The sequence below is a fragment of the Streptomyces sp. NPDC102259 genome (assembly GCF_044766465.1).
Taxonomy (GTDB): domain Bacteria; phylum Actinomycetota; class Actinomycetes; order Streptomycetales; family Streptomycetaceae; genus Streptomyces.
In genome coordinates this window covers 1-55,995 of record NZ_JBIWMA010000029.1, presented here as the reverse complement: position 1 = coordinate 55,995, position 55,995 = coordinate 1, and the positions used below count along the sequence as shown (strand labels likewise).

The window sequence follows — 55,995 nt, the reverse complement described above, 5'->3', positions numbered from 1 at the left end:
CTCGCTCGCCCTCATTCCGGCGGTCGCGTCCAGGACGACGTCCTGTTCCCGCATCCGGGCGAAGAGCGCGGCGAGCCGAGCGTCCTCGCCGGTGACCAGGCTTTCGTGATCGACGGCCGGCTTGTCCTGGTAGCTGGTGAGCGGCTCCTTGGCGGCCTCGTGCGCCAGCAGGGTCACGTGCGAGACGGTGTCCACGCCGGCCGCGACGACCTCGCCGGGCGTGGCGGGGAAGACGGCGGCGTGCGCCCACACCGCAATGCCCTGGCGGTGTGCCTCGGCGGTGATGGCGGCGACCAGGCCCGCGTCCAGGTCGGCGTACACCTTGACGGCGGACGCGTAGGTCCCCCGGGCCATGGCCACCGCCAGGGGGAGGTCGGTCGTGTCGGTGACGGCCTGCATCCAGGGCACGTGCCCGGGCACGGCGCCCTGGGTCACCTGGTGGGTGCGGGGGTCGTCGAAGAAGCCCGGGCCGGCCATGAGCGCCGCGTAGTGGATGTCCGGGGCGGCGATCTCGCCCACCAGCGCGGCCCGGGCGAGGTCGCCGATCTGACGCAGGTCGTCCGCCATGTCCCGCACGGCCGTGACCCCGCTGTGGACGAGGCGGCGCAGGATCGCTTCGGCGGCCGGACGGTCGGGCGGTGTGGCGAGGTGCTGGTGCGCGTCGACGAGGCCGGGCGTGACGAACTGACCGGTGAGGTCGACGACTTCGGCGCCCTCGGCGCGGGCGGCCGCCACGTCCGTCTCGTCCGCGACGGACCGGATGACGGGGCCGTCCACGACGAGCGAGACGCCGGGCCGGGGCGCGCTGCCGGTTCCGTCGAACAGCGTGAGGCCGCGGTAGACCACCAGCTCGCCGGCCTCGGGCGGCGCGAAGGGGTTCCTCCTCGCGGAACTCTCGTCCACCTCCCCGGACGTCTGATGCGCCGTCGTCCCGGAACTCTCGTTCGTCAAGGTCACCACTCTCGATCTGTTACGCTCTACGTAACAACTCTCTCGCTGCTCAAAACAACCGGTACCCTACCCCTGAATCCCGGCGACGCACACGCCTTGCCGGGACGGTCCGTCAGGTCATCCGGGAAGGGTTTCGATGCCGCAAGCGACCCAAGCAACGCGAACGGCCGTGGACAAGGCGCTGGACCTGGTCGAGGCCGTCGCCCGGGCTCCCCGGCCTCCCCGGCTGACCGACCTCGCCGACGAGGTCGGGCTGCACCGGGCCACCGCCTACCGCGTCCTCGTGGACCTCGTCCGCCGCGGCTGGGTCCTGCGCGTCGACGACCGCTATCTGCCGGGCACCGCCGTGCTGCGCCTGTCCGCCCGGGCGGCGCGCAACTCACTGACCTCCCTGGCCCGCCCGGTGCTGGAGGACCTCTCCGCGCGCACCGGCATGATGGTCAACCTCCAGGTCCTCGACAACGACGGCTCCCGGGTGGTGGACGTGGTCCGCCCGGACCGGCTGGCGATGATCAGCACACTCCGGGACGAGGCGCTGCCCGTCCACCGGTTCGCCGGGCCCCTCGCCCTGGTGGCCGCTCTGCCCCCGGAGGCACGCGGCCCCTACCTCGCCGTGGCCCGCGAGGCCGGACATCCCCTGGACGGCGAGTCGGGCCTGCTCGCCGACCTCGAGCGGACCGGGGCCGACGGGTTCGCCGTCGAGCACGGCCGCAACGAGCAGTTCGTCGCCTCCCTGAGCCGCGCCGTGGTCCCCGTCCCCGGGGCGCCGGTGTGCGCCGTCACCGTGGTCGGCCCGGCCGCCGAGATCGACGAACCCCGGATGCACCGACTGCGGGAGGAACTCGCCTCGGCGGTGGACACCCTCGGCCGCCTGCTGTCCGGCCCGGGCACGGCGGGCGGCGCGTGAACGACGTCCTCGTCCTCGACCGGTCGGCCACCGCGGCGGCCCTCGACCCGCGCCGCCTGATGGCCGCCGTGTCCGACGCGCTCGTCGCCGTGGCACGGGACGCGGTGTCCGCGCCGCCCCGGATAGCGGCCTTCGCGCCCGGCGGTCTGCTGGGCGCCATGCCCGGATACGTGCCGGGGCTCGGCCTCGCGGCGAAACTCGTGTCGGTGTTCGCCGACCCCGCCCGCCCCGGGCGCAGCACCCACCGGGGCATCGTGGCCCTCTTCGACCCCGAGGACGGGCGGCCGCTCGCCGTCATGGACGCCGAACCCGTGACGGCCTGGCGCACCGCGGCGGCCGCCACGCACAGCGCCTGGACCCTGGCCCGGCCGGGACCCGTCGTGGTCGTCGGCACCGGCGCCCAGGCCCGGGCCCAGGTCTCCCTCCTCGCCGCGCTCCGGCCGGCCGAGCCCGTCACCGTCGCGGGCCGCGACCCGGAGGCGGCTCGCGCGCTGGCCGCACTGCACCCGGTGGGCCGCGCGACGGACGCCATCGAGACCGCCGTACGCGAGGCGGCCACCGTGTACTGCTGCACCGGCGCGACCCGCCCCGTCCTGCGCCGCGCCTGGCTCGCCCCGGGCACGCACGTCAGCTCGGTCGGCGGCTCCCACGGACCAGAACTCGACGACGACACCATCCGGGACGCCGCGCTCTTCGCGGAGTGGCACGGCGCCGCCGCCACTCCCCCGCCCTCCGGCGCCCATGAGTTGCAGGGGCTGCCCGAGGGCCGCGTGGTCCGCCTCCTCGGCTCCGTCCTGTGCGGCGAGGCCCCCGGCCGGACCTCCCCGGATCAGCTCACCGTGTTCAAGTCCACCGGCCACGCGGCCCTGGACGTGGCCGCCGCGCACGTCGTCCACCGCACGGCGACCGGCCGCGAGACTGACCGACGACCCCGCTGACGCGTCGGTCCCCGCGCCGCCCGACCCTCGCGGACCTCTCCCGGCACCCGTTCGAACGATTCGAGCCGCGCCGCCCACGCAGCACCGCCGCGCCCTCTCACCACACCCGCCACTCCCACAACATCCGAGGTCAGAGCGCCGCAAGGGTCCTCACCAGGGAGTTCACGGAAGTCTCTGCGCGCGGTCCGACACCCGCATAACGTGCGGTGACCCGAACATATGCACCGCTCCCCCACATTCGCGCGGTCCGCACCACTTGGGGCCCACGACCCAGTAGGAGATCCTGGGATGTCCTCCGACAGCTCCGACTTATACCCGGCGCGGCACCGGCCCGGCCGGCACGCCTCTCCCGACGCGACCCCGCACTGGGCCACCCCGCAGGACGAGACACGCCCGGCGGACCGCACCCCACCGTGGACCGGCAGCCACCGCGACCTCCGCCGATTACGCCGGGCCTGCCGCTGGCAGCGGCGCGTCGCCACGTTCGCCGCGCTCGGCTACTTCGCCGTCTTCCTCACCCTCACCGTGGAAGCGCCCTCGGTCATGACCCGCCTCGCACCGGGCGGCCTCCCCACCGGACTCCTCCTCGCCCTGGCGCAACTGCCCGTCACCTGGCTGGCCGTGCTGCTCTACGAGTACACCGCGCGCCGTTACGTCGACCCGCTGGCCCGGCGTGTACACCGCCGACCCGACCCCCGCCCGCCCGAGGAGCCATGGTCGTGACGGACTTCGACGGCTCCGCGCAGTCCTGGTCCCTGGTGGCGTTCTCCAGTGTCGTGGCCGTGACGCTCATGCTGTGCGTGCTCACCGGTCCCGACCGCGACGACCTCGACGAGTTCTACACCGGCTACCGCTCGTTGTCGCCCCTGCGCAACGGTCTCGCCATCGCCGGTGACTACATCTCCGCCGCCACCGTGCTCACCGTCGGCGGGGTCATCGCGCTGTGCGGCTACGACGGTGTCGTACTGGCCCTGAGCACCGTGCTGTCCCTGCTGCTCCTGATGGTCCTGCTGGCCGAACCCCTGCATCACACCGGCCGGTTCACCATGGCCGACGCGCTCGGCAGACGGCTGCCCGGCCGCGCGGTGCGCATCACCGCGTGTGTGGTCACCCTGGCCTCGCTGGTGCCGATGATGGTCGTACAGCTGGCCGGGGTGGGCCAGTTGCTGGCGTACGTCCTCGGTTTCTCCGACAGCGCGATGCGGACCGGCTGCGTCGTCGGGGCGGGCACCCTGATGATCAGCTACGCGGCCATCGGGGGCATGCGGGGCACCGCCCTGATCCAGATCCTGAAGACGGTGATCCTGCTCGGGTCCGGCCTGATCGTCGCCGGACTCATCCTGCACACCTTCGGCTGGAGCCCCCGGAACCTGTTCCGGACCGCCGCCCACGGCAGCGGCGCCGAGGAGAACTTCCTGCGCTACGGCCTTCAGTTCGCCAACGGGCCGCACCGCGGACTCGACATGGTGAGCACCCAGTGCGCCATCGTGCTGGGCGGCGCCTGTCTGCCGCACGTCACCATGCGGATGTACACCGCCGGCAGCGCGCCCCAGGTGCGCCGCGCGATGTCCTGGGCGATCTCGACGGTCACCCTGTTCATCGCCGTGATCACCGTCATCGGCGTGGGCGCCACGGCCCTCATCGGGCGCGCGGGCGTCGCCGGTGCCGACCCGCGCGGCAACACGGCCTACCTGCTCGGTTCGCGCGCCGCGTTCGGGATGCATCTCTCCCGCCCGGAGAGCCTGCTGTTCGCCACCGTCACGACGGCGATCTTCCTGACCCTGCTGGCCTCGGTCGCCAGCATGACGCTGGCCTGCGCCAACTCCCTGGCCCACGACATCGCCGCCGCCCGCCCGAACGTCTCACCGCTGCGCGAGATGGCCCTGGCGCGGCTGGCCGCCCTGGCCGTGGGCCTCCCCGTCATCCTGCTCGCCGTCGTCGCCCAGCACCGCAGCCTCCAGCCGCTCGCCACCGTCTCCTTCTGCCTCGGCGCCTCGGCCATCGCCCCCGCCCTCGTCTACAGCCTCTTCTGGCGGCGCTTCACCCGCGCCGGCCTGCTGTGCACGCTCATCGGCGGATCGGTCAGCGTCCTCGTCCTCATGACCGGCACCAACCTCGTCTCCGGCTCCCCCGGATCGGCGTTCCCGGAAGTCGACTTCAACTGGTTCCCCTTCACGACCACGGCTCTCGTCTCGGTACCGGCGGGCTTCCTGTGCGGCCTGCTCGGCACCGTCCTGTCCGGGAGGAAGGCGACCGCACGCGAACGGGAACGCTACGCCGCCCTCGAAGCCGTCCTCCTCGCCGGACCGCCCAGTCCCAGGAGCCGCTGAACCCGCCCGACCCGGACCCGACCGGCGGCCTCGACATGCCCGACGGCCGGGACACGGGCGTGCGGAGAGCGGCCGCCCGAAGGCCGGGCGCGGCCGTGTCCCCGAGCCGAGCATGATCGTTACTCCCGATGCCGAACGGCCACCGCCCGGTGAGCGCATCGGCATCCACTCATGTGCGCCTCCGTCCGAGGCGCGCACACGATCAGCGGAGAGGAACAGCCTTGGTGAGCGGCTGGATCACCGTCGGCCTCGGAACCGCCGCCGCGCTCTGCCCCCTTCCGGGCGCCGGCGGATCCGCGGTCATCGTCGACACCACCCCCACCACCACGCACGTGGTGGTGTGTTCCGCCGACGGCTGGGTCGAGGTCGGCGCCCCCTCCCGACAGCGCCCCGCCGCCCCTCCGCCCGCACCACGGCCCCCGCGCACGCCGGGCCGCGCGACACCGCCGGCGCGGGCGGCAGCACAAACAGCACAGGTGCCTCACCCTGTCGACGGCCCACCGGCCGCTCCGCCCCCGCCGGCAGCCCCGTTCCCCCGGCCCGCCGAACGCCGGGTGCCGGCACCGGAACCGCCGCCCGAGGCCGACGCCGTCGTCGCCGACGCCCCTGCCCCGTCGCCCTCCCCGTCGCCCGCCCCGGCACCCCGTGCCGCGCCCTTCCGCTGGGTGCCCCGCTTCCACTACGGCGGCGGTTCGGCACGTCCGGCGCCCGCCGGCCTGTCCACCACGATGACCACCGTCGTGATCACCACCCCGGCCATCCTGGCCGCCGCCGCGCTGCGCCCCGGCTCCCGACGCCGCAACGGCCGCTGACCCGCCCGCCGACCGCCTTCACCTCGACCACCCAGCTGCTCACGCGCTCATCCCACACCTGCTCATCGCTCATCCGCTCAACCTGGAGTCCTGCTGTGCCGGAATGGCTGATCTACACCCTGGCCTGCGCGCTGGTCTGCGCCTTCGTCGTCGCCGCCACCGTGATGCGCCACCGGCGCGTGGCGGACGACGAGGACACCTCACAGACGCCCGACGTGCTTGAGTACATGGTGATGATGGTCGGCGTCGTCTACGCCATCGTCCTGGGCCTGGCCATCGCCGGCGTCTGGGAGGCGCGCGGGGCCGCCGAGGACACCGTGCAGCGCGAGGCCCAGGCGCTGTACGAGATCGACCAGCGCCTGGACGTCTACCCGGCCGCCTTCCACACCCGGGTCCAGCAGCACATCGACGCGTACGCCCGGCATGCCGTGAGCGCGGAGTGGCCGGCCATGGAGGACGACGATCCGATCGACGCCACCGGGGGCCGGTTGCTGACCCGCATCCGCAGCGACATCGCGCACCACACGCCCACCGACGAACTCCAGGCCCAGGCCTATCAGCCGCTCCTCGACCAGATCGCCGCCGCCGACGACGCGCGCCACCAGCGCCTCGACAGCGCCGGCAGCACCCTGCCCGGGGTGGTCTGGTTCGGCCTGATCGCGGGCGGGATCGTCACGCTCGGCCTGCTCTACGCACTCCAGATCCGGCGCTCCGCACGGGAGTTGATGCTGGCCACCGCGTTCAGCGCCCTGGTGGTCTTCCTGCTCTTCATGGTCTGGAGCTTCGACGCCCCCTTCGGCCACTCCGGCACGGACTCGGCTCAGCCGCTACAGGAGTTGTACGCGAGCACGACCTGAGGCAGCAGGCCCGCACCCGAACCCGTACGGCACCGAACCCGCACCCGCACACACGCACGGGTCGTTCACGGGACAGGGGACAACCCTTGGCCAGGATCGGGCCTGGTGAACGCATGCCTGCTGTGCACGATCAACTCACGCACAGCAGGGTTGTGCGTGCTCTTCCAGACGAGGGCGAGCACCGCCGGTGTCTCGATGTCATCGATGACGCGGGCGGTGAGCCGGTCACGGTAGCTCGCGGCCATCGACTCGCTGAGGACCGCGACTCCCAGTCCTCGGGCAGCCAGGTCGGCCATGGCATCCGCGGCGCTGGCTTGCAGCGCGATCGCGGGTCGCAGGCTCTGTGCGGCGCAGGCCCGGTCGAACACCGTGCGTAGGCCGGTGCCGGGTGGCATGCAGACCATCGGGTGGGGGACCAAGTCACGCAGAGTCACCCGGCGTTGTCTCGCCAAGGGGTGTCCCGGGGGAACGGCTGCGACGAGCCGCTCGCTGATGATCGTCAGCGAATCCAGCCCGTCCGGGACGGCGCCCGCGGTACCGACGAGAGCCAGGTCGACGGCGTCGGAGCGCACCCCCTCGATGAGCCGGTCGGAGTTGTCCTCCAGCAGTGAGATCTCCACCCCCTGATGAACCCGGTGAAACGCTGAGAGGGCATCGAACAGCGGGGTGAGGGTGCAGCCGATGACCATCCCGACCGTGAGCCGGCCCCGGATCAGATCGGTCACCTGCCCCACCGCGTCGCCGACCGCCTCAGCTGCGGCCAGTGCGGCGCGGGCGTGTTCGAGCGCGGCACGTCCCGCGACTGTCAGCGTGACGGTACGCCCCGACCGGTCGAACAGCTCGGCACCGAGTTCACCTTCCAGCCGACGGATCTGGGCGCTGACGCCGGACTGGCTGATGTGCACTCGCTCGGCCGCCCGCGTGAAGTTCTGCTCTTCGGCGACCGCGACGAAATATTCCAGCTGCCTCAGGTCCATGACTACAGATTCTAGCTTCCAGCAAATCCATCTGTTGGACTTCTGATCGGCGGGCGACAAGGCTGGGGACCGTCGAAGCCGGACGTACAGGAGGAACCCATGCAGCACTACGAGAAGGCCGTACGGCCCGAGGACATCACTCGGCTGTTCGTCGAACGCTCCAACAACGGTGACGCGGCCGGGGTCGCCGCACTTTACGAAGAGGACGCGGTGATGGCCTACCCGCCCGGGGAGCTGACGGTGGGACGGGAGGCGATCCGTACGGTTTGGGAGAAGGTGCTGGCCAACCGTCCCCGCTTCGAACCGGAACCCCCGCTGCCGACGCTGATCAGCGGCGACATCGCCCTCACCGCCACCCCGCCGAGAGACGGGGCCGGCGCCCGGGCACAGGTCGTCCGCCGCCAGTCCGACGGAAGCTGGCTGCGCGTGCTCGACCAGCCCGAGTTCGTCCCGCCCACCCGCTGAAGCGGCCGCTCACGCGACCGCCGCCCGAACCGTCGTCATGGGGTGTCGCGCTCCCTCGCGGCGCAGGAGGGCCAGTTGCCGGTGGACGGCGGCGGTCACCCTGCGCTCGTCGTCCGTGGCGAGAAGGTCGAGCAGCGCCAGAGGACCTGAGTCATCGTCGGGCGCGGTCCCGTGTCCCTACCGCGTCAGTTCGGCCAGCCACGGGTGTCCGGGGTGTACGCGGTCCAGCCACTCGCCGAGGCGACCGCGCCGGGCCCGGCCCAGCAGTGGCAGCATCCCGTCGAAGTCCGCCTGGTCCTTGGGCCGTGTCGCCTTCGCCTTGAACAACAGCACCAACTCCGGCACCAGGTAGGGGATCCCGTCAGCCGTCCGCGCGATGATCGCGTCGTACGGCAGCCGCAGACTCTCGTCCCGCCGACAGAGCCATGTCTCGCCCTCGTGCGGCTCGCGGAAGACGTCGAACAGGTACCGACCGGTCGCCGGATCCCGGAGCCAGGTCTGGTGCGTGGCCGCCAGCGCCTCGGCTCCCGCCCCCGCCCAGACCCGTCCCGAACCCACCGCGTCCCACGCGTACTCGGGGAAGCGGTCCCGGATTTCCGGGAATCCCGCCGCGGGCACCGCGATCTCCAGATCACCGTGCGCCCGCGACTGCTCCCCGCGAAACAGATCCAGCGCCCACCCCGCGGCGATGCACCAGGGCGTACCCACCCCGTCCAACCGCTCCCCGATCTGCTCCGGCCTCCAGGCGTCCGCCCACCGAGCATGCAGTTCGTCCGTATCGGGCACAGCGCCACCGGGCGGCAGGGGTTCGGTCATCGGCACAACCTACTTCCACGAGCCGCCAGGGTGCGGTGAGCAGGCATGGGTGACCCGTTGAGATCGACGAATTGACCCATGAATCCGACCTGGAAATGCACCCTGTCGCCGGTCTATCAGCCCCCTAGAGTCGTAGTCATGACGAAGAAGAACGAGATCACGCAGACCGTACAGACCATGCCGACCAGGGACTTCGCCCCGATCCTGACCCGCGCCGCCGACGCGGAGACGACCCGTGACCCCAGCAGTGTCATGACTCTTCTCGCGGACTCCGGCCACACCGGCGGGCGGCTCACCAGCTACCGGTCGACGTTCGCCGAGGGCGCGGTCGGAGCACCCGCCCACCTGCACACCAGGGCGTCCGAGGCGTTCTTCGTGATCGACGGAGCGCTCCAGGTGCTGGTGGGCGAGGAGATCACCGTCCTGGAGACGGGCGACTTCCTCGTCGTGCCGCCGCACACCCCGCACGCCTTCGCCGCGGCGCCCGGCAGGACGGCCGACGTACTGTTCGTCTTCACCCCGGGCGCCGACCGCTTCGACTACCTGCGGCTCCTCGGCCGGGTGATGCGCGGCGAGGCCGACCCGCAAGAGATCAAGGACTCCTCGGAGCGGTTCGACAACCACTACGTCGACAGCCCGGCGTGGCGCGAGGCACTCGCCGCGCGCAGCTGAGGCCCGCCCGAGGCGAACGGCGGTGACGCCGCGTGGATTCTCAACGCCCGGGCGCCGCACGGCAGTTGCATCTCCCGATTCCCGGGGCGCGACCCGAGTCGGTGGTCGATCCGAGTCGGTGGTCGACCCGTCGGCGGCGCACACGTTCTTGGCCGCCGTCGGGGCTACGGCGTCCAGAGGTACGGCGTCATCCTGGTGATCGCCTGGAAGCCCAGCCGTCGTAGGAGCGGGGCGCTGTCGGGCGAGGCGTCCACATGCAGGTACGGGACACCGCGCTCGGCGGCGAGGGCGACGCGGGCTTCGATCAGGGCCCGGTAGATTCCCCTGCCGCGCCACTCGACGAGGGTCGAACCGCCCAGCAGGGTGGCGAACCGCGTGCCGGGGCGGAAAGCCAGCCAGGCCGCGGAGACCATCTCGCCAGCCGCCTCGGCGACGAGCACGACGGTGTCCCGCGGAGCGGCGGCGATCCGGGCGATGAGATCGTCGCCGAGGCCGCTCAGGTCCAGGCCCCAGATGGCCGACTGGAGTGCCGCGACGGCGTGCAGGTCGGCGTCGGCACTGACCTGCCGCAGCGTCACGCCCCCGGGCAGCACGGGCCGGCGCACGGTCGCCTCCGCCACCGGGCCGATCAATACCGCGCTCGGAGGGAGGGGGGTGAAGCCCGCCGCGCTCAGTCGGTCGGGAAGGTCGGCAGGGGTGTCGTGAACGCGCAGCCGCCACTCCACCGCCTCCCCGCGCGCGGCGAAGAAGTCGCGCTGCCGGGCTATGAGTTCGTCCAGTTCCCGGCCGCGCAGTCCCAGGTCCGGGGGGCCGGTCACCAGTGCCCGAAGGGGTCCGGCGACCCGGGTGAGCGGGCCGTCGGGGGCATAGGGGGCAGCGTGGGGCGGGGCGCCTCGCAACTGGGCGTCGTAGGCGGCCAGAAGATCCCGGGAATCGGTCATACGGCCCGACGGTAGGACCTGGCCGTCGATCACGCGTCTCTTTGGGGCGACTGCCGGTGGACTGACCTGCCGTGCGGGGCGACGGAAGGACTTGCTGAAGGTGTGGTGCCGCTGCCGCGGTCAGCGCACCAAGGGGAGGAACAGCGTGTCGACGATCTCCTCGATGACGTGGTCGGGTGCGGGGGCGAAGGTCGTGAGGATTTCGTGCCGCAGCAGGTCGAAGGGGAGGGATTTGACGCGTTCGGTGAGGAGTTCCCGTTTGATCTCGCCGCGGTCGACGGCCCGGTCGAAGAGGACGTCGAGAGCTTCGTTGCGTCCTGTCGCGAGGGGGTCGCGCAGGTCGGCGGGGTTGATGCCGGTTCCCTGGTGGTAGCCGGCCAGTTGCACGCTCATGACGGTGACGAGCTGGACACGGGTGGCGTTGATCTCCCGCATGAGGGTGAGGACGTCCTCCCGCAGGCTTCCCGTGTCGGGAAGGTCGAGGAGGTTCTCCTTCAGGGTGTGGACGATGGCTGCCCGGACGAGTGCGTCACGGTCGGACCAGCGTCGATAGAGGACGGGGGGGCTGGTGCCCGCCCGTTGCACGACGGCGTCCATGGTGAATCTCGCGTAGCCGTTGTCCGCGAGTTCCTCCCAGGCCGCGTCGAGGAGCGCCTTCTCCAGTGCCGCTCCGCGGCGTCGCTCGGGCATCCGCACCTCCTTGGATAGACTTGCCTATCTTATTCTAGCGCCCTACTCTGACCGCCGTAAGATAGGACTCTGTATCTTAAGGTGGCTGTCCATGAACATTGCCGACCGGACCGGGCCCGCGCCCGCCGCGGTGGACCCCGACCGTATGGACCCCGCCGTGTGGCGCATGGCGTTCACCGTCATCGTGGGCGCCCTCGCCGTCGTCTTCGACACCACGATCGTCAGCGTCGCCCTCGATGACCTGGCGAAGGGACTCGATGCCCCGCTGTCCACGATCCAGTGGGTGAGCACCGGCTATCTGCTGGCCCTGTTCGTCACGATCCCGCTCGCCGGATGGGCCCAGTCGCGGCTCGGCGGCAGGCGTCTGTGGATCGCGTCCCTGGGCGTGTTCCTGCTCGGCTCGATCCTGAGCGCGCTGGCATGGAACGTGACCAGCCTCATCGCCTTCCGCGTCGTCCAGGGCATCGCGGGCGGCATCATGATGCCGCTCACGGCCACACTGATCATGCAGGCCGCCAAGGGCCGCGACATCGGCAAGGTCATGGCCGTCATCACCGTGCCCACCGCGCTCGGCCCGATCCTCGGCCCGGTCCTGGGCGGCCTCATCCTGCAACTGGCCGACTGGCGTTGGCTGTTCTTCGTCAACGTCCCCTTCTGTGTCGTCGGCGGCTGGCTCGCCTGGCGCAACCTGCCCTACGACCGTCCAGCACCCGGCCGCCCCCACACCCGCCTGGACGTCGTCGGCCTGCTCCTGCTCTCCCCCGGCGTCGCCGCCACCCTCTACGGCCTCTCCCAGGTCGAGGGCGGCGCGGGCTTCACCGGCGCCGAGGTCCTCATCCCGCTGCTCGGCGGACTCACCCTGATCGGCGGCTTCACCGCCTGGGCACTGCGGCGCGCCGGGGCCCTGGTCGATCTGCGGCTGTTCCGCCACCGCGCGGTGGCCTCGTCCGCCGCGCTGATCTTCCTGGCCGGCATCTCCCTGTACGGGGCGATGCTGCTGCTGCCCCTGTACTTCCAGCAGGTCCGCGGCGAGGACGCCCTCGGCGCCGGGCTGCTGCTCATCCCGCAGGGCGTCGGCGCGCTCGTCGCACGCGGCCTGGCAGGCAAGTACACCGACCGCGTCGGCCCCCGCTGGGTCGCCTTCGCCGCATTCGCCTTCGTCACCGCGGCCACCGTGCCGTTCGCCTTCGTCACCGCCGACACCAGCAAGGTCCTGCTCATGGCCGCGCTGTTCGTCCGAGGCATCGGCTTGGGCGCCGCCATGATCGCGCCCACCGGCGCCGCCTACGTGGGCCTGCGACACGAGGAGATTCCCGACGCCAGCATCATCACGCGCGTCGCCCAGCAGATCGGCGGCTCGGTGGGCATCGCCGTCCTGGCCGTCGTCCTCCAGCGCACCGCAGGGGACGCCCGCACGCCTGGCGCCCTGGCCGAGGGCTTCGACGCCGCCTTCTGGTGGTCGGTGGCCTTCACCGCCGTCGCCGTCCCGCTGTGCCTGCTGCTGCCGGGCCGCCCCGGGCCCGTGGCCGCCGCCGACAAGGCAGCTGCCGAACGGAGGACGTGACGGCGAAGGGGTCCGGCGCGATGCCGGACCCCTTCTTCTCGTAGCGGGGACAGGATTTGAACCTGCGACCTCTGGGTTATGAGCCCAGCGAGCTACCGAGCTGCTCCACCCCGCGTCGGTGATGCCACCCTACACCGTGGTCACGGGGCGCTGCGCCGTGCGGCCGTCTCAGCCGCGGACGATGTTCTCGGCCTGCGGACCCTTCTGCCCCTGGGTCACATCGAAGGTGACCGGCTCGCCCTCCACCAGTTCCCGGTAACCGTTGCCGGAAATGTTGGAGTAGTGGGCGAAGACGTCCGGTCCGCCGCCGTCCTGGGCGATGAACCCGAAACCCTTTTCGGAGTTGAACCACTTCACGGTGCCGCTGGCCATGCTGCTCGTCCTTCGAGTCTTGCCGGGAGGTCCCGGCTGGTCTGTGTGCGGGGGCCTCCCACGGACGGAAGGCACCCGGCGTTCGTCCTACCCCGTCGACGGAGTGGTTATCCGACTTCTGTACCGGCTGTGGCGCGCCGGGTGCGGGCACCGCCGAAGTTTCGCGCGCGTTCCGTGCCCTGTCTGGCCCAAGCCCCCGCGCAGGCGGCTCACCGGGCTGGTCAACTGACCGAAAGACTCCGTACCTCTTCGCAAGGGAACTCAATATGGCCATCCTCGTGGTTCTCGATATGCCGGGGATGACCCAGGCCCAGTACGAGCAGAGCGCGGAGAAGGTGGCCGGCCGACCCGGCCCGGTCAAGAGCCCCGCCGACTGGCCGGTGGCCGGTCTCGTCTCGCACACGTCCGCCCCCACCGACGACGGCTGGCTCGTCGTGGACGTCTGGGAGTCCGAGGAGGCGTTCCGGCAGTTCGGCGAGACCCTCCTCCCGATCCTGCGGGAACTCGGCCTCGCGGACGTACAACCGCGGACCTACCCGGTGTTCAACGTCGTCACCCGGTAGCGCCCCAGTCCACCGCCCCATGATCTGAGACGGCCGACGCGGTTGCCGGACGGGTTCATCGCCATTCCTTGACGATCTCTGGAGAGAACGGAGGGACATGATCGTCGGCCGTCGGGCAACGAGGGGGAGGTGACACGTATCGGACTGGTGGTCCTGGCTCTGTTCCTCGCGCTCGCGGCGGGCGCGGCCGCGGTGGGATGTTCGCCGTGGTGGTGGTTCGCCGCCGCGCCGCCGCTCGTGCTGGGGCTGCTGGGCGTATGGGACCTGCTGCAGCGCCGGCACTCCGTGCTGCGCAACTACCCCGTCCTCGGGCATGCCCGCTTCCTCCTGGAGAAGATCCGCCCGGAACTGCAGCAGTACTTCATCGAGCGGAACTTCGACGGCCGCCCCTTCGACCGGGACACCCGCACCATCGTCTACGAGCGGGCGAAGGGAACCGACGCCGAGCAGCCGTACGGCACCGAGCGGGACGTCTACCGCCCCGGCTACGAGTTCCTGGTGCCGTCGATGGCGCCCTGTCCGGTGCCGGAGGCCGCACCGCGGGTCCGGATCGGCGGACCCGACTGCGGCCGTCCGTACGACATGGCGCTGCTGAACGTGTCGGCGATGAGTTTCGGCTCGCTCTCCGCGAACGCGATACTCGCGCTCAACGGGGGTGCCGCGGCCGGGGGTTTCGCCCATGACACCGGTGAGGGCGGTCTGTCGGAGTACCACCTGCGGCCGGGCGGTGACCTCGTCTGGGAGATCGGCACCGGCTACTTCGGCTGCCGGACCGACGACGGCGACTTCGACCCGGCGGAGTTCGCCGACAAGTCCGCGCACGAGCACGTGAAGTGCGTGTCGCTCAAGCTCTCGCAGGGCGCGAAGCCCGGCATCGGCGGGGTCCTGCCCGGAGCGAAGGTCAACGCCGAGATCGCGCGGGTGCGGGACGTGCCCCAAGGAAGGACGGTGATCTCACCGCCCTTCCACCGGGTGTTCTCCACGCCGCGCGAACTCGTCCGCTTCCTCGCCAGGATGCGGGAACTCTCCGGTGGTAAGCCGACCGGTTTCAAACTCTGCGTGGGGTCGCGCCGGCAGTTCCTCGCCGTGTGCAAAGCGATGCTGGCGGAGGGCACCACCCCGGACTACATCGTGGTGGACGGCGCGGAGGGCGGGACCGGGGCGGCGCCCCTGGAGTTCGCCGACCATGTCGGCACCCCGCTCACCGAGGGGCTCCTGACCGTGCACAACGCCCTCGTCGGCGCGGGTCTGCGCGACCGCGTCAAAATCGGGGCGAGTGGCAAGATCGCCACTGGCACCGACCTGGTCAAGCGCATGGTGCAGGGCGCCGACTACGGCAACGCCGCACGGGCGATGATGTTCGCCGTCGGGTGCATCCAGGCGCAGCGGTGCCATACGAACACCTGCCCCACCGGCGTCACCACGCAGGATCCCAGGCGGGCCCGCGCGCTGCACGTCGGCGACAAGACACTCCGGGTCCAGCGCCTGCAAGAGGCCACGGTGGCGAGCGCGTTGCAGATCATGGCGTCCATGGGGGTCACCGACCCCGCGCAGCTGCGTCCGCACATGCTGCGCCGCCGCATCGACCCCCGCACCGAACGTTCCTTCGAGGAGCTCTACGAGTGGCTGGCGCCCGGGCAGTTGCTCGCCGAGCCACCCGCCTCCTGGGCGGCCGACTGGGCCGCCGCCGACCCCGACCGCTTCACCGTGTGATCTGGAGGATCCCGTGTCCCGAACCGTCGCACGCGTCATCGTGGACGCGCTGAGCGAACTTGGCGTACGTCAGGTCTTCGGCGTCGTCGGCGACGCGCTCAATCCGCTGACCGACGCGATCCGCACCACCGAGGGCGTCGAGTGGGTGGGCTGCCGGCACGAGGAGGCCGCGGCCTTCGCCGCGAGCGCCCAGTCACAGCTCAGCGGCACCCTGGGCGTGTGCATGGGCACCGTGGGCCCCGGCTCGGTGCACCTGCTCAACGGACTCTACGACGCGGCCAAGAGCCGTACGCCGGTACTGGCGATCGCCGGACAGGTGCCGCTCGCCGAACTCGGCAGCGACTACTTCCAGGAGGTCGACAACGACGCGCTCTTCAGCGACGTGGCCGTCTTCCGGGCCACGATCACCTCGGGTGACCAGCTGCCGCAGATGCTGGAGACGGCGGTGCGCACCGCGCTGGGCCGCAAGGGCGTCGCCGTGCTGACCGTCCCCGGTGATCTGGGGGAACGGGAGCTGACCGTGGACCGGCCGGCCCGGTTCTCGCTGAACGCTCCGGTGAGCCGGCCGGACGAGTCCGCCGTCCGGCGAGCCGCCGAGCTGCTCGACCGGGCGCGGCGGGTCACGCTGCTCGTCGGACGAGGCGCCCGCGCCGCGCGGGAGGACGTCATCGCCCTCGCCGACCGGCTGGCCGCGCCGATGGTGCTCACGCTGAAGGCGAAGGAGGGCTTCGAGGGCGACGCCAATCCCTTCCAGGTCGGTCAGACCGGGCTGATCGGCAACCCCGCGGCCGCGTCGGCTCTGCAGGATGCCGACACGCTTCTGCTGCTGGGCACCGACTTCCCCTACCGGGACTGGTATCCGGACGGCCGGACCGTCATCCAGGTGGACACCGAGGCCGCCCACATCGGACGGCGGGTGCCGGTGGAGGTGGGGCTCGTCGGTGACGCGGGCGCGACCGTCCGGGACCTCCTGGCCCAGCTGGCCGCCGCGCCCGCCGACAGCGGGGGCGCGCGCGACCGTTCGCACCTGGAGGACGCCCGCAAGCGCTTCGAGCGGTGGCGCGAGGGTCAGGCCCGGCTCGCCGACCCGGCGCACGACAAGGGTCTGGTGGGCCGTGTCCGCTCCGCGCTGGACAACCGCGCCGGCGACATCCGCCCGGAGGCGCTGGCCGCCGTGGTGGACCGCCTCGCCGACGACGACGCCGTCTTCACGTCCGACACGGGCATGGCCACCGTGTGGCTCTCGCGTTTCGTCGAGATGCGCGGCGAGCGGCAGCTGATCGGCTCCTACAACCTGGGCTCCATGGCCAACGCCATGCCGCAGGCCCTCGGCGCCCAGTGCCTGGACCGGGACCGTCAGGTCGTGGCCTTCTGCGGCGACGGCGGGCTGAGCATGCTCCTCGGCGACCTCATGACACTCAAGACGAGCCGGCTCCCCGTCAAGCTCGTCGTCTTCGACAACCGTCGGCTGGGCATGGTCAAGCTCGAACAGGAACAGGCCGGACTCCCGGAGTTCGGCACCGTGCTGGACAACCCCGACTTCGCGGCCGTCGCCACGGCCATGGGCATCACCGGCATCCGTGTGACCGACCCGGCCGAACTGGAGGAGTCCGTACGCCGAGCCTTCAGCACCCCCGGTCCTGTCCTGCTCGACGTGCTCACCAACCCGGACGAGATCGCCGTCCCGGCCAAGCCGACCGTCGCGCAGGGCTGGGGCTTCGCGGTGGCCAAGGTGAAGGAGGTCGTGCGCAGCCAGGGCGACAAGGGAGTTGATGAGCAAGGGGGTTAAGTGGCACGGGGTTGAGGGGTACGGGGGTCGAGGGGCATCGGGACGAAAACCTGTGGAGGCCATGAAAGATCTTGCCTCTACGATGGGCCGATGGCGTCGATCAAGCAGGTCCAGGTCACCTTCGACTGCGCAGAACCCGAGCGCGTCGCTCGTTTCTGGTGCGAGGTGTTGGGGTACGTCGTCCCGCCGCCACCGGAGGGGTTCGCCACGTGGGACGCTTTCGATCGCGCGCTGCCGCCTGAGCGTCAGGGTGCGGCGTTCGCATGCGGTGATCCCTCGGGTGTGGGCCCGCGACTGTTCTTCCAGCGCGTGCCCGAAGGCAAGGTCGTCAAGAATCGGGTGCATCTCGACGTGCGGGTCGGCACCGGGCTCGTGGGTGAAGAGCGCGTGACCGCGCTCGAGGCCGAATGCGCACGACTGGTCGCGCTCGGCGGAACGCGTGTGCGACTGCTGACCGCCGACGAGTACAACGAGTCGTGCCTCCTGATGCACGACATCGAGGGCAACGAGTTCTGTCTCGACTGAACCGAGCGGCGGCGAACGATCGTAGCTGCGAACGGTCGTGGCGGCGTTCGTGCTCCGGACAGCCGGCGTGCCGGAAGCCGGAAGCCGGAAGCCTGCGGCCTCGTACGGTCGGTCAGTCCTGCTCGCGCCCCAGAACGTACAGGTGCGGAAGATTGACGACGATCGCCTCCTGGGTGCTGCGGGCGACGACCACCACGGCCTCCTCGGCAGGGTCCGGGTTCTCCTCGCGATGGGGCACGAACGGCGGGACGAAGATGTAGTCGCCGGGTGAGGTGCGCAGGCGCACCTCATCGCCACGGAGGTCGGCGCGTCGCCCGTCGCGCCCGCCGCCGCGGCGGCACTGGAGCAGGTCACGGACCAGTTCTCCGCCGCGCTGGGCGGACGCACGGACGTCGTCGCCGCCACGGGTTGAGGCGCCGGGCGCCCCGCACCGCGGGGCTTCGTCCGGCGTGCCCGGCCTCCGTGGTGGTTTCCGTGGTCAGCACGGAGGCGTTCGTACGCCCGGCGGGAGAGGGTGTGACCACAGCGATCGGGCCGGCCGGAACACCGGACCGGTCGTGGCCCACGCCTTGACCACGGGAGCGACCATGACCAGCACCGAAAACAGCGCGTACGAGGGATTCACGGCCGAGGAGCGGGCCGCGATGAAGGAGCACGCCCAGGGTCAGAAGAAGGCAGCACGACGTGGCTCGCAGGCGGAGAAGGCGGCGGAGGCCGAACGGGACGTGCTCGCGAAGATCGCCGACATGCAGGGCTCTGACCGGATCATGGCCGAGCGCGTCCATGCCGTCGTCATGGCCAACGCCCCGGCCCTCGCACCGAAGCTCTGGTACGGGATGCCCGCCTACGCGATGGACGGCAAGGTCGTCTGCTTCTTCCAGAGCGCGGCGAAGTTCAAGGCGCGCTACGCGACGCTCGGGTTCAGCGACCCGGCGAAGCTGGACGACGGCACGATGTGGGCGACCGCTTTCGCCCTGACCGAGGTGACGCCCGAGGCGGAGGCGCGGATCGCCGCTCTGGTGAAGCAGGCCGTGAGCTGATGGGCGCACCGGACGCCTCGTGATGCGGCTACCGGACGGCCATGGGTGCGAGACCGAGATCGGCCAGCGCCGCCGAGCCGACGGCGGCATGTTCGCCCCCGGCGAGCAGCAGCGTGCGCGCCGACTGGTAGGGGCAGCCGGCCGCCTCGAAGGCCGCGGCGGCGGCGAGTTGCCGCGGCAGGTCGCCGTCGAGCAGGGCTTCCGCGCGGTCCACCTGGGCGGTGGCGACCGGATTGCCGGCGACCACGGTCCGGGCGGCGTCGATCCGCGACCGGGCGCCCGGGTGCCCGGCGAGCACCGCGGTCTCCGCCCGGAGCGCCACGTACCAGTGGAGCCAGACCCAGGACACCCACTTCCACACCTGATCAGGCTCCGGTACCACCCGCTCCGACGCGGCGTCCGCGTCCCCGTGGTGGAGCAGCACCATGGCGTCGAAGACCGCGCCGTAACCGTGGCGGTGCTCCGGCGCGTTGCCCGCCCGGTCGACGATCGCGCACCATGTGTCCCGGCCGTCGTCGTCGCCGCGCAGGCCGTGCACCATGGCGACCGAGGCGGCGGCGGGGCCGAGCGAGAACGACCGCTGACGGCCGCTCTGCTCCCATGCGTCGAGGAACCGCACGCTGCCGGCGAGCACCCCGTCGACATGGCCTGCGAACGCGTCCGCGACCAGCAGCCAGGACGTGGCGTGGTGCCCCACCTCGGCCAGCAGCGGGTGGTGGGCGAGCTGCCCGCCCCACCGGCGGGCCTCCGGCAGCCGGCCCACGCCGACGGCGGTTCCGGCGGCCATGGCGAGGGCGTCCATGAGTTCGTGCGCACCGGCCGGGGTCCTCGGCGCCGCATCCAGCACGTCGATCCGGCGCCGGGCGGCCGCCGCCGCGGCGAAGACCTCACCGGTCCAGCTCCGGGCCCCGGAGAGCGCGTCGAGGGCGGCCGACTCCGCCACCGGGTCGCCCGCGCGCCCGGCGAGGCCGACAGCGCGTTCGGCGCGTGCGACCGTCTCTTCCACGGTGTTGACGACGTCGCCCTGGACGGCGCCGAACGCGTCCGCGACCACCGCCGCCTCGGCCAGCGCGAGGGCCGCCTCGGCGGCCGGGGCATCCCCGGCCAGCTCTTGTGCCGCCGCGAGCAGGGCGATCACCTCCTCCCTGGCGGGAATCCGCGTGAACGTGCTGGAGAAGCGGTACGCGATGGTCGCGGCGGCCGCCAGGTCGCTGCCCGCGCCGACGCTGTTCCCGGCCCGGCGCGCGGCGTCCCCGGCGGCACGGTGCAGCCGGAACATGTCGTCGCCGAGCCTGCGGCACCCGGCCACCGCGGCGGCCTGTCGCAGCGCCGCGGCCCCGGCGGCGTCGTCGGAGAGCCCGGCCGCCTGCTCGTATCGCTGCTGGGACTCGCCGAGCAGGTTGCGGAAGAAGGCCAGCTCGGCCAGGGACAGGGCGAGTCGGTGCGCGTCCGCGCGCCGCTCCGGCCGGTCGGCGGCCCAGGTGAGGGCGGCCCGCAGGTCGTCCGCCACGGCCTCGAACCGGGCGCGCCAGTCCGCACCCGAAGCTCCCGCGAGGGCACTCGCGCCGGTCAGACACCAGTTCACGTGGCGGGATCGGACGGGGATGAGCTCGTCGGCCTCGGCGAGCCGCTCCGTCCCGTACTGGCGGATGGTCTCCAGCGCGTGGTAGCGGGTACCGGTGACCGACGATGTCACGGCGAGCAGGCTCTGCTCGGCCAGCCTGCCGAGCCCGTCCACCACCGCGGCCGGATCCAGCGGGGCGAATCCGGCGACCTCGGCGGCCGCCTCGGCGGTGAACGGCGCGACGAACACCGACACCCGGCGCAGCAATGCCTGGCTCTGAGGTTGGAGCAGGTCATGGCTCCAGTCCAACACCGCCCGCACCGAACGGTGTCGATCGTCGGCGCGTGGTCCGCCGGTGAGGATCCGCAGCTGATCGGAGAGGCCCGCCGTGAGGCCGTCCGGTCCGAGCGTGGACCACCGCGCCGCCGCCAGCTCGATCGCCAACGCCATGCCGCCGAGCCGTTCGCAGATGGTCACGACCGCCTCGTTCGCCGCCGGACCCGGTGGCCGGCCGGCCGCCGACGCGCGGTCCATGAACAGGGCCACCGCCTCCGAATCGGCACCGCCGGCCCGCGACAGCGGCGGGACCGGGAAGACCCGCTCGAACGGCACCATCAGCCTGGCCCGGCTGGTCACGAGCACCCGCAGCCGCGGGCAGGCCGCCAACAGCCGCTCCAGGAACGGCGCCACCGCGACGCTCACCCGCTCGCAGTTGTCCAGCACCAGCAGCGTCCGGCGATCCGCCAGTGCGGCCTGCAGCGCGTCGTCGATGCCCCGGCCGGGCTGCTCGCCCACCCCCACGGCCGCCGCGACCGCCGCGCCCACCCGACCCGGTTCGGTGATCGGGACCAGGTCGACGAACCACACCCCGTCGGCGAAGTCGTCGGCCACCTCCGCCGCCACCGCGAGCGCCAGGCGTGTCTTGCCCACCCCGCCAGAGCCGATCACGGTCACCAGCTGGTGCATCTTCACCGCCTCGGCCAGCTCCCCGCGCTCCCCCGCCCGGCCGATGAACGGCGTCAACTGCGCAGGCAGGGCGGGGGTGTCGGGCGACGGCTCGGCGTGGGCGAACTCCGCCGCGTGCCGGGCGAGCGCCCGCCGATCCGGCAGCAGCAGCTTGCGCAGCAGTGAGGAGACGTGCGACTCGACGGTACGCACGGAGATGACCAATCGCGCGGCGATCTCCGCGTTGCTGAGGTGCTCCCCCAGCAGCGCGAGCACCTGGGATTCCCGGGCAGATATCTCTGGACTGGTCACCGCCTCATTATCCGTGGCGATTTCCGTGGTCGGCACGGAGGCGACCGGCATCCCGGCCGGGAGAGTCTGTGCCCACGGCGATCGGCCCGGCAAGGCTTCCCGGGCCGATCGTGACCCACGACGGACTTCCGGAGGACCGATGGACGCCGAACCCCGCTCCCGAGCTCAGCGTCGTCTTGACACCGAACACCGGCTCACCCACGACGTAGACGTCTGGGTGGCCAGTGCTTCGGCGGACGGCGCGCCGTACCTGGTGCCGCTGTCCTTCGACTGGGACGGACACGCGCTGTTGGCGGCCACCCCGACGAACAGCCCCACCGGCAGGAACCTGGCCGCCACCCGCGTCGTCCGGCTGGCGCTCGGCCGCACCCGCGACGTGACGATGATCGACGGCGACGTAGAAGTCCTCGGTCTCGACGCGCTGCCGCGGGAGCGGGGCGACCGGTTCGCCCGACGCACCGGTTTCGATCCGCGTGAACCGGCCACGTCGTACAGCTGGTTCCAGATCGTCCCGCGCCGGATCCAGGCCTGGCGCGAGGCGAACGAGCTGTCCGGCCGCGAGCTGATGCGCGACGGGCGGTGGCTGACCTGACGGGAGAGGAAGCCCGGGCGTCTTGTCGTTCTGCCTTTCCATTGCACCGCGCATATGCGTTCGGCCTGCCACCTGGACAGATCCCGGCCCGGCCGAACACGTATGCCCTCACCATTGACCGACGCACGCAGCCGCGTTCGTCGTCGTCGCGTCGGTTCGCACCGAGAAAGTGAACCGGTCCCCTGCCGGGCCGCCGAGTCCGGGCGGACCGCACGGGCGAAATCACGCGGGCAGAGCCGAACCGCATCCGCTCCCCCGGTCGAGAGCGAAGTGAAAGCGACGGTACGCAGCCGCATACCGGCGCTGGCCCTGTGTGCGTGGGCGAACCGGTGATGGAGGGAAGACGACGTGACCCCAACCGAACGATCATCGGACGTCGTGGTGATCGGAGCAGGCGTCGCCGGGCTCGCCTGTGCTCAGGACCTGCTGGCCGCCGGCGTCGGCGTACGGATCCTGGAAGCCTCCGACGGGGTGGGTGGCCGGATGCGCTCCGACCGGGTGCACGGCTTCGTGATCGACCGCGGCTTCCAGGTCTTCAACCCGTCCTACCCACAGGTCCGGCGACGCCTGGCGGGGGACGAGCTGGACCTACGTCCCTTCAGCCGGGGCGTCCTCATCCACACCGACACGGGCAGGCGCCGCCTGACCGACCCCCGCGCTCACCCGTCCACACTCGTCGACCTCCTGCCGGGGCGCCTCGCGGGACCGCGCGACCTGGCGGCGCTGGGCGCCCTCACGGCCTCGGACGCGCTGACCACGCCCCACCGGCTGAAAGGGCGGCCGGATCGGAGCACACGCAAGGCGCTCGCCGACGCGGGCTTCACCAACGCGTTCGTCGAGCGCTTCTTCCTGCCCTTCCTGTCCGGGGTGTTCCTGGAGGACCGGCTGGAGACGTCCGCCCGGGTCTTCCATCTCGTGTGGCGCAGCATGGTGCGCGGCGCCCTGAGCCTGCCCGCCGCGGGCATCGGCGCCGTACCCCTCGCGTTGGCGGCGTCACTTCCGAAGGACACCGTGCGACTGGAGACCCCGGTCGAGCGTCTGACGGACGACGGCGCGGAGACCGTCACCGGCGAACTCGTCCCGGCGCGCGCCGTGGTGGTGGCCACGGGCCCGGGACCGGCCGAAACCCTGATGCCCGACGTCGCCGTGCCCGCGTACCGGGTGGTGACGACCTACTACCACGCCATGCCGGACCCGCCGCTGAACGAGCCCACTCTGCTGGTGGACACCCGGCGCCGTTTCCTCAACACCTGCGTGCTGAGCAACGTGGCCGCCTCCTACGCGCCGCCCGGCCGGGCGCTGGTGGCCACCTCGGTGCTCGGCGCGGACGCCGAAGGCCGGGAACGCGCGCTGCGCTCGACGCTGAGCGAGGTCCATGACACCGATGCCGACCGCTGGGACCTGCTGACCGTCCGTACCGTGCCCGACGCGTTGCCCGCCATGGCGCCCCCTCAGGAACTCAGCCGCACGACCCGGGTGGCCCCGGGGCGATACGTGTGCGGCGACCACCGGGCCACGGGCTCGGTTCAGGGGGCGATGGCCTCGGGTGCGCGTGCCGCCCAGGGAGGTGCTGCGCGACCTCGACCGGTAGCACCCGGCGAGGACCCGAAGACCCGAAGCGCAGGGCGTCTTACGCGGGCGCCGCCTGGTCGTCGAGCAGGATGCCCAGCCGGTCGGCCACCGTGGTGAGGGCCGCGCCCAGCGGGAGCTCGACCCGGGTGAGGGCGTGCTGGTCGCCCCGGGTCGGATCCCGGTTGACGATCAGCACGGGCTTCCCTGCCTGTCCGGCCTGACGGACGAACCGCAGCCCGGACATCACCGTCAGCGAGGACCCGAGGACCAGCAGCGACGCCGCCTCACGGACCAGCGCGCGACAGTGCTCGACGCGCGGCGGCGGAACCGCCTCGCCGAAGAACACCACGTCCGGTTTGAGGATGCCGCCGCAGACCGCGCAGGGCACCACGCGGAAGTCCCCGACCTGTTCGTCGGTGAGATCGGCGTCACCGTCCGGGTTGATCGCGGCCGCCACCGGCTCGAAGTCCGCGTTGGCCTCCTCCAGCCGCGCCGCGAGCTCGCGGCGCGGGCTGAAGGCGCCGCAGGACAGGCAGACGACCCGGCCCAGGCTTCCGTGGAGTTCCACGACGCCTTCACTGCCGGCGGCCTGATGCAGGCCGTCGACGTTCTGGGTGATGACGCCCGAGAGCAGGCCGTGCCGCGCGAACGCGGTCACGGCCCGGTGCCCGGCATTGGGGCGGGCGCGCCCGAAGGTGCGCCATCCGAGGTGGCTGCGCGCCCAGTACCGGCGCCGGGCCCGGGCGTCGGCGGTGAAGTCCTGGTAGGTCATCGGGGTGTGCCGACTCAGGCTGCCGCCCTCGCCCCGGTAGTCGGGGATGCCCGACTCCGTGGAGATGCCCGCCCCGCTGAGCACCAGCACGCCGCCGGCGCTCAGCGCGTCGACGACCTGCTCCGGATCCGTCGTGCCCGGCGGCAGGTCCTCGGCAGGGGTCCAGCTCAGAGTGGGGCGCATGCGCATGCCGCCAGGGTACGGAATCACTCGCCAGAGGCGGGCCCCCGGCGTTCGGTTGCGTCCGCGGGACGCGAGATGGGTCACACCATGATCCGGCGAGCCGCCCTCCGGAGCGGGTCTACGGGCCTGCCCACACTGCATTTACGTGCAGCATGCAGCGAAGTGCGTACAGCCCGTAAGGGGCAGATGTCCCCCTATCGTCGCTCTTTGGCCTGCCGCCGGCGCCGTCGAGCAGACCCGTCCCTGCCCCCGACGAAAGTAGGCGAGCGAAGCTTTGCCGACTGCCACAGTCGCCACTCCCCCGACATCCCTCCCGACCGTTCCGAAGAACGCCACCGTCACGGACCCCGCACTCGTGAAACGCGCTGTGAAGGCCGCCGCGCTGGGCAACGCGATGGAATGGTTCGACTTCGGCGTCTACAGCTACATCGCCGTCACTCTGGGCAAGGTCTTCTTCCCGTCCGGGAACCCGACCGCCCAGCTGCTCTCCACCTTCGGCGCCTTCGCCGCCGCCTTCCTGGTCCGACCGCTCGGCGGCATGGTCTTCGGGCCGCTCGGCGACCGCGTCGGTCGTCAGAAGGTGCTGGCCGTCACCATGATCCTGATGGCCGCGGGCACCTTCGCCATCGGCCTCATCCCGTCGTACGCCTCGATCGGCGTCGGAGCCCCGCTGCTCCTGCTGGCCGCCCGCCTGGTGCAGGGCTTCTCCACCGGCGGCGAGTACGCGGGCGCCTCCACCTTCATCGCCGAGTACGCGCCCGACAAGCGACGCGGCTTCCTCGGCAGCTGGCTGGAGTTCGGCACGCTCGCCGGGTACATCGGCGGCGCCGGCCTGGTCACCGTCATGACCGCTCTGCTGTCCACGGAGGACCTGCTGAGCTGGGGCTGGCGGATCCCGTTCCTGATCGCGGGCCCGATGGGCATCGTCGGCCTCTACCTGCGGATGCGGCTGGAGGAGACCCCGGCGTTCGCGGCCGAGCTCGAGAAGGCCGAGTCGAACCGCCCGAAGGTGCCGCTGCGCCGGATGATCGTGGGCCAGTGGCGGGCGCTGCTGCTCTGCGTCGGCCTGGTGCTCGTCTTCAACGTCACCGACTACATGCTGCTGTCGTACATGCCGAGCTATCTGACCAGTGAGCTCCACTACGACGAGACGCACGGCCTGCTCGTCGTCCTCGGCGTGATGGCCGTGATGATGATCGTCCAGCCCTTCGCGGGCGCCCTCACCGACCGTGTGGGGCGCCGGCCGGTGATCGCCGCGGGCTGTGCGGGCTTCCTGCTGCTGTCCGTCCCCGCCCTGCTGCTGATCCGCCAGGGCAGCCTGTTCGCGGTCGCGCTCGGCATGGGCGCGCTGGGTCTGCTGCTGGTCTGCTTCACCGCGGCGATGCCGGCCGCCCTGCCGGCCCTGTTCCCGACAAAGGTCCGCTACGGCTCGCTGTCGATCGGCTTCAACGTCTCCGTCTCGATCTTCGGCGGCACCACCCCGCTGGTGGTGACGGCTCTCATCGGGGCGACCGGGAACATGATGATGCCCGCGTACTACATGATGGCCGCGGCCGTGATCGGCGGCGTGGCGGTGTGGTTCATGACCGAGTCGGCGGGCCGCCCGCTGCCGGGGTCCGCGCCCTCGCTGTAACGCCGAGGAGGTCCGGACGGGTCGTCGGCCGGGAGACGGGCGCGAGCCGCCGGACGCGTCGACCCGTCGGAGCCGTGACGGTCCGCCGGCCGGCCCGGCAGGCGGTTCGCCCCGGCGGACGGGTCGTCAGCCCGCGTAAGTCGCGCGTCCGCGTCGCTCCGCTCACCGGGAACGACAGGCGGTGGTTCCCATCAACTCTTCGCGAGCCACGTTTGTTCGAACGCAGATGGTGCACACGAGAATCTGACACTGTCTTTACACGACGAAGCGGAGAGACATCATGGGCATCATCGCGTGGATCTTCATCGGTCTGCTCGCCGGCATCATCGCCAAGGCCTTGATGCCGGGCAAGGACCCGGGTGGCATCATCATCACCATGCTCATCGGCATCGCCGGCGGTCTGCTCGGCGGCTGGCTCGGCAAGGTGCTCTTCGGCGTCGACTCCATCGACGGGTTCTTCGACCTGTCCACCTGGATCGCCGCGATCGTAGGCTCCTTCATCCTCCTCGCCCTCTACCGCCTCGTCACCGGCAACCGGCATTCGCACCGCCACGCGTGAACCGCCGACGTCGTAGACGGCCAGGCATCCGGACGGCTCCCACCCGCACTCGGGGTGGGAGCCGTCGGCGTTGAGGGCGCCGCGGATCGCGCCCGTCCCCCTACCGGCCTTCGGGGGAACTTCGGGCCTGCGCGGCTCACCGGCCGTCGGCCAGTGGTACGGGCATGAGGTGTCCACACCCCCCGAACAACCCACCTCGCCGCTCGGACGCCCGAACGGCGAGGAGCCGCACGTACCGGGTCTGCTGCGGACCGCGGCCGCGTACGCATGGCGGATCATCGCCGTCGGCGTCGTCGTCCGCGTCGTCTTCTCCGTGCTCGGGCAGTTCCACCGGGTCGCCGTCGCGGTCTTCCTGGGGCTCGTCATCACCGCCGTGCTGCGCCCCGTGACCGGCCTCCTCGCGCGCTTCATGCCCCGGCCGCTCGCGGTCGCCGCCGCCCTCATCGGCGGCGCCGTCCTCGTCCTCGGCGCGCTGGCTCTGGTGGGTGAGGCCGCGGCGGGTCAGCGAAGCGGTCTGGAGAAGGAGTTCGTGGCGGGGATCGACCGGATCGAGCGTCAGCTGGAGGAACCTCCCTTCCACGTTCCCCCGGACGCGTTCGACGATCTCCGGTCCCGGATCGGCAAGCTCCTGTCGAGCCACCGTTCCACCCTCATCAGTACGGCGCTCAGCGGCGCGAGCCGACTGATCGAGGTACTGACCGTGCTCGCCCTGGCCGTGTTCTGCGCGGTCTTCTTCACGTACTCCGGCGACCGGCAGTGGCAGTGGGTGTGCGACCAGCTCCACGACGGGGCCCGGCGGCGTGTCACGGTCGCGGGCCAGGCCGCCTGGCGGACGTTCACCGGTTACACGCACGGGATCCTGCTGGTGGCCGCGACCAACGCGGTCCTCGTGGGCATCGCGCTGTTCGCTCTGGGGGTGCCACTGGCGGTGCCGTTGGCGCTGCTGGAGTTCCTCGCCGCGTTCATTCCCCTGATCGGGTCGCCGATCGCCCTGGCGATCGCGGCCGTCGTCGCACTCGCCACGAAGGGACCGCTCATCGCCCTGCTGGTCGTGGCCCTGATCGTGGTCATCGGACAGATCGAGGGCCACCTCCTGCACCCGATCGTGATGAGCTGGGCCGTCCGGTTGCACCCGGTGGTGGTCGCCCTGGCGGTCGTCGGCGGAGCGGTCGCGGCGGGGGTGATCGGCGCCGTGGTCGCCGTCCCGCTGGTGGCCGTGGTGTGGTCCGTGCACCAGGCCATACGAAATCACGCCGACGCCGACGCCGACGCCGACGCCGACGGCCCGAAATGAGGCGAGGACCGTGCCGATACGGCCCCCACGGCTACGGCTCGCCGGCAAAGGGGCGCGGCGGCCGACGACCGAGAACCTCGGACGACAAGCCGCCGCGCGCCGGCTCACTTTCCCGCAGGACGCTCGCCGGCCGGGCGTCCGAGATCACGCGAAGATCAGCGACCATGGGTCGCCGTGGTGGCCATGAGCGGCCATGGCCAGTCCGGAACGGTCAGGAGTGGACGATACGGCGCACGTTGTCCACCGCTCCGCAGTCGGCCTTCAGCTGACGCTCCCTCTCCTCCAGGAACGCCTCGCCCAGCTCTTCCCGTCGCTCCATGGCGACGTTCTCGCGGGCGCCGTTGAGGATCGTGCGCTCCTCCTCGTCGGTGTGGTGGGCGACGGCCTGCACGAGCTCTTCCAGTTTCTCGTCCCACTCCTCGGAGCCGACCTCGTCGACCTCCAGGAGCTCGAGGAGTGCCTTGTTGCCCTCCTCGTGCTCCTCCTCGCCGTGCTCGACCTCTTCGTCCTCGATCTTCTTGAAGCGCTTGAGGGCGGGGTACACCTTCGCCTCTTCCGCCAGCGCGTGCGCGATCAGCAGCTGGGCGAACTCCTGCAGGGCGGCCGCCCGGTCGGCTTCGACGCTGCGCATCAGACGGAAGAGATCCTCCATCCTGCGGTGATCCTGGAGAATGAGTGCGACGACGTCTCGGGTGTCAGAGCTGTCAGCCATGGGAGCGGGCTTCACTTTCGTACGAGGAGACCTGGGGAAGGACCGAGTACCCCCAACCGCCGCCTTCATTGATCTCAGAGGCTGCCCTGCTCCGCAACTGCTCGGGCTCGGCGCCGGTCCCCCGGCCGGTCAGACGAAGGCACTCTGCCCGGTGATCGCCTTACCTACGATCAGCGTGTTCATCTCCCTGGTGCCCTCGAACGAGTAGATGGCCTCCGCGTCCGCGAAGAAGCGCGCCACCTCGTACTCCAGGACGATGCCGTTGCCGCCGAAGATCTCCCGTGACCAGGCCACGACCTCGCGCATGCGGGCGGTGACGTGGGCCTTGGCCAGGGACGAGTGCTCGTCCCGGAACACCCCGGCGTCCTGCAACCCGGCCAGCCGATGCAGCATGCCCCAACTCGAGGTGATGTTGCCCAGGCTCTGCACCAAGAGGTCCTGCACCAGCTGGAAGCCCGCGAGGGGGCGACCGAACTGCTGCCTCTGCGTGGCATAGCGCAGGGCCAGCTCGTAGGCGCCGATCATGACGCCGAGGGCCTGCCAGGCGACTCCACTGCGCGTGGCGCGCAGGATCTCCGCGACGTCGCGGAAGGAGGACGCGTTCTGGAGTCGATCGCTCTCCGGCACCCGGACGTCGGTGAGGGTGACGTCCGCGTTCTCGACGATCCGCAGCGACGTCTTGTGGGCGATCTTCTCCGCCTCGAATCCGGGCGTGCCCTTGTCGACGACGAATCCCTTGACCTGGTCGTCCGCCACGTCCCGCGCCCAGACGACGATGTGGTCGGCGAAGGTGGCGTTGCCGATCCAGCGCTTGGCGCCGTTGAGCACCCACGTGTCGCCGTCGCGCCGCGCGGTGGTGTGCATGCCGGCCGCGATGTCGGAGCCGTCGAGCGGCTCCGTGAGGGCGAACGCGCCGACGGCGTCCATCCTCGCCATGCCGGGCAGCCAGCGGTCGCGCTGGGCCTGATCGCCGCATGCGTGGATCGCGTACATGGCAAGTCCGTTGTGCACGCCGAAGAAGGTGGCGACCGAAGCGTCGACACGGCTCATCTCCATCGCCATCATCCCGGTGAGCAGGTGGCTGGCAGCGGGGCCGTGGTCGCCATGGCCCTCGTACGGCAGTCCGACCAGTCCACTCTCTCGGAAACGGTCGATCAGCTCCATGGGGAAGGTGCCGTCGGCCCAGTGCTCGGCCACCAGAGGCTGAACCTCGTCGCGCATGAACGCCCGTGTCCGGAGCAGAACCTTGAGCTCCTCCTCCGTGAGGGCGGCCTCGAAGTCGTAGAAGTCGGCCACGTTCTGCTGTTCCGTGAGTGAAGTCATGGGGCCCTTCTTCCACGCTTGTGCCGGGCGATGCGCACTGCGGGCGTCGGTCCCCTATGGCCGCCCCGGTCTGCTCAACCCCGCGGACGAGGGCTCGGCGTGGTGGGGTCTGCGTCCTTCCGGGTCCGCGCACGGTCGATGGACAATGCGCCCAACCCCACCAGCACGGCCGCCCCGAACCCGTACAGCGGCAGCCACCGGGTCGTGGTGGATGCCAGGCAGTCGGCGACGGCGTCATGGCTCTGGATGTCCTGCGCCTGAGCCAGGGCGGCGCGGTCCCGACCGGCGAGGTCTCCCAACGAGGCCTCCGTCCGCAGACTCTCGTACCTGCCCAGCTCCCGGCAGTCGCTGCGGGTGCCCGGCATCGGAAAGAGCCACGTCGAGCGCTGCAACACCGGGGCCAGTGCGATCGCGACGCACAGGCCCACCACCAGCGAGTACGCGACCAGCGACTGTACATACGCGCTGCGCAGGCCGGGCGCCCACGGAGGCAGGCGGTAGAAGGAGACGATCACCGCGAGGAGAGTCACTCCGATGTAAGCCGCGAACCACTCCCAGGAGCCCTGCGCGAGGGCGAACGTGAGGACGGCGGCAAGCCCGATGCCGATGACACCGGCCTGGCCGGGGTCGCCATGGACTCCTGGGCGGACCGGCGGGGATGTCCGGGCCTGTTGAGCATCGCGGTCGCCCACGGTCTTTCCTCCCTCGTCCGAGGCCACCAGTGTTCGCACACGTCGCACCATTGGCCCGACGCCGGGCGGTCGGCCCGCCCCCGGAGCCGCCCGATTGGCGGATCCACGTGACGCGCTCCCCCGAGCCGTACGGCCGTCACCGTCGTCTGCAGAGACGGTGCCGGGGGCGGCTCTGCCTGGGGAGGTCTGCGCAACCACCTCCCTCCTGCGCCCGTGGAGGTCAGCGTGTCCGTGGTCCAGCGTGAGCCGTGCGAAAGAGGGCAGAAGCCACCGTCAGTACTGCAAACACCTGGTGCCTCGCTCAGCACACAGGTCATCTCACGCAAGACGAGTAAGGAACTTCAGTGGCTGACCTACTGACCGACGGGCAGCCCGACCCAGCGCGGTCCGGGCCGACGGACATCGCCGGCCTGCCCGTACAGGTCCGTCAGGATCTGACGCGCAGGCTGAGGCGCAACAAGCGTCCCTTCAGCGACGAGGACGTCCAGGTCGTCGAACCACCGCTGCTCCGACGCGCGGTGAGTGCCTCGGCACTCGGCAACTGCATGGAATGGTTCGACTTCGGCGTCTACAGCTACCTCGCCGCCACCCTCGGAAAGGTCTTCTTTCCCGGAGCGTCGCCCGCCGCCCAGGTGATCTCGTCCTTCGCCACCTTCGCGGCCGCGTTCGTCGTACGCCCGCTCGGCGGCCTCGTCTTCGGACCGCTCGGAGACCGCCTCGGTCGGCAGAAGGTACTGGCCACCACCATGATCATGATGGCGGCCGGCACGTTCGCCATCGGTCTCATCCCCAGTTACGCCACGATCGGCATCGCCGCCCCGATCCTGCTGTTGCTGTCCCGCATGGCGCAGGGCTTCTCCACCGGCGGCGAGTACGGGGGCGCCACGACCTTCGTCGCCGAGTACTCGCCCGACCGGCGTCGCGGCTTCCTCTCCAGTTGGCTCGACTTCGGCACCTTCGTCGGCTACGCGCTGGGCTCCGCCCTGGTCACCACGTTGAATCTCGCTCTGAGCGACGCCCAGATGCTCTCGTGGGGCTGGCGGATCCCGTTCCTCGTCGCGGGCCCGCTCGGGGTGATCGGCCTCTACATGCGTCTCAAGCTCGAGGAGTCGCCCGCGTTCCAGCAGCAGCTCGACGAACACGAGGAGAGCCTCGCCAAGGAATCGGCGGGCACCGAGTTCAGGACCATCGTCAAGGACCACTGGCGGGCCCTGCTCATCTGCATGGGACTGGTACTGCTCTACAACGTCACCAACTACATGGTCACGGGATTCCTGCCGACCTATCAGACGGAGACCCTCGGCCGATCCAGCAGTTCCGCGGACGTCCTCGTGCTCGTGGGCATGGTGTGGATCGTGCTGCTGATCACCTTCCTCGGCAGGCTCAGCGACCACGTCGGCCGACGCCCCCTCTACGGGTATGCGGCGGCGGGCATGATCCTGCTCGCCATCCCCTCCTTCCTGTTGATCAAGATGGACGGAACCTGGCCGCCGGTCCTCGGCGTGCTGATCCTGTCCACCCTGCTGGCGTGCTTCGCCGCGCCGAGCGCCGCGACGCTGCCCGCCCTGTTCCCGACGGCCGTCCGTTACGCGGCCATGGGCATCGGCTTCAACTTCGCGGTGGCCGCGTTCGGCGGTACCACCCCCCTGGTGACAGAGGCGCTGGTGAGCATCACCGGGAACGACATGATGCCCGCGTTCTACCTCATGGCCGCCGGCGCCGTCGGACTGTTCACGGTCCGCTTCCTGCCCGAGAGCGCCCAGGTGTCCCTGCACGGCTCCCAGCCGATGGTGGGATCGAAGAAGGAGCGACGGGAACTGATCGTCACCTCGCAGGAGCTGTACCGGGTCGGCCGTGAGACGTCCGACCGCCCCTGAGCCCTCACCCGAGACCGGCGCCCCGGAACCCTCGGTGAGGGCCGACAGGGCCCCCACAGGTGTGCCGCGGGTGTGCCGCCCCGCCTAGCCTGGACGGCGTGAGCACCGAGAGCGACATCCGCGCCTTCCTGGCCTCCCGCCGCGCCAAGATCACCCCGCAGCGGGCCGGCCTGCCCGCCTACGGCGGCAATCGGCGCGTACCGGGCCTGCGTCGCGAGGAGGTCGCCCTGCTCGCCGGAGTCAGTGTCGACTACTACGTCCGCCTCGAGCGCGGCCACCTCGCCGGCGCCTCGGAGGAGGTCCTCGACGCCGTGGCGAACGCCCTCCAGCTCGACGACGCCGAGCGAGCCCATCTCCACGACCTGGCCCGCGCCGCCGCCAAACGTCCTGCCCGCGGCAGCGGGCGCGCCCGGGGCCCGCTCCCGGACAGCGTCCTGCGCGTGCTGAACTCCATGACCGACTCGCCGGCCTTCATCCGCAACGGCCGCCTGGACATCCTCGCCGTCAACGGCCTCGGCCGCGCCCTCTACTCCCCGTTGTTCACCCACGACGCCGCCCGGCCGGTCAACATCGCCCGCTTCCAGTTCCTCGACCCGCGTGGCCGAGCCTTCTTCCCTGACTGGGAGGGGTCCGTGCACACCACCGTCGCCCTACTGCGCACCGAAGCCGGGCGGGCCCCGCACGACAGCGACCTGACCGGGCTGGTCGGCGAACTCGTCACCCGCAGCGAGGAGTTCCGCACGGCCTGGGCCAAGCACAACGTGCGCCTGCACCACGCCGGCCGGAAGTCCTTCCACCACCCCGCCGTCGGCGTGATCACCCTCGACTTCGACGCCATGGAACTGCCCGCCCAGCCCGGCCTGACCCTCACCGCCTACAGCGCCGCCCCCGGCACACCCGACCACGACGCCCTGCGGCTCCTCGCCACCTGGGCCGCCACCGAACAGCCTCACCCCACCGCCACCGAGGCGGACGAGGGTCACTCACGTCAGCGCTAGCGCACCAGGTGGCCCGCGGTCACGTCAGGCGGGACCGGCGCGGCGGTGTCATGACCCAGCGAATGGTCCGGGTCAGGGCCCGTCCGGTGGGACGTACGGCGAGCTCCTCGACGACCGGCACCCGGGGCAGCCACAGCATGCCCCGGGCCCAGGGCGGGAGCAGGACCACGGCGTTCGCGGCCAGGCCGCCGTAGAAGGGCCGTAGCGCGAGGGGCAGCGGAGGCCGGAACAGCAGAAAACGGGCGGCCGCGCGGGCCTCGGACGTGACCCTGAGCTCGTGCCGGTAGGCGGTCAGTCGCTCGGACAGCTCGCGGCGGTCGCGCGGCGGGTCGCTCACCCCCAGCGCCTCGGCGACCCGCGCCGTGTCGGCGACGTAGGCGTCGTAGTCGGCGGCGTCCAGCGGACGGGCTCCGAAGCGTTCGTGGGCGCGCAGGAAACTGTCCGTCTCGGCTGCGTGCACCCAGCCGAGGAGATGCGGATCGGCCGCGTGGTACGGCACACCCTCGGCCGTCGTGCCACGGATCCGTTCATGGATGCCACGCACATGGTCGACCGCCCGCTGCGCGTCCGAGGCCGTGCCGTAGGTCGTCACGGCCAGGAAGGTGCTGGTGCGCTGCAGTCGGCCCCACGGGTCGCCGCGATATCCGGAGTGCCCGGCCACCGCCGCCATGGCCAGCGGATGCAGGGACTGCAACAGCAACGCGCTCAGCCCCCCGATGAACATCGAGGCGTCACCGTGGACGGTGCGGATCGGACGGTCCGGTCCGAACCAGCGCGGGCCGGGGGTCTGGTGGATGCGCGCACGCGTCACCGGTCCGTCGGGCCCGGCGACGCGGCGGAACAGGGCCCGGCCCATCTCTTCACGGACTACGGTCAGCACGGTCGGCCTCCCCTCTCCTCCTGTCCAGTGTCCGCGATGTCCGCCGAATCCGGACATGGCGGTCCGGGTCCACCGGCGACCCTGCCCCGCGCCGGCCCACGGCTGCGCATGCGGTATCCGCGACCCGCGCCGCCGTGGGCGCCCTGCCAGGCATGAGCGGCACCCGAGGCGCACGGTCGACCACGGACAGTGCCCCGGCGCGACGACGAGCGACCCGACCGCCCGGCGGCAGGCGAGGCGGATGCAGCCGTCCCTCTGCACCCGCTGGACCTGGAGGAGTCGAAAGAGCTGGAGGAGCTGGAGGAGCTGGAGGAGCTGGAGATCCGGTGGACTCGGTGGACTCGGTGGATCGAGTGGATCGCGTGGATACCTCGACGGCAGCAGGGTTCTGACCACTAGTCAGTTTCGTACAACCTGCGGGGTGTCCTGGGGGTCAAAGCTTCCAAGACGACGACGGGACTCCTCGTCAACCAGGGGGCCGGCATGACCGCTCGCACGATCAGACACACCTCGCTCACGATCGGGACCGCCGTCGCGCTGGCGGTCGGCGGTCTCGGTCTCTCCCCGGCGCCCGCGGCGACCTTGCCGGGTGCGCCGCGAGCGGCCGACGACGAGATAGTGATCCCGTTCGGCACCAGGGGCGACCTCAAGGCCTCTGTCGAGACCCTCGCGCTGGGCGGTGGCAAGCTCAGCGTGCTGGGGACGGCCGACCCCGAGACGAAGCGCGGGCTGTGGGAGTTCGACCTCCCGGCCGTCGGCACCCCGCAGCCCGGCCCCCGGCAGCTCGCGGCATCCCGGGTCTGGACGGACTACCCGTGCGAGGGCGTCGACCCCGCGGAGTACACGTGCAGCGGGTTCTACTCCAGGCTGTGGGCGCTCGGCGACGGCCGGGTCGGCTTCATGACACCGTTCGGCGGCCAGGAAGCCCTCGGCGGCGGAGCCCCCAAGAGTGAGCTCGGGCTCGGCACGTTCGACTGGGAGTCCCCGGACCATGTGGTGGCGGCCGGCGGTTCCTACGCCGCGGTCAACGACGATGGCGTGCAGCGCATCGGCTCCTTCGCCCCCGGCGTGGCCTACCCGGGGCAGGTCCACACCCGGTCGGTCACCGCGGTGTCCATCTGGGGCACGAAGATCTGGAAGCCGGGCAGCATCGCCGGCACGGTCAACTCGTACGACCTGGTCACCAAGGCAAGCTCGGCGAACGTGGCGCTCGGCTCCGGCTGTGTCCCCGACGACCTCCAGGCGGTCGGGCGATGGCTGTACTGGCGCTGTTCCGCGTCCGGCAAGGCCGGAGTGCGGGACGGCGGTACCGGCAGGAACATCCCGGTCCCCGGTGCGTCGCCCGCCAAGGTCGGCGACGGCTATCTGGTCCAGCAGTCCGAGGACGGGCGGACGGTGACGCTCACCGACTTCCACCTCGGCGGAGGCCACCCGGCCACCACCCCCTTCTTCACGGCCCCCGAGGGCGCGTGGGTCGGCGAGCTGACCGTCGACCGCTACGGCGGCCATGTGGCCTACGTCGACGAAGAGCAGATGATCCACATCCGGCCGGTGACGGTGCCACGGTCGCGGATCAGCCTGTTCGACCGGCGCACCGACTCCACGGTGGACCTGCGGCAGGCGAGCGACCGCCTGTGGGAGGGCACCTGGCGCTTCACCCGCCCGCCCGCGTCCTGGACGCTCACCATCAAGGACGCGTACGGCGCCGCCGTCCGCACCCTCACCGGCAGCTCCCACGAAGGCGCCGCCGTCCGCGCCTCCTGGGACGGCACGGACGAGACGGGCGAGAAGGCGGTGAGCGGCCGCTACCACTGGACCATGACCGTGGACCCGGGCGACGGCGGCGCTGTCCGCACCCTCCCGACCGGGAGCTTCCGGCTTTCCGGTGGCCGGTCCGCCTTCCACGACGCCGACGCCGACGGCTACGGCGAGCTGTACACGATGACCGGCGGCGGCCTGCTCGAGGCCCACCGGTTCGCCGATGGCAGGCCGACCGACTCGCGCGGCTGGTCGGGCTGGACCCCGGGCACCCGCTTCGTCCCCGTCGGCGACATGACCGGCGACGGCTGCTCCGACATGCTCGGCAGGACCACCGACGGCAAGCTCTACCGGTACTCCGGCGGCTGCACCGGCGTCTTCCTGCCCGACGCCGAGCGCACACTGGTCGGCTCCGGCTGGAACGGCTTCGACAGCGTCGTCGCCGCCGACGACTTCACCGGTGACCACCGGCCCGACCTGCTGGCCCGTCAGTCCACGACCGGGTACCTCTACCTGTACAAGTCCAACGCCCACGGCCTTCTGGACCCGGGTATGCGCGTCGGCGCCGGATGGAAGGGCTACACCGTCGTCGGCGCCGCAGACGTGACCGGCGACGGCATCGGCGACCTCATCGCACGGGACGCCGGCGGCGAACTGTGGCGCTACGACGGCAACGGCACGGGCGGCTTCAAGCCGCGGACGCTGGTGTTCCGGGACTGGGGCGCGGGCCGCGACGCGATCATCGCGGTCGGCGATGTGACCGGCGACGGCTTCCCGGACCTCGTCTCGCGAACCACCGACGGCAAACTGCTACGGAACAAGGGCTGGGGCGACGGCACCTTCAGCGCCACCTACACCCTCGCCTCCGGCTGGCAGACGCACGGCACGCTGTCCTGAGACGCCACTGACAGTCGCCGAGCGGCCGCCCTGCCACTTGTCGGTGGCGAGGGGCTGGGCGGCCAGAAAGCTCCCTTCTCCGCGTGTCACACGGGACGAGGCGCATCGGGTGGCGAATCCGTGGAAGGTGCCTGGGCACGAGAACCACGGAGAACCACGAGAACCACGAAGACGCCTCCCGCCCCGTGGGTCGGGATCTCGAGGACGGAGCGGGCCGTGTCGGTCGATCTCGCAGGATTTCTCGGTGTGGTGATGGTGGCTTACCTGGTCCCCGGCCCGGACTTCCTGGTGATCGTCCGGGCCGCCACGGTGCGCGTCGCGCTGGGCCGGGCGGCGGCGTTGGGGGCCCAGACCGGGCTGTGCGTGCACATGGTGGCCGCCGCACTGGGCCTGTCCGTGGTGGCCGCCCGCTCGCCCGTCGCGTTCACGGCGATCAAGCTGGCCGGCGCCGCGTACCTGGTGGTGCTCGGCGTCCGCGCCCTGGTGGCGGCCCGTCGCGCCGCCGTCGGCCGCCGAGGAGGCACGACCGAGCCGGTGAAGGGTGCGAGCGACGGGGAGCGCGATGAGGCGTCGACCGAGCGAGCGGACTCGGGTGCCGGTGAGCGCGGCACCTGGGGGCGGAGCTTCATGGACGCCTTCCTCACCAATGTGCTGAACCCCAAGGCCGCGCTGTTCTTCCTCAGCGTCCTGCCTCAGTTCGTCGATCACGAGGGCTCGCTGACCGGGCAGATCTTCTTCCTCGGGACGCTGGACGTGCTGATCGGCGTCGTCTACTGGCTGGCTCTGGTGGGCGTCGCCGCCAGGCTGCGCGCCCTGTTGAACCGGCCCGCGTTCAGGCGCCGGTGGGACTTGACCACCGGATGGCTCTTCATCGCCATCGGGGTCGGCGTCGCCGCAACCAACTGAACCCGGGCCTTGACCGTCACCGGTGCTTCGCTTTTAGTTGCGTTCAGAGATTTCAGGAACTGATCCGGTGGACCAGTAGCCATTTGGCAACGATATCGGTAGCTTCTGGCAGCGTACGTAGCGAAAGGAACGACGTGAACCACAGCCCCCTCCCTCGGTCGCTGCCGAACACCGAACGCACCCGTCACCGTCGCCTGCGGGAGCAGGGAAGCCAGGACCGTGGCGAACTCGAAGCGATCCTGGACGCGGGATTCATCTGCCACCTCGGGGTGGTCGTCGACGGACACCCGATGGTCGTTCCCACGGTCTACGGGAACGACAGACGCACCCTCTATCTCCATGGCTCGGTGGCCGGCCGAAGCCTGATCGCCTCGCCCGAGGCGACGGTGTGCGTCACGGTGACGCACATCGACGGCCTCGTCCTCGCACGGTCGGTGTTCGAACACGGCGTGAACTACCGCAGCGCGATGATCTACGGCGTCCCGCGCCTGGTCACCGATCCGGAGGAGAAGCTCGAGGGGCTGCGCCGCCTGACCGAGCAGGCCGCGCCGGCACAGTGGGACCACGCACGCCGGCCGAACCGCAAGGAACTGGCCGCGACGACCCTGCTCGCCCTCTCGCTGGAGGAGGCGTCGGTCAAGATACGCACCGGCGGGCCGGACGACGGCGACGGACCCGACGCCGCCCTCGGGATCTGGGCCGGAGTCCTTCCCCTCGTCTCGACCTGGGGCGAACCCGAAACCGACCCCCTGCTCCCGGCGGGCATCGAACCGCCCGACCACATCGGGGCCCGCAGCGGCACGCGTCTCGGGTGATCGGCGGACGGACTCGTACGAGGGCGGCGGCGAACAGCGCGAACGCGAGCAGGGTGACGCTCACGCGGACATGTCAGCAGGCGTCGTACTTCCAGGCGTCGCCCTCCAGCGTCCACGGCTGCTTCGTCTGATCGAACTTGGGCAGGCCGTCCACCTTGTAGGTGGCGAGGCCGCGGTCGCCCGACACGTCGGCCTGCACGCCGGTCGCCGGGTGGTCGGGACCGTAGTCCGTCTTCGCCTGCCGCACGACGCCGGTGTACGCGTCCTTGGCGATCTGCTGCGCGCAGCGCGCGGACAGCATGGCGTACGCGGTGTCGGTGTCGGCGGCGAAGTAGGCGGCGGTGCAGACGGCGACGGCGGCCTTGAGGTCGTCGCCTTCATGCTCGGCGGGCACGCTGACGGTGGGTTCGGCGGCGGGTGTCCCGCTGTCGCTCGCGGCCGGGGCGTCGCCGGACGAGGAGCAGGCGGTGAGCGCGGCGAGGAGCAGGGTCGCGGCGGCGATGGTCGCGCGGGTGCGCATGGTTGTCCCCCCTGGACGGTGATGCCGAAGACGGTGGTGCCAAAAAGGGCATCGTGCCATGGCCAGGACAGGCGACGGCCACGCCGGGGGGACATCGGCGGGGCCCTGTGACAAGGCTGTCGTGGGGATGTGACAGTCGGGCGCGTCACCCGTTCCCGACCGACGCTCCGTGCACGGGAGCGTGATGCGGCTCCTCGACGAGGCCGCCGGCACGGTTCCGGCGCGTCGACGAGCTGTCCACGTGAACAGGTCGCAGCGCCATGGCGGCGATCCTGAACAACAGCACGGTGCGCCCCCAGGTCCGATCGGCTCAGGCGCGGCGCGCCTCGGCTCTGCGGGAGGCCGGCTGTGGAGGATCGGGTGGGTGGCGGCCTCGGGACAGGCCGCCCGGCACCGCCCCACCGTGTGAAGAGGTCCGGTCATGAAACTGTTCGACGACCCGCTGCTCCAGCCCCTTGCCCATCAGGCCCTTGCCCATCAGGCCCTTGTCTACCGGGCCCTTGCCCACCGGGCGCTGGAACTCATCGAGGGCGACGCCCTCGGCGTCACGACGACCGCGGCGTGAGCGCCGCCGCGCGCGGGGACGCGGCGGGAGACGGCCGCTACGGCGAGGCCGTCTTCCGTCCCGAACAGGCGGGCGAGGGCGAGCGCATCGACTTCGGCGCCCTCGCCTACGACGACATCACCATGGCCCGGCTGCGGGCTCTCGGGGTCGGCCCGGGGTGGCGCTGCCTCGACGTGGGGGCCGGCACGGGAACGGTCTCCCGCAGGCTGCTGGAGGAGGCCGGGGTGACGAGCGTGCTCGCGGTGGACCGCGACGTACGTTTCCTCTGCGCGCGGCCCGTGCCCGGGCTCGACGTGATGCAGGCCGACATCAGCGCGCCGGACGCCGTCCCCGGCCGGTTCCCGCTCGTGCACGCCCGCTTCGTGCTGATGCACCTCGCCGAGCGCGACCGCCTGATCACCACACTTGCCGAACTCGTCGCGCCCGGCGGTGTGCTGGTGCTCAGTGACGCCATCGACCTGACGAGCGACCGGGCGCCCGACACCCCGTACAGCGCGGTGATGCGGGCGATGTGGCAAGGGCTGCGGTCCACCATCGGCACCGACGTCTCCTGGGTGCCGTCGTACCCGCAGCTGCTGCGTGGGGCGGGGCTCGACTCCGTCGCCGCCGAGATCCATGTGCCGCCGCTGCTGCCGGGCAGTCCCATCAGCCGCTTCTGGGCGGACACTTGGGAGCGGAGCCGAGCGGCGATGCTCGCCACCGGCCTGGTCGACGACGGTGCCGTCGACGAGGCGGTCCGGTACCTGGACTCCGACGACTGCGCCGCGCTGTCGGCCGGCATGCTCACCGTCTGGGGGTGGAAGCCCGAGAAGGTCGAGGAGGGTCCGCGATGACCTGCCCCGGCCCCTCGCGAACGGGTGCTCCTCCTGGGCCGCGAGCTGTCTGCCGTACTTCCGGCGCATGGAGAACTGCCTCGCCGCCGCGTTGGCGGGGTGATGCACGACTCCGGGTCCGGTCAGGCGGGTTGCCAGAGCTCGACCCGGTTGCCCTCGGGGTCGGTGACCCAGCCGAAACGGCCGACGCCCTCCATGTCCTGCGTCGCCTCGGCCACGTCCGCTCCGCCGGCGCGCAGTTGCGCGAGCATCGCGTCCAGGTCGCGGACCCGGAAGTTGAGCATGGTCCGCTGGGCGCGGGACCCGAAGTAGTCGGTCTCGGACTCGAACGTCGCGAACACCGTCGGCCCGGCTCCCTGACGCCACAGTCCGTTCTCGTCGGCGTCCAGGCCCAGGCGATCGCGATACCAGGCGCTCAGGGCCGCCGGGTCGGCGGCCCGCAGGAAGTACCCACCGATTCCAAGCACACGTTCCATGCCGTCATCTTGCCAGGACGGCGGTCGGGCGGGCCGGCGGAGAACGGAGATGACCGGAGTGGCGTGACCGGACAGGCGTTCGGCGCTCGGTCGGCCCTCGGTACTCAGCCGGTCGTGCGGCTGCCGCCGGTGACCGCGGCGGTCGCGTCCGCCGCTCGGGCCTCGGATGCGGCGGTGGCCGCGGGGCCGTTCCGCCGGCCGGGGCAGGCGGTCGCGAGCAGCAGGGCCGCAGCGGTCAGCGTCGCCCCGGCTCCGGCCACCGAAGGCAGTGAGCGGCCGTGGGCCAGCAGGAAGCCCCCGAGCCAGCTCCCGAGCGCGATCCCCACGCAGAAGGCCGAGTTGTTGATGGTCAGGGCCATCGTCGGCGACGTCGTGCCGGCGGTCGTCACGGTCTGGGTGTTGAGCGCCGGGATCGTGCCGAAGTAGGCGGCGCCGAGGAGGCAGAAGAGGACGGCCACGGCCCCTCGGCTGCCGGGCAGCAGAGCGAGCAGCAGCAGGCCCGCCGTGGACGCGCCCAGGGTGATGAGGACGGCCGCGTACGGGGAACGGTCGGCCGCCCGGCCGCCCACCGTGTTGCCGACGATGCCGCCCGCGCCGTAGAGCAGAAGCAGCACGGTGACGGTCCGCGGGCCGAAGCCCGCGGCCTGCGTGAGGTAGGGCGACGCGTAGGTGTAGAGGGCGAACACCCCTCCGGTGCCGAGCATGATGACCAGGGCGACGAGCAGCAGAGGGCCGGGGAGGACGAACCGGGGGCGGGCGACGCCGGGGGCTGTCCGCCGGTCGTCGGGCGTCACCGGCGGGGCCTCGGGCACGGCGCGCCGCATGAGCAGGAGGGTGGCTGCCAGGCTCAGCGCGGCGAGGGCCCAGAACGTCGCGCGCCAGCCGAACAGGTCGCCGATCAGGGTGCCGGCGGGGACGCCGACGACACTGGACAGACCGATACCGAGGGTGATCTTGGCGCCCCACGCGGACCGCCGGTCGGCGGGCGCCATGTCCCGTGCCGCCGCGACGAAGGCGGCGATCAGGGTGGAGTGCGCCAGTGCGCTCACCACCCGGCCGACGACCAGCCAGCGGAAGTCCGGTGCGAGTGCGGCCAGTACGTTGCCGAGGATGAAGACGGCCATCATGCCCGGCATGAGCATCGTTCGGCGGAACCGGCCGGTGGCCGCCGTGAGCAGCGGGCCGACGAGGACGACGGCGACGGCGTACACGCTGATCAGCATGCCGACGGAGGTGAGCGAGACGCCGACGTCGTGCCCGATGGCCGGCAGGATGCCGGCGATGACGCTCTCGGCGGTTCCGATGCAGAAGGTGCAGAGCATCATCGCGAAGACGGGAAGCGGCATGGGATCTCCTTGGTGGCCGTCACCGCGCTGCGCGGCGCGACCGCCGTCCGGCACGGGAGCGAACGTTTCCGCACCGGACGGGGACGCACCGCGCAGCGGCGTGTGCGACGGGAACGTGAGGTCTCAGGTGGTGCCGATGGTGACGGGCCGGTCGCTGTCGTCCCGGGAGGAACTGACGGCCGCCGGCGCCTCGGGCGCGCGGGCGCCCTGGGCCGCCCGCGCGCGGCGCGCCCAGGCCCGTACCGCGGGTCGCTCGACGCCGACGTACAGCAGCCAGGCCAGCAGCAGGCTCGCCGCGGCGACGAGCGCGGCCACGCCGACGGCGACCGCGAGCGAGTCCGTGTTCCGGAAGCCGAGCCGTTCCTGGGTGAAGGACAGCAGGACCTGGTGGATCAGATAGAAGGCGAAGGACACCTCGCCCAGCCACACCCACACACGTCCGGCCACCGCGGTTCCCCGCCCCGCCGCGTCACGTGCCGCCGCGGCGGCGATGAGCAGGGCGAACGGGATCACGACGACCGCGTTCAGCGAGAAGAGGAACGGAACCCGCAGGCTCAGCGCGTACGCGGCCACCGTGAGCGCCAGTGCGGGCAGTACGCCGAGGCCGATCCACCGGCGGGTCAGCACGATCCGGGCCATCAGGATGCCGAGCAGGAAGTCCAGCACCCGCAGCGGCGGGAAGATGTAGACGAGCCACATCTGGGTGATCGAGTGACCGTACAGCGGAGAGTTGGCGTGGTTCGGCCCGAAGGTCTCTCCCGTGGGCAACAGCCGGACGAGCAGCGGCAACAGCACGATCGCCGTGGCGGTCCCGGCCGCCCACCACCACAGCCGCTCGGCGCGGATCCGCAGCACCGAACGGTGCAGGAGCGGGAACAGCAGATAGAAGAGCAGCTCGCAGGAGAGCGACCAACTGGGGTTGTTGACGCTGAAGAACACGTCGTCCTTCGGTATCCACGCCTGGAGCAGCAGGAAGTTGGGCACGCCGCGTCCCCAGCTCGCCGAGGCGTAGGCGTACATGGCGAGGGCGAAGAAGAAGGTGACGACATGGTTGGGGTAGACCTTGGCCAGTCGGCGCCCCCAGAAGGCGCGGGTGGTGTCGTTGTCCCGGGCGGACCAGGCCAGGACGAACCCGCTGAGGATGAAGAAGAAGGTGACGCCCGCCCAGCCGCCGTTCTTCAGGGCGGAGGCGAAGGGACCGTGGCCATGGTCCGGGGTGGAGTAGGCGTCGAGCAGCGACAGGTGGAACAGGAACACCAGGAAGGCGGCGAAGAACCGCATCCCGGTGAGCGAGGGCAGCCGGGACGAGCGCCCGGGCACGGCGGAGTCAACGGACACGAGGGTCACCTCGGGGTGTGAGAGCGGGAGGGTGGCAGGGCGCCGGCGGGTGCGTCGGGCGACGGCGGGCGGCCTCGTGGCGCCCGCCGGGCCACGTGGTCAGGCGGGCCGGATCGACTGGGCGTGCCGGAACAGTCCGGTGGGGTCCCAGGCGGCCTTGGCCTTCTGCAGCCGCCGGTAGCCGTTCTTGTAGTAGAGGTCGTGCCACGGCACGCCGGAGGTGTTCCACCGGGGGTCACCGAGGTCGACGTCGGCGTAGTTGACGAAGCATCCGTCGTTGGTCTCGTTCGGCACCGGCACACCGCCCGTGGCGGCGAACATGTCGCGGTAGCACTCCCGGACCCAGGCGATGTTGGCGTCGTCGTCCGCCGCGTCGTTCCACAGCGAGACGACCTGGTACTTGAGAACGGAGTCCCGCTGCGGCACGGCGGTGTCCGCGGAGGCGACACGGTTCACCGCGCCCCCGTAGGACGCGATCATGAGCAGCGCGCTCGGGTTGTGGAAGTCGTCGCGGGTCAGGTGGTGGTGGGCCGCGGCGATCTGGGCGTCCGTGTACGTGCGCCGCGCGTAGACGGACTTGCCCTTGAACCTGACCGTCGGATCCGGGCCGGTGAAGCCGGGCCACTGGGTGGCGTGCAGCCACGGCACCCGCCGGTACTGACGGACCTGGGGCTGGACGCCGAGACCGGCGCCGACCTCGGATATGTAGTTCTGGAGCATGCGCTCGGCGCCGGGGGCACCGGCGTCGACCAGCGAGTCGAGCACCACCGCTCCGTTCGACTTGTGGAACGGCTTGAGCTGGCTGAACAACGCGGTGTACGGGGAGTCGGGGGCGCTGTGATGGGTGTGCCATTCGCCGTGGTTCCACATCAGCCGGCTGAAGCGGGCCTCGGTCAGCTGCTCCCACGGCCACGCCACCTCGCTCAGCCACACCTCGCGCGGCGGGGTGGGCAGCTGTGCGGTCGGATCGTCGCCCTCGGCGTCGTGGGAGCGCAGCCAGTAGCGGGTCACCACGCCGAAGTTGCCGCCGCCGCCTCCCGTGTGGGCCCACCACAGCTCGCGGTGGGGGTCGTCGGGCTCGCGCGTCGCGATGACGGCGCGGGCGACGCCGTCCGCCTGCACGACCACGATCTCGATGCCGTACAGGTGGTCGACCGCGAGCCCGTCACGTCGGCTCATGGAGCCGTAGCCCCCGCCCTGGATGTGCCCGCCTGCCGCGACGGTGGGGCAGTTGCCGGCCGGGAGGTAGACGCCCCAGCCCTTGTAGAGGCGGTCGTAGACCCGGCCCAGGGCGGCGCCGGGCTGCACGGAGAACGCCCGGCGGCGTTCGTCGTAGGAGATGTCGTCCATACGGGACAGGTCGAGGACGACCGCGATCTCCTCGCTGGTGGTGAAGTCCTCGTAGCAGTGGCCGCCGCTGCGTACGGCCAGCCGATGGCCGGAGTCGACCGCCTGCTGCACGGCCCGTACGACGTCACCGGTGGAGGTGGCCAGGACGATCCGGTCGGGGCTGCCGACCCAGCGCTGGTTGGTGCCGCGCCGAAGGTCCGCGTAGCGCCGGTCCGAGGGACGCACGGTGACGGCGGGCCCGGCCTCGGGAGCGTCGGCGCGGGCCGTCGCGGCCGCGGTGGCGGGACCGATTCCGGCGGCGGTGGCCGCGAGGGCACCGCCTGCGACGGCCGTACCGGACAGGAACGTCCGCCGATGCACGGGCCTGCGCACGGTGGTGGGTGTACCGGCGCGCCGCGCGGGGGCGGCCTGAGCCCGGGCCTCGCCGGTCGCGTGGGGCGGTGTGGCGGCTGAGGGAGAGTCGGGCGGGCCGGCGGGCGAGGACATGGGTGAGGACATGAAGGAAGACATGGGTGAGTCCTTGGCATGGTGGGACGACATGGGAGCGGAGGGCACGCCCGATCGCCGCGGGTGCACGGGCGCGCGGGTGCACGGGTGCGCGGGTGCGCGGGGCGAGGCGCGGTCCGGTGGTGTCAGCGGGGCGTCGGGGCCTGGGCCGTCGGGGCTTGGGCGCCGACGAGTGTGTCGAGGCGGATGCCGAACCAGTCGAGGATGCCGACGACGCGACGCGCCTCCACGAGGTCCGGCGTGGTGGGTCCGGCGACGGCACCGCGCTGCACGAACGTCCGCAGGGCATCGGGCGAGAGCGCCACGGCCGTCCCGGGGAACAGACACTGCTCGGCGTACTCCGCGCCCCGGTCGGGGCCGGCACCGGGCGTGGTGGACCACAGCAGGTACGGCGCCGGAATGCCGCGCGCCACGGCGCGGGCCCAGGCCGGGGAACTCAGGTCGCGCCGCAGCATGTCGTACAGGAGGTGGGCTCCGGCGACTCCGGCGCGGAACCGCATGGCCTTGGCCTCGCAGCCGCCGATCCGGTCGAGGCCGGCGTTGACCAGGGCGTCGACGGCCGGGACGGAGTACTCGACGGCGACGGCGACCGGGCGGTCCTCCGGGCCGGGGGCGGGTGCGGCCTGCGAGAGCAGCCCGCGCATCAGACGGCGGAGTGCGGCGGGCCCGTGGACGGGACCGGCGACGACCGTGCCGTTCGCGGTCAGGCCGTCGGCCGGCACGCCCTGGACGACCGGTAGCAGCAGGTCACGGACCGTCTGCGCGGCTTCGGCCCGAGACCGGGCGACCGCCTCCGGGGGTGTGCGCCGGCAGTCGAGCCAGAGTGCCACGTCGGCCGCCGCTCCGAACGACGGCCCGGGCGGACGGGTGGGTAACGGTGCGAGCGGTCCCATGCGGATTCCCCCTGGATGGTCGAGTGTTGTCGAGGTGTGCGTAGGTGCGTGGGTGCGTAAGTGCGTGGGTGCCGGTGTGTCCTGTGCCGGTCGGTGTGCCGGTGTCCGGTCGGGCGCGCCGGACGGGCCGAGGGCGGGCGGGAACCCGCCTTCGGTCAGGGGCGGTCGTGCCAGCGCAGGTCACCGGGCGTCGCGCGGCGCGCCGAGGTGTGCGCCTCGTACGGCAGGGAGCCGTCCGGCATGTTGATGATCTCCATCTGGATGCCGATCGGGGTGCTGAAGTAGAGCCAGCGGTCGCCGGCGATCGGACCCTGCGTGATCGTCTCCGGCTCGCCCATCAGTGCCACGCCCTCCTGCTCCCGCAGATAGGCGGCGGCCGCGTCCACGTCGTCGACGTAGAAGGCCAGATGGTGGCCGCCGACGTCGCTGTTGAGCGGGGGCCGGGACCGCAGGGCGCCTGTTCCGCTCTGGATCAGTTCGCAGTTGGCGGTGGGACCGGTGCGCAGGAGTGTCCTGCGGGAGTGCTCGGTACCGGGCGGCCAGTGCCCGTCCGACCGGTCCGCCGGGCGCTGCGGGCTCTCCACCGGTTCCGCTCCCAGGACGTCCGTGAAGAAGGCGGTGGCGGCGGCGAGATCGGCGACGGTGTAACTCACGTGCTCCACGCCGAGCAGGCCCAGTGAACGCTCCACGGCGTTGGCGTTGGCGTTGGCGATGCCGATGGCGTCGGCGTACGGCGTCGTGGCGGGTACGAAGCCACGGTCGTCCTGTCGGCCCGGACCGCGCAGCGAGAGCAGCATGCCCCACGGCGTCAGAAACCACCGCCGGGTCCCGGGGAAGGCGTCCGCCGGGCCGAGGCGGACGGTGGCCGACCGGCGCAGGTGTTCCTCCGCCGTGTCCAGATCCGCGACCATCAGGGCCAGGTGATGACCGCCGACGTCGTTCGGGCCGGGCGGCGAGGTGATCTGGCCCGGCGCGGTGTACTCGAAGAGCTCCAGGTTGCTGTACGGTCCGAGCCGGACCAGGGCGACCTGGGCCCGCGCCCGTGCGTGGACTCCCAGTTTCCGGGTCATCCAGTCGCCGTCGGCGTCCTCGACCGGGCCCTCCCGGTAACAGAGTTCGCCGCCCAGCACGCCGGTGAAGAAGGCGATGGCCTCGTCGAGGTCCGGGACGGTGAAGGCGTAGTGGTCCACGGCCCGCGCGGTGGGCAGACCGGTGAGCACCGGCGTGGACGAGGCCGCCGTGGATACGTTGAGCACGATTCCCCCTTGGACGAGTGCGCTCGGTGCCGGGCACCGCGCGGCACACGAACGCTCGAACTCCGGCACCTGCTCGTGACCAGGTGCCGGACCGATGGCGACAGTAGGGGAATGTCATTGCGTGCGCAAGGAACATCTCCCCGGACACAGGGGGTACGTTATGCGATTCACCCCCTCCGACCTGCACTGATGTGGATCGAAGGCGATCCGCCGAATGGTCACCGAGTCATGAAGCCGTACGTCTCCATGTGCAGACATGAAAAAGCCTGCGTACGGGAGGGTTTCCATGACTGTCGGCGCCTCGTACTCTGGGTACGGCTCGGCTGCCATGGGACGTGGCGCACCTCCCCCTCCCCCGCGAGGCGCCCGGAAGGGCTCTTCGGCGGCGGGAAGATCCTTCGAGCACCCTGAAGAAGGCGACATCATGCGAACGCGCAAGGAAGACAGCGTCGAGCTGTGGAGTCAACTGTCCGTTCTCGTCGCGGAAGTCGGTACCGCACTGGACCGACGGCTCTCCGAGGACTTCGAGCTGGGCCTCACGGACTTCCTCTCCCTGCGCGCGCTGAGCAACGGCGACCCGGCGGGCATCCGGATGAACGAACTCGCCCAGCTCCTCGGCCTCAACCAGTCGTCGGCCACGCGTGCCGTCCAACGTCTGGAGGGCCGCGGGCTGGTCGAGAGGGGGGCGCACGCGACGGACCGCAGAGGCGTGGTCGTGCGGGTCACGGAGGCCGGCCGGACCATGGTCGCGGACATAGGCAATCTCTTCCGCCGCGAGGTCGGCATGGCGCTGGAAGTCGCGTCCATGGACAGCAGGACCAGCTCGGTCGTCGCCAGACTGCGCTACGCCCCGACCCTCGACCGCTGAGCCGTCCGGCCGTATCACGCCCCCTGCCGCACGTCGGCGGGGGGCATTTCGCTGTCCGAGCGGCTCGGACGACGCGTCCTGAACGACTGATTTCTTGCGGCAGCAAGGGTCAGCCGCCTGCTTCCGGCCATCCCGATCCGTTTTCCGTTCCGGAGAACCCCAGGTCAATGCCGATCGGTTGGCGCTCGACAGGCCCTTCCTGGCCGGATATCAACCGGCCGGACCCGAGTAATCCTTGCGTGCGCAATGAACTCTGTGTCAGGGTCGGTGACGGCGACGGGGGGCAGGCCACGGTGCGGTGGCCGGATCCCGCGCAGGCGGCCCGGAGGGCTTCGCCGCGCGGACACCAGAACACACTGCCCCGCCCAGATTCGCGACGAACCTGAACCGAGACTCTTCGTCGGAGGCGGAAGCCTGATGCAGCAAGAAACGCAGACCACACGGAACAACGACGGTCTCTTCGCGGTGGGAAGCCCGGCCACCCACTGGTCGGTCAAGACCAGCAACCCGGTCCAGTACGAGATACGCGCCTGTGAGAACCTGCTCGATCCCGGGAACTCCACCATCCTCGAGGACGCCCCGGGCACCGGACGGCGTCGCTTCGTCGTCACCGACCGGGTGGTCGACTCCCTCTACGGTGAGCGCATCCGCGCCTACTTCGAGCACCACGGCGTCGAGCACCAGGTGCTGGTCCTGGACGACGGTGAGACGCACAAGTCGGTCGGCGCCGTACTCCAGGTCACCGAAGCCCTCGACGCGTTCGGCGTCGACCGGCGGCGTGAGCCCGTCATCGCCATCGGCGGAGGCGTCCTGATGGACATCGTCGGCTTCGCCGCCAGCCTGTACCGCCGCTCCACGCCGTTCATCCGCATCCCCACCACCCTGATCGGCCTGGTGGACGCCGGAGTCGGCGCCAAGACCGGCGTCAACCACAACGGGCACAAGAACCGGCTCGGCACCTACTTCCCGGCGGACCGCACGTTGCTCGACCGCTCGTTCCTGGCCACGCTCGACGAACGGCACATCAGCAACGGCCTGGCCGAGATCCTCAAGATCGCCCTCATCAAGGACGCCCGCCTGTTCGACCTCCTGGAGCAGCACGGCGCCGACGTCCTGCGCACCAAGCTGCAGAGCGCGACGGCCAGCGGCCCCACCCCGGCCGACGTCCCGGTCGACCAGCGGCTCGCGGCCCGCGGGCTGCACCTCGACCCCGCGACCGAGGTCGTCGAGCGGGCCATCCAGGGCATGCTGGAGGAACTCCAGCCCAACCTCTGGGAGAAGGTGCTGGAACGGGTCGTCGACTACGGCCACACCTTCAGTCCGACCATCGAGATGCACGCCCTTCCCGCCCTGCTGCACGGCGAGGCCGTGGCCATCGACATGGCTCTGACCACCGTCATGGCCGAGCACCGCGGACTCGTCAGCACCTACCAGCGGGACCGCATCCTCGACGTGATGGCACGGCTCGGCCTGCCGGCCTGGCACCCGCTGTGCACCCCGGAGCGGCTCGGCGAGGCTCTGCGGGACACCGTCCGGCACCGTGACGGAAAGCAGCGGCTGCCCCTGCCGGTCGGCATCGGCAGCGCGGTCTTCGTCAACGACGTCACCGAGGCCGAACTCGGGGCGGCAGCCGAGGCCCTCGCGGGGCTGGTGGCGGGAGTGTCCCGGTGACGACCGCACCCAGCACCCGGCACGGGGAGGCTGACGTCCGGTCGGCGGGGCCGCCCGACTCCCGGCCGCACGACTCCCGCCCGCACGCCTTCCGTTCGATCGGCACCGTGGCGGGGGCCGCGACGGTGCACGGTGTCCACGGCGCCGCCGGGCGCACGCACTGGAAGTGCTTCGCGGGTCGCCGTCAGCTCGACTCCCCCACCGAGGCGGTCGAGTGGGCCTCCATCCCCGCGGGCGGACTGAGCGGTGAACACCGCCACACCCGTACCGAGGAGATCTACCTGATCCTGCACGGACACGGGGAGTTCCTGTTCAACGGCGTCCCCCACCGCGTCGGACCCGGTTCCCTGGCCCTGACCGCCCCCGGAAACGTGCACGGGCTGCGCAACACGGGGGACGCCGACCTCGACTGGTGGGTCATCGAGACCCTCTCGCCCGGCACCGACGCGGTCCTGTCCGGAGCCGATCTCACACTGGGAGTACCCGCCATGGGCGACGCAGTGATCCATGACCTCTTCAAGGAGCGCACCGTCTCCACCGACGGCGTCTTCACCGGCCCCCTGCGCCAGGTCGAGGCCGTCGACCTCGACTCCGGCCAGCGCATCGCCCTGGGCAGGGCCGACGCGGAGCTCGCGGTGTTCGTGCACGGCGGCGAGGGCCGGGCCACGGCGGCCGACGGCACCGCGGCGGACCTCTCGGCGGACACCTGCGTCACCCTGGGCGCGGACACGCTCACCCGCTTCGAGGCGCGCACTCCGCTGCGGCTGCTGGTCGTCACGCTGGCCCTGCCCCGGCTCTCCGCGGAGGCGTCGTGATCATCACCACCACGGGGGACGCGGTGCGCACGGCCATGGGCCCCGCCTCGGGATCCGACTGGACGTGTCTGGTACGCCGGGGGATGTTGCACAGTGAGTGCGAGTCGGTGGAGCACTGGCGGCTCGCGCCCGCCGCCGTTCTCGCGGCGACCCCGCGGCACGGGGTGGAGGAGGCCGTGCTGGTGCTCGAGGGCGAGCTCACCCTGAGCACCGCGTCCGGTGAACACAGCGTCAGAGCGGGGCAGTTGGCCCTGCTGCCGCACAGCTGCGCGGCACACCTCACGGCCGGGCCCGACGCGGTGCGACTGATCACCGTACGGACCCTGGCCGCCGCCGTCACCGACCGGCTGCCACCCCGCGTCCCCGAGCTGCTCAGCTCCTGACCGGCTCCCCTCCCCTGCCCCCTCCCCCTGACCCCCTCCCTCTCGGTCCCCTCTCCTTCGGTCCCTCGCGGCCCCGATCCGGTGGCAATCCGGTCGGGGCCGCTCCGGTCCGGTCGGCGAGATTTGGCCGTAGCGGCCCCGAACCTCGAAAGCGAGCATCATGCGTGCGGTAGTCCTCACGACGTACGGCGGTCCCGAGCAGTTGGTGGTCTCCGACCTCCCGGAACCGGCCGCCCCGGACCCGGACGGCGTTCTCGTCCGTACCGCCGCGGCCGCGGTCAATCCCGTCGACCTCCAGACCCGCGCCGGTCTGCACAGCGCGCACGGCGCGTTCCACCCGCCGATGGTCCTCGGCTGGGACGTGGCGGGCACGGTCACCCAGGTGGGCGACCAGGTCACCGGCTTCAGCGTCGGCGACCGGGTCGTGGCGATGTCCGCCCAGATGGCCACCGGCCGTGGGACCTACGCCGAGACCGTCGCGCTGCCCGCCGGCATCGTGGCCCCGGCACCCGTATCCGTCCCGCTGACCGCCGCCGCGGGACTGCCGCTGGCCGGGCTCACCGCCTGGCAGGCACTCGACGCCCTCGCTCTTCCCGAAGGCGCCACACTGCTGGTCACCGGTGCCGTCGGCTCGGTCGGCGGGCTCACGGTGCAGCTCGCCCGGCTGCGCGGACTGACCGTGGTGGCCCAGGTCCGGTCGGCCGAGGACATCGAGCGGGCCCGTGCGCTGGGCGCGGCTCGCGTGGTGGTGGGAGCGGACGCGTCGGTGCTTCCGTCCGGCGCCGTCGACGGTCTGCTGGAGACGGCGGGCCTGCCGGGGACCGTCGCCGCGGTACGGGACGGCGGACGCGCGGTCTCCGTGGTGCCCACCCGGGTGCCGCAGGCGGAGCGGGGTGTGCACGTGGCCGTCTCGTACGTGGAGCAGGACGGCGAGGGTCTCGCCGCGCTCGCCGCCCTCGTGGACCGGGGCGAACTGGAGGTGCGCTCCGCGAAGGAACTGGGCTTCGAGGAGGCGGGCGAAGCACACCGTCTCCTGGAGGCCGGCGGCGTCCGGGGCAAGCTCCTGCTGCTGCCCTGACCGCGATGCCGGCCGCCCCCGCCGGGAGGGGCGAGGACACGGGACGGAAGACCGAGGAAGACGAAGCTGTGACTGAGCCGCACGACAGCGACGGCCGTGAGACCGCCACGGAGGACGTCGCCCGGCTGTGGGAACGGGTCGCGACGATGTTCTCGTGGCTGGAAGGACAGCTGGACCGCACTCTGACACACCGTCATGGTGTGGGGCTGGCACCCCTGATGGCGCTCGGGGTGCTGGTCGGCGAACACCCCGGATCGGTGCCGGTCGGTGACGTCGCCCGGCGGCTGAGCGTCAGCGCCTCGGCGGCGAGCCGGATACTGACGCAACTGGAGAGCTCGGGTTGGGCGACCAGGGTGGCCTGGCCCTGCGACCGGAGGATCAGCCGGATGGCGGCCACCGAGGCGGGTCGGCACGTGTGGACCCGGGCCGGCCGGACACTCGACCGCGAACTCGACTTCTCCTTCAGGACGCTGCGGTTCGACGAGCGGTACGCGCATGTGGTGGCCCGCTTGTGCCGGGCCGAGGACGACACGCCCGGCCATCCGCGTCATCACGAACCGCCCTAGCGGACCATGCGGGCGACGGGGTCCGCCGCCGGCGTCTCAGGAGGCCGGCTCCGGCCAGACGGCCATGGCCAACTCGGCCACCCGTTGAAGCTCCGCGGTGCTGGCGCCGTCCCGGGCCTGCTGGGACATGCCCTGGACGACCGCGGCGAAGTACACGGCCAGGGCCCGCGTGTCCGTTCCCTCGGGGAGCGACCCGCCGGCCCTGGCCGCGTTCAGTCGCCCTTCGAAGGACCGCACGTTCGCCATCCGGCGCTCGCGCAGATCGTCCTTGATGTCGGCCGTCTGCGGGGAGTAGTTGGTCGCCGCGGTGATCACCAGACACCCGGCGGGGTGGTCCGGGTCCGTGTAGGACACCGCCGCCGCGTCGAGCATGCCGGCGAAGCCCGTGCGCGTGTCGCTCGCGTCGTCGAGCGCCTTGTTCATGAACGCGCCGAACGTGTCGCCGTAGCGGTCGACGACCTCGACGAAGAGCGTGCGCTTGTCCCCGAACGCCGCGTACAGGCTCGGCGGCGAGATCCCCATGGCGGCGGTCAGGTCGGAGACGGACGTGCCCTCGTAGCCGTGCTGCCAGAAGAGCAGCGTGGCCTGGACGAGTGCCGCGTCCCGGTCGAAACTCCGCGGTCGCCCGCGCTTCGTCGTCGTCATGCAGGAATTTTACAACGATCGCTATGGAATTCGTGCTACAGTTAAAACGTAGTCATCGCTACAGAATTCCGAAGCGGAGAGAAGGCAGAGAGACGGTCATGGGAACGCTGACGGGTAAGAAGGCGTTGGTCACGGGCGGCAGCCGGGGGATCGGGCGCGCGATCGCCGAGCGGCTCGGGCGGGACGGGGCACTCGTCGCCGTCCACTACGGCCGTAATCAGGCGGCCGCCGACGAGGTGGTCGCCGCGATCCGCGCCGAGGGCGGTGCCGCGTTCGCGGTCCACGCCGAACTGGGCGTCGCCGGGGACGTGGAGACCCTCTGGGCGGCCTACGACCGCCAGGCCCTGGAGCACTCCGACGGGGCCGAGCTCGACATCCTGGTCAACAACGCGGGCATCACACCGCGCGGCGAGATCGAGGAGACCACCGTCGAGGCGTTCGACGAGGCCGTCGCGGTCAACATGCGCGCGCCGTTCTTCCTCGCGCAGCAGGGGCTCAAGCGTCTGCGGAACGGCGGCCGGATCATCAACGTCTCCTCCGGAGCGACCCGGATCGCGCTCACCGACATCATCGCCTACGCCATGACCAAGGGGGCCATCGACGCCTTCACCCTGACGCTCGCCAAGTCGCTCGGCGGTCGCGGCATCACGGTCAACTCGGTGGCCCCCGGCATCATCGACACCGACATGAACGCCTCCTGGCTGCGGGACAACGACGCCGCCGAGCAGTCGGCCGCGGAACTCTCCGCCCTCGGCCGCGTGGGACGCCCCGAGGACGTCGCCGACGTGGTCGCCTTCCTCGCCTCCGACGACGGGCGCTGGGTGACCGGCCAGGTCGTCGACGCCACCGGCGGTTCCCAGCTCTGACCCGGTGACCGGCCCACCCGGCCAGAACCGAAGCCACGCACGGGTGTCAACGGGGACACCGCGACATCGCGCACGACAGACACTCTGCACAGGGAGGCCCCATGCACGTCGTCATCGCCTGGTGGGACGGGACACGCGGTACCGCATCCGGCACCGCCCGCACGGACCGGTCCGGAGAGGCCGGCTTCGGTCCGGAGGCCGCGGCCTCACTCGCCGCCGCGTACCCCGGTTTGCGGGACGGCCGGTGGATCGACGAGCCCGTGGCGGGCTGGGAGGGGCTGGCGCTGATCTGGGACTGCGCGGACAGCGCCGACCTCTTCCTCCCGGTCATCTCCGAGCGGACGTTCGGCTGCGCCCCTTCGCACCGGTGGGCCTTCGAGCTGGACGACGCGCCGAGCGCACCCGGAGACCCCGACATGGGACCGGCCGAACTGGAGCTGCTGCTGCGCGTCTGAACGCCCCGGCGCCTGAACGCCGCGGTCCCCCGCCTTCCGCGCCCCCGGGCCACCCCCGCCCCGGGGGCGCGGAGCTGTTCACGGCCGCCCTGCTGGACTGATCGGCCCGGAGACGTCCGGCATCGGCGGGCGGCCGCTGACGCGAACGGGGCGGCGTGCGCCGACGCGGTGTCGGAGTACGCCGCCCTCGGGCGGAACAAGGTGCGGGAGGCGGCCCGCGCTGTCACAGCGGTTACTTCGGGTCGCTGTTGAACTTCGAGGCCGACCAGAAGTAGCCGAGCACGGCGAGGCCCAGGCACCAGGCGGCCGCGAGCCATCCGTTGTGGCCGATCTCGGTGCCGAGGAGCAGTCCGCGCAG

At 71.6% G+C, this 55,995-nt stretch carries 55 protein-coding genes, 1 tRNA gene and 3 pseudogenes (1 of these 59 only partly in view); 36 read left to right on the top strand and 23 right to left on the bottom strand.

Annotated elements, in window-relative coordinates:
• On the bottom strand, positions 1–957 hold the 5' portion of the coding sequence (locus ACIRPU_RS38905; RefSeq protein ID WP_403876373.1) for an amidohydrolase family protein. The gene continues 420 nt to the left of window position 1, outside the view; only the first 957 of its 1,377 coding nucleotides appear in the window; it begins with the start codon at positions 955–957; its stop codon lies beyond the left edge, outside the window.
• A 163-nt stretch (positions 958–1,120) separates the two neighbouring features.
• On the opposite strand from ACIRPU_RS38905, the gene ACIRPU_RS38900 reads away from it, so the two are divergent.
• The 6 genes from ACIRPU_RS38900 (at position 1,121) to ACIRPU_RS38875 (ending at position 6,795) form a co-directional block, all read left to right on the top strand.
• On the top strand, positions 1,121–1,858 hold the full coding sequence (locus ACIRPU_RS38900) for an IclR family transcriptional regulator (RefSeq protein WP_403876245.1): 738 nt from the start codon (positions 1,121–1,123) through the stop codon (positions 1,856–1,858).
• Positions 1,855–2,796 carry an ornithine cyclodeaminase family protein gene (locus tag ACIRPU_RS38895; RefSeq protein ID WP_403876242.1) on the top strand — a complete coding sequence of 314 codons (942 nt, stop codon included), beginning with the start codon at positions 1,855–1,857 and terminating at the stop codon, positions 2,794–2,796. The genes ACIRPU_RS38900 and ACIRPU_RS38895 overlap by 4 nt, the downstream gene beginning before the upstream one ends.
• 288 nt (positions 2,797–3,084) lie before the next feature.
• Positions 3,085–3,519 carry a DUF485 domain-containing protein gene (locus ACIRPU_RS38890; protein WP_403876240.1) on the top strand — a complete coding sequence of 145 codons (435 nt, stop codon included), beginning with the start codon at positions 3,085–3,087 and terminating at the stop codon, positions 3,517–3,519.
• Complete coding sequence (locus ACIRPU_RS38885) at positions 3,516–5,126, top strand: cation acetate symporter (RefSeq protein WP_403876237.1); 1,611 nt, start codon at positions 3,516–3,518, stop codon at positions 5,124–5,126. Before ACIRPU_RS38890 ends, ACIRPU_RS38885 begins: the two co-directional genes overlap by 4 nt.
• Before the next feature lie 224 nt (positions 5,127–5,350).
• Positions 5,351–5,938: a hypothetical protein gene (locus ACIRPU_RS38880; RefSeq protein ID WP_403876234.1), complete on the top strand. Its 588-nt coding sequence runs from the start codon at positions 5,351–5,353 to the stop codon at positions 5,936–5,938.
• Between the two features lie 95 nt (positions 5,939–6,033).
• On the top strand, positions 6,034–6,795 hold the full coding sequence (locus tag ACIRPU_RS38875) for a hypothetical protein (RefSeq protein ID WP_403876231.1): 762 nt from the start codon (positions 6,034–6,036) through the stop codon (positions 6,793–6,795).
• Between the two features lie 65 nt (positions 6,796–6,860).
• Here ACIRPU_RS38875 and ACIRPU_RS38870 read toward each other — a convergent pair whose 3' ends face one another.
• On the bottom strand, positions 6,861–7,772 hold the full coding sequence (locus tag ACIRPU_RS38870) for a LysR family transcriptional regulator (protein ID WP_403876228.1): 912 nt from the start codon (positions 7,770–7,772) through the stop codon (positions 6,861–6,863).
• A gap of 99 nt (positions 7,773–7,871) precedes the next feature.
• Here ACIRPU_RS38870 and ACIRPU_RS38865 point away from each other — a divergent pair, with 99 nt between their 5' ends.
• On the top strand, positions 7,872–8,237 hold the full coding sequence (locus ACIRPU_RS38865) for a YybH family protein (protein WP_403876225.1): 366 nt from the start codon (positions 7,872–7,874) through the stop codon (positions 8,235–8,237).
• A 177-nt stretch (positions 8,238–8,414) separates the two neighbouring features.
• On the opposite strand, the gene ACIRPU_RS38860 is transcribed toward ACIRPU_RS38865, so the two are convergent.
• Positions 8,415–9,053, bottom strand: coding sequence for a nucleotidyltransferase domain-containing protein (locus tag ACIRPU_RS38860; protein ID WP_403876222.1), 639 nt, complete (start codon positions 9,051–9,053; stop codon positions 8,415–8,417).
• 138 nt (positions 9,054–9,191) lie between these two features.
• On the opposite strand from ACIRPU_RS38860, the gene ACIRPU_RS38855 reads away from it, so the two are divergent.
• Positions 9,192–9,725, top strand: coding sequence for a cupin domain-containing protein (locus ACIRPU_RS38855; protein ID WP_403876219.1), 534 nt, complete (start codon positions 9,192–9,194; stop codon positions 9,723–9,725).
• Between the two features lie 164 nt (positions 9,726–9,889).
• Here ACIRPU_RS38855 and ACIRPU_RS38850 read toward each other — a convergent pair whose 3' ends face one another.
• Positions 9,890–10,666 carry a GNAT family N-acetyltransferase gene (locus ACIRPU_RS38850; protein ID WP_403876217.1) on the bottom strand — a complete coding sequence of 259 codons (777 nt, stop codon included), beginning with the start codon at positions 10,664–10,666 and terminating at the stop codon, positions 9,890–9,892.
• Between the two features lie 120 nt (positions 10,667–10,786).
• A complete protein-coding gene (locus ACIRPU_RS38845) occupies positions 10,787–11,356 on the bottom strand; it encodes a TetR/AcrR family transcriptional regulator (RefSeq protein ID WP_403876213.1) in 570 nt (189 codons plus the stop codon).
• A gap of 91 nt (positions 11,357–11,447) precedes the next feature.
• Between ACIRPU_RS38845 and ACIRPU_RS38840 the strand changes: the two genes are divergently transcribed.
• Positions 11,448–12,920, top strand: a complete 1,473-nt coding sequence (locus tag ACIRPU_RS38840) for an MDR family MFS transporter (RefSeq protein ID WP_403876210.1) — start codon at positions 11,448–11,450, stop codon at positions 12,918–12,920.
• A gap of 41 nt (positions 12,921–12,961) precedes the next feature.
• Here the strand turns inward: ACIRPU_RS38840 and ACIRPU_RS38835 are convergent.
• Together ACIRPU_RS38835 and ACIRPU_RS38830 are read right to left on the bottom strand one after the other, a co-directional pair.
• Positions 12,962–13,035 (bottom strand) — tRNA-Met (locus ACIRPU_RS38835).
• A gap of 53 nt (positions 13,036–13,088) precedes the next feature.
• On the bottom strand, positions 13,089–13,292 hold the full coding sequence (locus tag ACIRPU_RS38830) for a cold-shock protein (protein ID WP_009192932.1): 204 nt from the start codon (positions 13,290–13,292) through the stop codon (positions 13,089–13,091).
• Between the two features lie 266 nt (positions 13,293–13,558).
• Between ACIRPU_RS38830 and ACIRPU_RS38825 the strand changes: the two genes are divergently transcribed.
• From ACIRPU_RS38825 to ACIRPU_RS38810, 4 genes are all read left to right on the top strand, one after another.
• Complete coding sequence (locus ACIRPU_RS38825) at positions 13,559–13,855, top strand: hypothetical protein (RefSeq protein ID WP_403876207.1); 297 nt, start codon at positions 13,559–13,561, stop codon at positions 13,853–13,855.
• A 129-nt stretch (positions 13,856–13,984) separates the two neighbouring features.
• Entirely contained in the window at positions 13,985–15,568 is a 1,584-nt protein-coding gene (locus ACIRPU_RS38820) for an FMN-binding glutamate synthase family protein (RefSeq protein ID WP_403876205.1), read from the top strand.
• 13 nt (positions 15,569–15,581) lie between these two features.
• Entirely contained in the window at positions 15,582–17,357 is a 1,776-nt protein-coding gene (locus tag ACIRPU_RS38815) for a thiamine pyrophosphate-dependent enzyme (protein ID WP_403876202.1), read from the top strand.
• A 90-nt stretch (positions 17,358–17,447) separates the two neighbouring features.
• Positions 17,448–17,882 (top strand): VOC family protein, encoded by a 435-nt coding sequence (locus ACIRPU_RS38810; RefSeq protein ID WP_403876199.1) that lies wholly within the window; start codon positions 17,448–17,450, stop codon positions 17,880–17,882.
• Positions 17,883–17,994: 112 nt separating this feature from the next.
• On the opposite strand, the pseudogene ACIRPU_RS38805 reads toward ACIRPU_RS38810, so the two are convergent.
• Positions 17,995–18,180 (bottom strand): annotated as a pseudogene (locus ACIRPU_RS38805) (cupin); the annotation flags it as partial.
• 6 nt (positions 18,181–18,186) lie between these two features.
• On the opposite strand from ACIRPU_RS38805, the pseudogene ACIRPU_RS38800 reads away from it, so the two are divergent.
• Together ACIRPU_RS38800 and ACIRPU_RS38795 are read left to right on the top strand one after the other, a co-directional pair.
• Positions 18,187–18,294 (top strand): annotated as a pseudogene (locus ACIRPU_RS38800) (FMN reductase (NADPH)); the annotation flags it as partial.
• Between the two features lie 175 nt (positions 18,295–18,469).
• On the top strand, positions 18,470–18,922 hold the full coding sequence (locus tag ACIRPU_RS38795; protein WP_403876196.1) for an iron chaperone: 453 nt from the start codon (positions 18,470–18,472) through the stop codon (positions 18,920–18,922).
• 28 nt (positions 18,923–18,950) lie between these two features.
• Here the strand turns inward: ACIRPU_RS38795 and ACIRPU_RS38790 are convergent, their stop codons facing one another.
• Complete coding sequence (locus ACIRPU_RS38790) at positions 18,951–21,743, bottom strand: ATP-binding protein (protein WP_403876193.1); 2,793 nt, start codon at positions 21,741–21,743, stop codon at positions 18,951–18,953.
• A gap of 139 nt (positions 21,744–21,882) precedes the next feature.
• Here ACIRPU_RS38790 and ACIRPU_RS38785 point away from each other — a divergent pair, with 139 nt between their 5' ends.
• Positions 21,883–22,335, top strand: a complete 453-nt coding sequence (locus tag ACIRPU_RS38785) for a pyridoxamine 5'-phosphate oxidase family protein (protein ID WP_403876190.1) — start codon at positions 21,883–21,885, stop codon at positions 22,333–22,335.
• 378 nt (positions 22,336–22,713) lie between these two features.
• Positions 22,714–24,024, top strand: a complete 1,311-nt coding sequence (locus ACIRPU_RS38780) for an NAD(P)/FAD-dependent oxidoreductase (protein WP_403876187.1) — start codon at positions 22,714–22,716, stop codon at positions 24,022–24,024.
• Here the strand turns inward: ACIRPU_RS38780 and ACIRPU_RS38775 are convergent.
• Positions 23,966–24,868: an NAD-dependent protein deacetylase gene (locus tag ACIRPU_RS38775; RefSeq protein ID WP_403876184.1), complete on the bottom strand. Its 903-nt coding sequence runs from the start codon at positions 24,866–24,868 to the stop codon at positions 23,966–23,968. The genes ACIRPU_RS38780 and ACIRPU_RS38775 overlap by 59 nt on opposite strands.
• Positions 24,869–25,136: 268 nt before the next feature.
• Here ACIRPU_RS38775 and proP point away from each other — a divergent pair, with 268 nt between their 5' ends.
• From proP to ACIRPU_RS38760, 3 genes are all read left to right on the top strand, one after another.
• Positions 25,137–26,495, top strand: a complete 1,359-nt coding sequence (proP, locus tag ACIRPU_RS38770) for a glycine betaine/L-proline transporter ProP (RefSeq protein WP_384120751.1) — start codon at positions 25,137–25,139, stop codon at positions 26,493–26,495.
• Between the two features lie 280 nt (positions 26,496–26,775).
• Positions 26,776–27,054 carry a GlsB/YeaQ/YmgE family stress response membrane protein gene (locus ACIRPU_RS38765; protein ID WP_355706303.1) on the top strand — a complete coding sequence of 93 codons (279 nt, stop codon included), beginning with the start codon at positions 26,776–26,778 and terminating at the stop codon, positions 27,052–27,054.
• 169 nt (positions 27,055–27,223) lie between these two features.
• Positions 27,224–28,348, top strand: coding sequence for an AI-2E family transporter (locus ACIRPU_RS38760; protein ID WP_403876179.1), 1,125 nt, complete (start codon positions 27,224–27,226; stop codon positions 28,346–28,348).
• A gap of 211 nt (positions 28,349–28,559) precedes the next feature.
• Here ACIRPU_RS38760 and ACIRPU_RS38755 read toward each other — a convergent pair whose 3' ends face one another.
• From ACIRPU_RS38755 to ACIRPU_RS38745, 3 genes are all read right to left on the bottom strand, one after another.
• Positions 28,560–29,060, bottom strand: coding sequence for a hemerythrin domain-containing protein (locus ACIRPU_RS38755; protein WP_403876177.1), 501 nt, complete (start codon positions 29,058–29,060; stop codon positions 28,560–28,562).
• Positions 29,061–29,189: 129 nt separating this feature from the next.
• Entirely contained in the window at positions 29,190–30,383 is a 1,194-nt protein-coding gene (locus ACIRPU_RS38750) for an acyl-CoA dehydrogenase family protein (RefSeq protein WP_403876174.1), read from the bottom strand.
• Positions 30,384–30,457: 74 nt separating this feature from the next.
• Positions 30,458–31,114: a hypothetical protein gene (locus ACIRPU_RS38745; protein ID WP_403876171.1), complete on the bottom strand. Its 657-nt coding sequence runs from the start codon at positions 31,112–31,114 to the stop codon at positions 30,458–30,460.
• 305 nt (positions 31,115–31,419) lie between these two features.
• On the opposite strand from ACIRPU_RS38745, the gene ACIRPU_RS38740 reads away from it, so the two are divergent.
• Positions 31,420–32,952 (top strand): MFS transporter, encoded by a 1,533-nt coding sequence (locus ACIRPU_RS38740; RefSeq protein WP_403876169.1) that lies wholly within the window; start codon positions 31,420–31,422, stop codon positions 32,950–32,952.
• A 98-nt stretch (positions 32,953–33,050) separates the two neighbouring features.
• A complete protein-coding gene (locus ACIRPU_RS38735; RefSeq protein WP_403876167.1) occupies positions 33,051–33,950 on the top strand; it encodes a helix-turn-helix domain-containing protein in 900 nt (299 codons plus the stop codon).
• 19 nt (positions 33,951–33,969) lie between these two features.
• Here the strand turns inward: ACIRPU_RS38735 and ACIRPU_RS38730 are convergent, their stop codons facing one another.
• Positions 33,970–34,830: an oxygenase MpaB family protein gene (locus ACIRPU_RS38730; protein WP_403876164.1), complete on the bottom strand. Its 861-nt coding sequence runs from the start codon at positions 34,828–34,830 to the stop codon at positions 33,970–33,972.
• A gap of 189 nt (positions 34,831–35,019) precedes the next feature.
• Here ACIRPU_RS38730 and ACIRPU_RS38725 point away from each other — a divergent pair, with 189 nt between their 5' ends.
• From ACIRPU_RS38725 to ACIRPU_RS38710, 4 genes are all read left to right on the top strand, one after another.
• The gene (locus ACIRPU_RS38725) at positions 35,020–35,229 is read left to right on the top strand and encodes a hypothetical protein (RefSeq protein WP_403876162.1); all 210 of its coding nucleotides are present in this window, start codon (positions 35,020–35,022) and stop codon (positions 35,227–35,229) included.
• Between the two features lie 84 nt (positions 35,230–35,313).
• Positions 35,314–37,485, top strand: a complete 2,172-nt coding sequence (locus ACIRPU_RS38720) for an FG-GAP-like repeat-containing protein (RefSeq protein WP_403876159.1) — start codon at positions 35,314–35,316, stop codon at positions 37,483–37,485.
• 216 nt (positions 37,486–37,701) lie between these two features.
• Complete coding sequence (locus tag ACIRPU_RS38715; protein WP_403876156.1) at positions 37,702–38,391, top strand: LysE family translocator; 690 nt, start codon at positions 37,702–37,704, stop codon at positions 38,389–38,391.
• Positions 38,392–38,525: 134 nt separating this feature from the next.
• Positions 38,526–39,206 (top strand): pyridoxamine 5'-phosphate oxidase family protein, encoded by a 681-nt coding sequence (locus ACIRPU_RS38710; protein WP_403876153.1) that lies wholly within the window; start codon positions 38,526–38,528, stop codon positions 39,204–39,206.
• A 73-nt stretch (positions 39,207–39,279) separates the two neighbouring features.
• On the opposite strand, the gene ACIRPU_RS38705 is transcribed toward ACIRPU_RS38710, so the two are convergent.
• Positions 39,280–39,726, bottom strand: a complete 447-nt coding sequence (locus ACIRPU_RS38705; protein ID WP_403876150.1) for a hypothetical protein — start codon at positions 39,724–39,726, stop codon at positions 39,280–39,282.
• A 421-nt stretch (positions 39,727–40,147) separates the two neighbouring features.
• On the opposite strand from ACIRPU_RS38705, the gene ACIRPU_RS38700 reads away from it, so the two are divergent.
• Together ACIRPU_RS38700 and ACIRPU_RS38695 are read left to right on the top strand one after the other, a co-directional pair.
• On the top strand, positions 40,148–40,291 hold the full coding sequence (locus ACIRPU_RS38700) for a hypothetical protein (protein WP_403876147.1): 144 nt from the start codon (positions 40,148–40,150) through the stop codon (positions 40,289–40,291).
• Positions 40,288–41,124: a class I SAM-dependent methyltransferase gene (locus ACIRPU_RS38695; RefSeq protein ID WP_403876144.1), complete on the top strand. Its 837-nt coding sequence runs from the start codon at positions 40,288–40,290 to the stop codon at positions 41,122–41,124. The genes ACIRPU_RS38700 and ACIRPU_RS38695 overlap by 4 nt, the downstream gene beginning before the upstream one ends.
• Positions 41,125–41,246: 122 nt before the next feature.
• Here the strand turns inward: ACIRPU_RS38695 and ACIRPU_RS38690 are convergent, their stop codons facing one another.
• The 6 genes from ACIRPU_RS38690 to ACIRPU_RS38665 form a co-directional block, all read right to left on the bottom strand.
• The gene (locus ACIRPU_RS38690; RefSeq protein ID WP_403876142.1) at positions 41,247–41,600 is read right to left on the bottom strand and encodes a VOC family protein; all 354 of its coding nucleotides are present in this window, start codon (positions 41,598–41,600) and stop codon (positions 41,247–41,249) included.
• Between the two features lie 104 nt (positions 41,601–41,704).
• Positions 41,705–42,946 carry an MFS transporter gene (locus ACIRPU_RS38685; RefSeq protein ID WP_403876139.1) on the bottom strand — a complete coding sequence of 414 codons (1,242 nt, stop codon included), beginning with the start codon at positions 42,944–42,946 and terminating at the stop codon, positions 41,705–41,707.
• Between the two features lie 123 nt (positions 42,947–43,069).
• Positions 43,070–44,284 carry an acyltransferase family protein gene (locus tag ACIRPU_RS38680; protein WP_403876136.1) on the bottom strand — a complete coding sequence of 405 codons (1,215 nt, stop codon included), beginning with the start codon at positions 44,282–44,284 and terminating at the stop codon, positions 43,070–43,072.
• A gap of 99 nt (positions 44,285–44,383) precedes the next feature.
• Positions 44,384–46,144: an FAD-binding oxidoreductase gene (locus tag ACIRPU_RS38675; protein ID WP_403876133.1), complete on the bottom strand. Its 1,761-nt coding sequence runs from the start codon at positions 46,142–46,144 to the stop codon at positions 44,384–44,386.
• A 122-nt stretch (positions 46,145–46,266) separates the two neighbouring features.
• Entirely contained in the window at positions 46,267–46,971 is a 705-nt protein-coding gene (locus tag ACIRPU_RS38670) for a hypothetical protein (RefSeq protein WP_403876130.1), read from the bottom strand.
• A gap of 218 nt (positions 46,972–47,189) precedes the next feature.
• On the bottom strand, positions 47,190–48,290 hold the full coding sequence (locus ACIRPU_RS38665) for a VOC family protein (protein WP_403876127.1): 1,101 nt from the start codon (positions 48,288–48,290) through the stop codon (positions 47,190–47,192).
• 424 nt (positions 48,291–48,714) lie between these two features.
• Between ACIRPU_RS38665 and ACIRPU_RS38660 the strand changes: the two genes are divergently transcribed.
• The 6 genes from ACIRPU_RS38660 (at position 48,715) to ACIRPU_RS38635 (ending at position 53,671) form a co-directional block, all read left to right on the top strand.
• Positions 48,715–49,158, top strand: coding sequence for a MarR family winged helix-turn-helix transcriptional regulator (locus ACIRPU_RS38660; protein WP_171394940.1), 444 nt, complete (start codon positions 48,715–48,717; stop codon positions 49,156–49,158).
• Between the two features lie 417 nt (positions 49,159–49,575).
• On the top strand, positions 49,576–50,829 hold the full coding sequence (locus ACIRPU_RS38655) for a sedoheptulose 7-phosphate cyclase (protein ID WP_403876124.1): 1,254 nt from the start codon (positions 49,576–49,578) through the stop codon (positions 50,827–50,829).
• On the top strand, positions 50,826–51,644 hold the full coding sequence (locus tag ACIRPU_RS38650) for a cupin domain-containing protein (RefSeq protein WP_403876121.1): 819 nt from the start codon (positions 50,826–50,828) through the stop codon (positions 51,642–51,644). The genes ACIRPU_RS38655 and ACIRPU_RS38650 overlap by 4 nt, the downstream gene beginning before the upstream one ends.
• Positions 51,641–52,027, top strand: coding sequence for a hypothetical protein (locus tag ACIRPU_RS38645; RefSeq protein ID WP_403876118.1), 387 nt, complete (start codon positions 51,641–51,643; stop codon positions 52,025–52,027). Before ACIRPU_RS38650 ends, ACIRPU_RS38645 begins: the two co-directional genes overlap by 4 nt.
• A gap of 160 nt (positions 52,028–52,187) precedes the next feature.
• Positions 52,188–53,105, top strand: a complete 918-nt coding sequence (locus ACIRPU_RS38640) for an NADP-dependent oxidoreductase (RefSeq protein ID WP_403876115.1) — start codon at positions 52,188–52,190, stop codon at positions 53,103–53,105.
• 68 nt (positions 53,106–53,173) lie between these two features.
• Positions 53,174–53,671 (top strand): MarR family transcriptional regulator, encoded by a 498-nt coding sequence (locus ACIRPU_RS38635; RefSeq protein WP_403876112.1) that lies wholly within the window; start codon positions 53,174–53,176, stop codon positions 53,669–53,671.
• Positions 53,672–53,707: 36 nt separating this feature from the next.
• Here ACIRPU_RS38635 and ACIRPU_RS38630 read toward each other — a convergent pair whose 3' ends face one another.
• Positions 53,708–54,316 (bottom strand): TetR/AcrR family transcriptional regulator, encoded by a 609-nt coding sequence (locus tag ACIRPU_RS38630; protein WP_355706280.1) that lies wholly within the window; start codon positions 54,314–54,316, stop codon positions 53,708–53,710.
• Between the two features lie 98 nt (positions 54,317–54,414).
• On the opposite strand from ACIRPU_RS38630, the gene ACIRPU_RS38625 reads away from it, so the two are divergent.
• Both ACIRPU_RS38625 and ACIRPU_RS38620 read left to right on the top strand, forming a co-directional pair.
• Entirely contained in the window at positions 54,415–55,182 is a 768-nt protein-coding gene (locus ACIRPU_RS38625) for an SDR family oxidoreductase (RefSeq protein WP_355706279.1), read from the top strand.
• 101 nt (positions 55,183–55,283) lie between these two features.
• A complete protein-coding gene (locus ACIRPU_RS38620; protein WP_403876108.1) occupies positions 55,284–55,637 on the top strand; it encodes a hypothetical protein in 354 nt (117 codons plus the stop codon).
• A gap of 232 nt (positions 55,638–55,869) precedes the next feature.
• Here ACIRPU_RS38620 and ACIRPU_RS38615 read toward each other — a convergent pair.
• Positions 55,870–55,995, bottom strand: a pseudogene (locus ACIRPU_RS38615) (ABC transporter permease); the annotation flags it as partial.

Bases quoted from the DNA above. Each gene is read 5' to 3' on its own strand.
- ACIRPU_RS38890 (WP_403876240.1), top strand. From the start codon at position 3,085: ATGTCCTCCGACAGCTCCGACTTATACCCGGCGCGGCACCGGCCCGGC.
- ACIRPU_RS38870 (WP_403876228.1), bottom strand. From the start codon at position 7,772: ATGGACCTGAGGCAGCTGGAATATTTCGTCGCGGTCGCCGAAGAGCAG.
- ACIRPU_RS38865 (WP_403876225.1), top strand. From the start codon at position 7,872: ATGCAGCACTACGAGAAGGCCGTACGGCCCGAGGACATCACTCGGCTG.
- ACIRPU_RS38860 (WP_403876222.1), bottom strand. From the start codon at position 9,053: ATGACCGAACCCCTGCCGCCCGGTGGCGCTGTGCCCGATACGGACGAA.
- ACIRPU_RS38855 (WP_403876219.1), top strand. From the start codon at position 9,192: ATGACGAAGAAGAACGAGATCACGCAGACCGTACAGACCATGCCGACC.
- ACIRPU_RS38850 (WP_403876217.1), bottom strand. From the start codon at position 10,666: ATGACCGATTCCCGGGATCTTCTGGCCGCCTACGACGCCCAGTTGCGA.
- ACIRPU_RS38845 (WP_403876213.1), bottom strand. From the start codon at position 11,356: ATGCCCGAGCGACGCCGCGGAGCGGCACTGGAGAAGGCGCTCCTCGAC.
- ACIRPU_RS38840 (WP_403876210.1), top strand. From the start codon at position 11,448: ATGAACATTGCCGACCGGACCGGGCCCGCGCCCGCCGCGGTGGACCCC.
- ACIRPU_RS38830 (WP_009192932.1), bottom strand. From the start codon at position 13,292: ATGGCCAGCGGCACCGTGAAGTGGTTCAACTCCGAAAAGGGTTTCGGG.
- ACIRPU_RS38825 (WP_403876207.1), top strand. From the start codon at position 13,559: ATGGCCATCCTCGTGGTTCTCGATATGCCGGGGATGACCCAGGCCCAG.
- ACIRPU_RS38810 (WP_403876199.1), top strand. From the start codon at position 17,448: ATGGCGTCGATCAAGCAGGTCCAGGTCACCTTCGACTGCGCAGAACCC.
- ACIRPU_RS38795 (WP_403876196.1), top strand. From the start codon at position 18,470: ATGACCAGCACCGAAAACAGCGCGTACGAGGGATTCACGGCCGAGGAG.
- ACIRPU_RS38785 (WP_403876190.1), top strand. From the start codon at position 21,883: ATGGACGCCGAACCCCGCTCCCGAGCTCAGCGTCGTCTTGACACCGAA.
- ACIRPU_RS38775 (WP_403876184.1), bottom strand. From the start codon at position 24,868: ATGCGCATGCGCCCCACTCTGAGCTGGACCCCTGCCGAGGACCTGCCG.
- ACIRPU_RS38765 (WP_355706303.1), top strand. From the start codon at position 26,776: ATGGGCATCATCGCGTGGATCTTCATCGGTCTGCTCGCCGGCATCATC.
- ACIRPU_RS38755 (WP_403876177.1), bottom strand. From the start codon at position 29,060: ATGGCTGACAGCTCTGACACCCGAGACGTCGTCGCACTCATTCTCCAG.
- ACIRPU_RS38750 (WP_403876174.1), bottom strand. From the start codon at position 30,383: ATGACTTCACTCACGGAACAGCAGAACGTGGCCGACTTCTACGACTTC.
- ACIRPU_RS38720 (WP_403876159.1), top strand. From the start codon at position 35,314: ATGACCGCTCGCACGATCAGACACACCTCGCTCACGATCGGGACCGCC.
- ACIRPU_RS38705 (WP_403876150.1), bottom strand. From the start codon at position 39,726: ATGCGCACCCGCGCGACCATCGCCGCCGCGACCCTGCTCCTCGCCGCG.
- ACIRPU_RS38700 (WP_403876147.1), top strand. From the start codon at position 40,148: ATGAAACTGTTCGACGACCCGCTGCTCCAGCCCCTTGCCCATCAGGCC.
- ACIRPU_RS38690 (WP_403876142.1), bottom strand. From the start codon at position 41,600: ATGGAACGTGTGCTTGGAATCGGTGGGTACTTCCTGCGGGCCGCCGAC.
- ACIRPU_RS38685 (WP_403876139.1), bottom strand. From the start codon at position 42,946: ATGCCGCTTCCCGTCTTCGCGATGATGCTCTGCACCTTCTGCATCGGA.
- ACIRPU_RS38675 (WP_403876133.1), bottom strand. From the start codon at position 46,144: ATGTCTTCCTTCATGTCCTCACCCATGTCCTCGCCCGCCGGCCCGCCC.
- ACIRPU_RS38660 (WP_171394940.1), top strand. From the start codon at position 48,715: ATGCGAACGCGCAAGGAAGACAGCGTCGAGCTGTGGAGTCAACTGTCC.
- ACIRPU_RS38655 (WP_403876124.1), top strand. From the start codon at position 49,576: ATGCAGCAAGAAACGCAGACCACACGGAACAACGACGGTCTCTTCGCG.
- ACIRPU_RS38640 (WP_403876115.1), top strand. From the start codon at position 52,188: ATGCGTGCGGTAGTCCTCACGACGTACGGCGGTCCCGAGCAGTTGGTG.
- ACIRPU_RS38630 (WP_355706280.1), bottom strand. From the start codon at position 54,316: ATGACGACGACGAAGCGCGGGCGACCGCGGAGTTTCGACCGGGACGCG.
- ACIRPU_RS38625 (WP_355706279.1), top strand. From the start codon at position 54,415: ATGGGAACGCTGACGGGTAAGAAGGCGTTGGTCACGGGCGGCAGCCGG.
- ACIRPU_RS38620 (WP_403876108.1), top strand. From the start codon at position 55,284: ATGCACGTCGTCATCGCCTGGTGGGACGGGACACGCGGTACCGCATCC.